The sequence below is a fragment of the Actibacterium atlanticum genome (assembly GCF_000671395.1).
In the GTDB taxonomy this organism is placed as follows: domain Bacteria; phylum Pseudomonadota; class Alphaproteobacteria; order Rhodobacterales; family Rhodobacteraceae; genus Actibacterium_D; species Actibacterium_D atlanticum.
The window spans coordinates 110,253-166,483 of record NZ_AQQY01000002.1 but is presented as its reverse complement, the minus strand read 5'-3'; the positions used below and the strand labels follow the sequence as shown (position 1 = coordinate 166,483).

The 56,231-nt window shown below is 59.5% G+C and carries 53 protein-coding genes, 1 pseudogene and 1 riboswitch (2 of these 55 cut by a window edge); of the genes and pseudogenes, 23 read left to right on the top strand and 31 right to left on the bottom strand.

The annotated features are described in order from the left end of the window. The 4 genes in view from ATO10_RS04760 to ATO10_RS04745 are tightly spaced (at most 52 nt apart) and all read left to right on the top strand, a layout consistent with a single transcriptional unit that may run on beyond the window. Positions 1–918 carry the 3' portion of an ABC transporter permease gene (locus tag ATO10_RS04760; protein WP_035248774.1) on the top strand. It extends 177 nt beyond the left edge of the window, so only the last 918 of its 1,095 coding nucleotides appear in the window; the start codon falls outside the window, past its left edge; its stop codon occupies positions 916–918. Then, a complete protein-coding gene (locus tag ATO10_RS04755) occupies positions 918–1,883 on the top strand; it encodes an ABC transporter permease (RefSeq protein WP_035248771.1) in 966 nt (321 codons plus the stop codon). The genes ATO10_RS04760 and ATO10_RS04755 overlap by 1 nt, the downstream gene beginning before the upstream one ends. A gap of 52 nt (positions 1,884–1,935) precedes the next feature. Beyond that, positions 1,936–2,859 carry a sulfite exporter TauE/SafE family protein gene (locus ATO10_RS04750; RefSeq protein ID WP_035248769.1) on the top strand — a complete coding sequence of 308 codons (924 nt, stop codon included), beginning with the start codon at positions 1,936–1,938 and terminating at the stop codon, positions 2,857–2,859. Continuing rightward, positions 2,859–3,614 (top strand): TIGR02186 family protein, encoded by a 756-nt coding sequence (locus ATO10_RS04745; protein ID WP_035248767.1) that lies wholly within the window; start codon positions 2,859–2,861, stop codon positions 3,612–3,614. Before ATO10_RS04750 ends, ATO10_RS04745 begins: the two co-directional genes overlap by 1 nt. 56 nt (positions 3,615–3,670) lie before the next feature. Here ATO10_RS04745 and ATO10_RS04740 read toward each other — a convergent pair whose 3' ends face one another. The 3 genes from ATO10_RS04740 to ATO10_RS04730 all read right to left on the bottom strand — a co-directional run bounded on the left by ATO10_RS04740 (position 3,671) and on the right by ATO10_RS04730 (position 6,652). Next, complete coding sequence (locus tag ATO10_RS04740; RefSeq protein ID WP_081806430.1) at positions 3,671–4,471, bottom strand: ATP-binding cassette domain-containing protein; 801 nt, start codon at positions 4,469–4,471, stop codon at positions 3,671–3,673. After that, the gene (locus ATO10_RS04735) at positions 4,447–5,529 is read right to left on the bottom strand and encodes an ABC transporter permease (RefSeq protein WP_035248763.1); all 1,083 of its coding nucleotides are present in this window, start codon (positions 5,527–5,529) and stop codon (positions 4,447–4,449) included. The genes ATO10_RS04740 and ATO10_RS04735 overlap by 25 nt, the downstream gene beginning before the upstream one ends. Positions 5,530–5,641: 112 nt before the next feature. Further along, a complete protein-coding gene (locus ATO10_RS04730) occupies positions 5,642–6,652 on the bottom strand; it encodes a sugar ABC transporter substrate-binding protein (RefSeq protein WP_035248761.1) in 1,011 nt (336 codons plus the stop codon). 186 nt (positions 6,653–6,838) lie between these two features. Between ATO10_RS04730 and ATO10_RS04725 the strand changes: the two genes are divergently transcribed. From ATO10_RS04725 to ATO10_RS04715, 3 genes are all read left to right on the top strand, one after another. After that, positions 6,839–8,050 (top strand): ROK family transcriptional regulator, encoded by a 1,212-nt coding sequence (locus ATO10_RS04725; RefSeq protein ID WP_238323392.1) that lies wholly within the window; start codon positions 6,839–6,841, stop codon positions 8,048–8,050. Between the two features lie 95 nt (positions 8,051–8,145). After that, complete coding sequence (locus ATO10_RS04720; RefSeq protein ID WP_035249234.1) at positions 8,146–9,327, top strand: phytanoyl-CoA dioxygenase family protein; 1,182 nt, start codon at positions 8,146–8,148, stop codon at positions 9,325–9,327. Between the two features lie 149 nt (positions 9,328–9,476). Next, positions 9,477–10,232 carry an SDR family NAD(P)-dependent oxidoreductase gene (locus ATO10_RS04715; protein ID WP_035248759.1) on the top strand — a complete coding sequence of 252 codons (756 nt, stop codon included), beginning with the start codon at positions 9,477–9,479 and terminating at the stop codon, positions 10,230–10,232. Between the two features lie 2 nt (positions 10,233–10,234). Here ATO10_RS04715 and ATO10_RS04710 read toward each other — a convergent pair whose 3' ends face one another. From ATO10_RS04710 to ATO10_RS04700, 3 genes are read right to left on the bottom strand one after another with little or no spacing between them, the layout of a single operon-like run. Next, positions 10,235–10,966 (bottom strand): SDR family oxidoreductase, encoded by a 732-nt coding sequence (locus ATO10_RS04710; protein ID WP_035248757.1) that lies wholly within the window; start codon positions 10,964–10,966, stop codon positions 10,235–10,237. After that, complete coding sequence (locus ATO10_RS04705; RefSeq protein ID WP_035248755.1) at positions 10,963–12,492, bottom strand: ATP-dependent DNA helicase; 1,530 nt, start codon at positions 12,490–12,492, stop codon at positions 10,963–10,965. The genes ATO10_RS04710 and ATO10_RS04705 overlap by 4 nt, the downstream gene beginning before the upstream one ends. A 60-nt stretch (positions 12,493–12,552) precedes the next feature. Continuing rightward, entirely contained in the window at positions 12,553–12,735 is a 183-nt protein-coding gene (locus ATO10_RS04700; RefSeq protein WP_035248753.1) for a hypothetical protein, read from the bottom strand. Positions 12,736–12,973: 238 nt separating this feature from the next. Here ATO10_RS04700 and ATO10_RS04695 point away from each other — a divergent pair, with 238 nt between their 5' ends. Then, positions 12,974–13,837, top strand: a complete 864-nt coding sequence (locus tag ATO10_RS04695; RefSeq protein ID WP_035248750.1) for a DMT family transporter — start codon at positions 12,974–12,976, stop codon at positions 13,835–13,837. A gap of 56 nt (positions 13,838–13,893) precedes the next feature. Here ATO10_RS04695 and ccrA read toward each other — a convergent pair whose 3' ends face one another. Beyond that, positions 13,894–15,183 carry a crotonyl-CoA carboxylase/reductase gene (gene ccrA / locus ATO10_RS04690; protein WP_035248748.1) on the bottom strand — a complete coding sequence of 430 codons (1,290 nt, stop codon included), beginning with the start codon at positions 15,181–15,183 and terminating at the stop codon, positions 13,894–13,896. Positions 15,184–15,434: 251 nt separating this feature from the next. Here ccrA and ATO10_RS04685 point away from each other — a divergent pair, with 251 nt between their 5' ends. The 3 genes from ATO10_RS04685 to ATO10_RS04675 all read left to right on the top strand — a co-directional run bounded on the left by ATO10_RS04685 (position 15,435) and on the right by ATO10_RS04675 (position 18,857). After that, positions 15,435–17,444: a protein meaA gene (locus tag ATO10_RS04685; RefSeq protein WP_272945283.1), complete on the top strand. Its 2,010-nt coding sequence runs from the start codon at positions 15,435–15,437 to the stop codon at positions 17,442–17,444. A gap of 168 nt (positions 17,445–17,612) precedes the next feature. Further along, positions 17,613–18,506: a hypothetical protein gene (locus ATO10_RS04680; protein ID WP_035248743.1), complete on the top strand. Its 894-nt coding sequence runs from the start codon at positions 17,613–17,615 to the stop codon at positions 18,504–18,506. A 72-nt stretch (positions 18,507–18,578) separates the two neighbouring features. After that, entirely contained in the window at positions 18,579–18,857 is a 279-nt protein-coding gene (locus tag ATO10_RS04675; protein ID WP_035248741.1) for an acylphosphatase, read from the top strand. Between the two features lie 23 nt (positions 18,858–18,880). On the opposite strand, the gene ATO10_RS16685 is transcribed toward ATO10_RS04675, so the two are convergent. Then, positions 18,881–19,747 carry a collagen-like domain-containing protein gene (locus ATO10_RS16685; protein WP_035248739.1) on the bottom strand — a complete coding sequence of 289 codons (867 nt, stop codon included), beginning with the start codon at positions 19,745–19,747 and terminating at the stop codon, positions 18,881–18,883. Positions 19,748–19,908: 161 nt separating this feature from the next. Between ATO10_RS16685 and deoD the strand changes: the two genes are divergently transcribed. Beyond that, positions 19,909–20,613, top strand: a complete 705-nt coding sequence (deoD, locus tag ATO10_RS04665; protein ID WP_035248737.1) for a purine-nucleoside phosphorylase — start codon at positions 19,909–19,911, stop codon at positions 20,611–20,613. A gap of 160 nt (positions 20,614–20,773) precedes the next feature. Here deoD and ATO10_RS04660 read toward each other — a convergent pair whose 3' ends face one another. Continuing rightward, complete coding sequence (locus ATO10_RS04660; protein WP_035248734.1) at positions 20,774–21,244, bottom strand: 6,7-dimethyl-8-ribityllumazine synthase; 471 nt, start codon at positions 21,242–21,244, stop codon at positions 20,774–20,776. Positions 21,245–21,312: 68 nt separating this feature from the next. After that, a riboswitch (FMN riboswitch) is annotated at positions 21,313–21,444 on the bottom strand. A 171-nt stretch (positions 21,445–21,615) separates the two neighbouring features. Here ATO10_RS04660 and ATO10_RS04655 point away from each other — a divergent pair. Beyond that, positions 21,616–23,022, top strand: coding sequence for an L-serine ammonia-lyase (locus ATO10_RS04655; RefSeq protein ID WP_035248730.1), 1,407 nt, complete (start codon positions 21,616–21,618; stop codon positions 23,020–23,022). Between the two features lie 4 nt (positions 23,023–23,026). On the opposite strand, the gene cysG is transcribed toward ATO10_RS04655, so the two are convergent. The 14 genes from cysG to ATO10_RS04585 form a co-directional block, all read right to left on the bottom strand. Further along, positions 23,027–24,406, bottom strand: a complete 1,380-nt coding sequence (gene cysG, locus ATO10_RS04650; RefSeq protein WP_035248728.1) for a siroheme synthase CysG — start codon at positions 24,404–24,406, stop codon at positions 23,027–23,029. Between the two features lie 13 nt (positions 24,407–24,419). Further along, a complete protein-coding gene (locus ATO10_RS04645) occupies positions 24,420–25,400 on the bottom strand; it encodes a glycosyl transferase family protein (RefSeq protein WP_035248727.1) in 981 nt (326 codons plus the stop codon). Further along, positions 25,397–27,994: a nitrate reductase gene (locus ATO10_RS04640; protein ID WP_081806429.1), complete on the bottom strand. Its 2,598-nt coding sequence runs from the start codon at positions 27,992–27,994 to the stop codon at positions 25,397–25,399. Before ATO10_RS04640 ends, ATO10_RS04645 begins: the two co-directional genes overlap by 4 nt. Further along, a complete protein-coding gene (nirD, locus tag ATO10_RS04635) occupies positions 27,991–28,326 on the bottom strand; it encodes a nitrite reductase small subunit NirD (RefSeq protein WP_035248716.1) in 336 nt (111 codons plus the stop codon). Before nirD ends, ATO10_RS04640 begins: the two co-directional genes overlap by 4 nt. Continuing rightward, complete coding sequence (gene nirB / locus ATO10_RS04630) at positions 28,323–30,764, bottom strand: nitrite reductase large subunit NirB (RefSeq protein WP_035248712.1); 2,442 nt, start codon at positions 30,762–30,764, stop codon at positions 28,323–28,325. The genes nirD and nirB overlap by 4 nt, the downstream gene beginning before the upstream one ends. Next, positions 30,758–31,240, bottom strand: coding sequence for a globin family protein (locus ATO10_RS04625; RefSeq protein ID WP_051597951.1), 483 nt, complete (start codon positions 31,238–31,240; stop codon positions 30,758–30,760). The genes nirB and ATO10_RS04625 overlap by 7 nt, the downstream gene beginning before the upstream one ends. Positions 31,241–31,245: 5 nt before the next feature. After that, on the bottom strand, positions 31,246–32,931 hold the full coding sequence (locus ATO10_RS04620; RefSeq protein WP_035249226.1) for an ABC transporter ATP-binding protein: 1,686 nt from the start codon (positions 32,929–32,931) through the stop codon (positions 31,246–31,248). Positions 32,932–32,936: 5 nt separating this feature from the next. After that, on the bottom strand, positions 32,937–34,022 hold the full coding sequence (locus ATO10_RS04615; RefSeq protein WP_035248710.1) for an ABC transporter permease: 1,086 nt from the start codon (positions 34,020–34,022) through the stop codon (positions 32,937–32,939). A gap of 81 nt (positions 34,023–34,103) precedes the next feature. Beyond that, positions 34,104–35,474: a CmpA/NrtA family ABC transporter substrate-binding protein gene (locus ATO10_RS04610; protein ID WP_035248708.1), complete on the bottom strand. Its 1,371-nt coding sequence runs from the start codon at positions 35,472–35,474 to the stop codon at positions 34,104–34,106. Positions 35,475–35,745: 271 nt separating this feature from the next. After that, on the bottom strand, positions 35,746–36,909 hold the full coding sequence (locus ATO10_RS04605; protein WP_035248707.1) for a CmpA/NrtA family ABC transporter substrate-binding protein: 1,164 nt from the start codon (positions 36,907–36,909) through the stop codon (positions 35,746–35,748). Then, positions 36,906–37,490: an ANTAR domain-containing response regulator gene (locus ATO10_RS04600; protein WP_035248705.1), complete on the bottom strand. Its 585-nt coding sequence runs from the start codon at positions 37,488–37,490 to the stop codon at positions 36,906–36,908. Before ATO10_RS04600 ends, ATO10_RS04605 begins: the two co-directional genes overlap by 4 nt. A 149-nt stretch (positions 37,491–37,639) precedes the next feature. Beyond that, positions 37,640–38,431, bottom strand: a complete 792-nt coding sequence (locus ATO10_RS04595) for a hypothetical protein (RefSeq protein WP_035248704.1) — start codon at positions 38,429–38,431, stop codon at positions 37,640–37,642. 46 nt (positions 38,432–38,477) lie between these two features. Further along, positions 38,478–40,052 (bottom strand): Mur ligase family protein, encoded by a 1,575-nt coding sequence (locus tag ATO10_RS04590; protein WP_051597950.1) that lies wholly within the window; start codon positions 40,050–40,052, stop codon positions 38,478–38,480. Continuing rightward, complete coding sequence (locus tag ATO10_RS04585) at positions 40,049–40,804, bottom strand: alpha/beta fold hydrolase (protein ID WP_051597949.1); 756 nt, start codon at positions 40,802–40,804, stop codon at positions 40,049–40,051. The genes ATO10_RS04590 and ATO10_RS04585 overlap by 4 nt, the downstream gene beginning before the upstream one ends. Positions 40,805–40,904: 100 nt before the next feature. On the opposite strand from ATO10_RS04585, the gene ATO10_RS04580 reads away from it, so the two are divergent. Continuing rightward, the gene (locus ATO10_RS04580) at positions 40,905–42,083 is read left to right on the top strand and encodes an ATP-binding protein (RefSeq protein ID WP_035248702.1); all 1,179 of its coding nucleotides are present in this window, start codon (positions 40,905–40,907) and stop codon (positions 42,081–42,083) included. Here ATO10_RS04580 and ATO10_RS04575 read toward each other — a convergent pair. After that, positions 42,072–42,575, bottom strand: coding sequence for a D-Ala-D-Ala carboxypeptidase family metallohydrolase (locus tag ATO10_RS04575; RefSeq protein WP_162174079.1), 504 nt, complete (start codon positions 42,573–42,575; stop codon positions 42,072–42,074). The two genes, ATO10_RS04580 and ATO10_RS04575, sit on opposite strands and share 12 nt — an antisense overlap. Before the next feature lie 74 nt (positions 42,576–42,649). On the opposite strand from ATO10_RS04575, the gene ATO10_RS04570 reads away from it, so the two are divergent. Both ATO10_RS04570 and ATO10_RS04565 read left to right on the top strand, forming a co-directional pair. Continuing rightward, positions 42,650–44,095, top strand: coding sequence for a cobyric acid synthase (locus ATO10_RS04570; protein WP_035248700.1), 1,446 nt, complete (start codon positions 42,650–42,652; stop codon positions 44,093–44,095). Positions 44,096–44,106: 11 nt separating this feature from the next. Further along, positions 44,107–44,298: a hypothetical protein gene (locus ATO10_RS04565; protein ID WP_035248697.1), complete on the top strand. Its 192-nt coding sequence runs from the start codon at positions 44,107–44,109 to the stop codon at positions 44,296–44,298. Here the strand turns inward: ATO10_RS04565 and nqrM are convergent. Next, entirely contained in the window at positions 44,295–44,525 is a 231-nt protein-coding gene (nqrM, locus tag ATO10_RS04560) for a (Na+)-NQR maturation NqrM (protein ID WP_035248695.1), read from the bottom strand. The two genes, ATO10_RS04565 and nqrM, sit on opposite strands and share 4 nt — an antisense overlap. Before the next feature lie 34 nt (positions 44,526–44,559). Continuing rightward, positions 44,560–45,588, bottom strand: a complete 1,029-nt coding sequence (locus tag ATO10_RS04555) for an FAD:protein FMN transferase (RefSeq protein WP_035248693.1) — start codon at positions 45,586–45,588, stop codon at positions 44,560–44,562. A gap of 266 nt (positions 45,589–45,854) precedes the next feature. On the opposite strand from ATO10_RS04555, the gene ATO10_RS04550 reads away from it, so the two are divergent. The 7 genes from ATO10_RS04550 (at position 45,855) to ATO10_RS04520 (ending at position 52,435) form a co-directional block, all read left to right on the top strand. Beyond that, positions 45,855–47,201, top strand: a complete 1,347-nt coding sequence (locus ATO10_RS04550; RefSeq protein ID WP_035248691.1) for a Na(+)-translocating NADH-quinone reductase subunit A — start codon at positions 45,855–45,857, stop codon at positions 47,199–47,201. A gap of 3 nt (positions 47,202–47,204) precedes the next feature. Next, the gene (locus ATO10_RS04545; protein ID WP_035248688.1) at positions 47,205–48,410 is read left to right on the top strand and encodes an NADH:ubiquinone reductase (Na(+)-transporting) subunit B; all 1,206 of its coding nucleotides are present in this window, start codon (positions 47,205–47,207) and stop codon (positions 48,408–48,410) included. Further along, entirely contained in the window at positions 48,403–49,206 is an 804-nt protein-coding gene (locus tag ATO10_RS04540; protein ID WP_035248686.1) for a Na(+)-translocating NADH-quinone reductase subunit C, read from the top strand. The genes ATO10_RS04545 and ATO10_RS04540 overlap by 8 nt, the downstream gene beginning before the upstream one ends. After that, positions 49,206–49,859 (top strand): NADH:ubiquinone reductase (Na(+)-transporting) subunit D, encoded by a 654-nt coding sequence (locus tag ATO10_RS04535; RefSeq protein ID WP_035248684.1) that lies wholly within the window; start codon positions 49,206–49,208, stop codon positions 49,857–49,859. Before ATO10_RS04540 ends, ATO10_RS04535 begins: the two co-directional genes overlap by 1 nt. Next, a complete protein-coding gene (gene nqrE / locus ATO10_RS04530; RefSeq protein ID WP_035248682.1) occupies positions 49,859–50,467 on the top strand; it encodes an NADH:ubiquinone reductase (Na(+)-transporting) subunit E in 609 nt (202 codons plus the stop codon). The genes ATO10_RS04535 and nqrE overlap by 1 nt, the downstream gene beginning before the upstream one ends. A gap of 14 nt (positions 50,468–50,481) precedes the next feature. Beyond that, entirely contained in the window at positions 50,482–51,705 is a 1,224-nt protein-coding gene (gene nqrF, locus ATO10_RS04525) for an NADH:ubiquinone reductase (Na(+)-transporting) subunit F (protein WP_035248680.1), read from the top strand. Between the two features lie 205 nt (positions 51,706–51,910). Continuing rightward, the gene (locus ATO10_RS04520; protein ID WP_035248679.1) at positions 51,911–52,435 is read left to right on the top strand and encodes a CBS domain-containing protein; all 525 of its coding nucleotides are present in this window, start codon (positions 51,911–51,913) and stop codon (positions 52,433–52,435) included. 73 nt (positions 52,436–52,508) lie between these two features. Here ATO10_RS04520 and ATO10_RS04515 read toward each other — a convergent pair whose 3' ends face one another. The 5 genes and pseudogenes from ATO10_RS04515 to ATO10_RS04500 all read right to left on the bottom strand — a co-directional run. Further along, positions 52,509–53,354, bottom strand: a complete 846-nt coding sequence (locus ATO10_RS04515) for a ferredoxin--NADP reductase (RefSeq protein WP_035248677.1) — start codon at positions 53,352–53,354, stop codon at positions 52,509–52,511. A gap of 20 nt (positions 53,355–53,374) precedes the next feature. Further along, positions 53,375–53,794, bottom strand: a complete 420-nt coding sequence (locus ATO10_RS16600) for a DUF934 domain-containing protein (RefSeq protein ID WP_272945282.1) — start codon at positions 53,792–53,794, stop codon at positions 53,375–53,377. Between the two features lie 30 nt (positions 53,795–53,824). Then, positions 53,825–54,553, bottom strand: a pseudogene (locus tag ATO10_RS16595) (phosphoadenylyl-sulfate reductase); the annotation flags it as partial. Then, a complete protein-coding gene (locus ATO10_RS04505) occupies positions 54,543–56,219 on the bottom strand; it encodes a nitrite/sulfite reductase (protein WP_035248675.1) in 1,677 nt (558 codons plus the stop codon). The gene ATO10_RS04505 and the pseudogene ATO10_RS16595, both read right to left, overlap by 11 nt. After that, positions 56,212–56,231 carry the end of a DUF2849 domain-containing protein gene (locus ATO10_RS04500; RefSeq protein WP_035248673.1) on the bottom strand. Its footprint extends 289 nt past the window's final position, so the window shows 20 of its 309 coding nt (coding positions 290–309); its start codon lies beyond the right edge, outside the window; the stop codon is at positions 56,212–56,214. The genes ATO10_RS04505 and ATO10_RS04500 overlap by 8 nt, the downstream gene beginning before the upstream one ends.

The window sequence follows — 56,231 nt, the reverse complement described above, 5'->3', positions numbered from 1 at the left end:
TACACCACCAACTTTGTCTTTACCGGATTGGCCGTGGCCGTGGCTTTTCACGCCGCCCTGTTCAACATCGGCGGCGAAGGACAGGCACAGCTGGGCGGCTTGGGCGTGGCGCTGATCTGTCTCTATCTGCCGTGGCCCCACTGGAGCCTTGCGCTGCTGGGGGCCATGCTGGGCGCGGCAGCCTTTGGCGCGGCCTGGGCCGCGATTCCGGCCTGGCTGCAGGCCAAGCGCGGCAGCCACGTGGTGATCACCACAATCATGTTCAATTTTATTGCCGCAGCGCTTTTGAACTATGTTCTGGTCAACCTGCTTCGCCCGCCGCGCGCGCAGGACCCCTCCAGCGCGAAATTCCCCGAAGTCACTCATCTGCCCACATTACATGACATTCTGTCGCCCCTTGGCATTTCCTTTTCGAAATCCGCCCCGGCCAACATCACCCTGTTTCTGGCCATCGCCGCCTGTTTCGGGGTCTGGCTGCTGATCTGGCGCACGCGGTTTGGCTATCAGCTGCGGGCCTTTGGCAAATCCGAACCTGCTGCGATCTATGCCGGAATCTCGCCCACGCGGATCATCATGATTACCATGCTGATTTCAGGCGGGTTGGCCGGGTTGATGGCCGTCAACAACGTGATGGGCGAGGCCGAAAAACTGGTGCTGAACGCGACCGAAGGGGCGGGTTTCATCGGCATCGCCGTGGCGTTGATGGGGCGTTCGCACCCCTTTGGCGTGGCGCTGGCGGCACTCTTGTTCGGGTTCCTGTACCAAGGCGGCGCAGAACTGGCGCTCTGGACAGACATCCCGCGTGAAATGATCGTCGTCATTCAGGCCTTGGTGATCCTGTTCACCGGCGCTCTGGACAACATGCTGCGGATGCCACTGGAGCGGGTATTTCTGGCGCTGCGCTCGGAGGGAAAGTGATGGATTACGCAACCCTTCTGCAAGTGGCCGATTCAACCGTGCGCCTGTCGGTCCCGCTTTTGCTGGCCTGTCTGGCCGGGCTTTATTCAGAACGCGCAGGCATTTTTGACATCGGTCTGGAAGGCAAAATGCTGATGGCTGCTTTCACTTCGGCCGCCCTCGCGGCGGTAAGCGGCTCGGTCTGGATCGGGCTTTTGGCCGGGATCGCCTCGTCGATGCTGTTGGCAGGATTGCACGGGCTGGCCTCGATCACCTTTCGCGGCAATCAACTCATTTCCGGCGTGGCGATCAACTTTCTGGCCTCGGGGCTGACCGTGGTGATCGCCCAAGCGTGGTTTGAACAAGGCGGCCGCACCCCATCCCTGCAGGGCGCGGCCCGTTTTGAACCAATCACCCTGCCCCTTGCCGAAACCTTGCAAGGCGTGCCTGTTTTCGGCCCGCTCTATGCCGAATTGATTTCGGGGCAAACGGCGCTGGCCTATGTCGGCTTTGCCATGGTGCCCCTGACGTGGTGGCTGTTGTTTCGGACCCGGTTCGGCCTGCGCCTGCGCGCGGTGGGCGAAGCCCCCGAGGCCGTGGACACCGCTGGGGTCTCTGTGATCCGCATGCGCTTTGCTGCTGTTGCCATTGCAGGCGTCCTGTGCGGTCTGGCCGGGGCCTATCTGGCGACTGCGCTGCAGGCCGGTTTCGTGCGCGAAATGACCGCCGGGCGCGGGTTCATCGCCTTGGCCGCCCTGATCTTTGCCAAGTGGCGCCCATGGTACGCCTTGTCTGCCACCTTGCTATTTGGCCTGCTGCAGGCGGTTGCCTTGCGGTTCCAGAACATCGACATCGGCACTTTTACCGTGCCGGTCCAGTTTATGGATGCCCTGCCCTATATCCTGACGGTCGTGATCCTTGCCGGATTTGTGGGCAAAGCCATCCCCCCCCGGGCGGGCGGTGAACCCTATGTAAAAGAGCGGTAAAACCCACCCACCTGCTCTTGTCGCGACGCAAATCGCGGCGTAGCGTGAACACATGCAGATTTATCTCCCCATTGCCGAAGTGTCGGTCAATGCCTTCCTGCTGTTCGGGCTGGGCGGCATGGTGGGAATACTGTCAGGCATGTTCGGCGTGGGCGGCGGCTTTTTGATGACGCCGTTGCTGTTTTTCATCGGCATTCCGCCCGCCGTGGCCGTCGCGACCGAGGCCAACCAGATCGTCGCCTCGTCGTTTTCCGGCGTGCTGGCGCATCTCAAACGAAAGACCGTCGATTTTCGCATGGGCTTTGTGCTGATGGGAGGCGGCATCGTCGGGGCGGCCCTTGGGATCGTACTGTTCAACTTTCTGCGTAGCCTCGGGCAGGTCGAGCTGCTGGTCAGCCTGTGCTACGTCGTCTTTCTGGGTGTGGTCGGGACGCTGATGTTCATCGAGAGCCTGCGCGCCATCCGCCGCACCCGTAATCCGGGCGCTCTTCCCCTGCCGAAGCGACGTCAACGCAGCTGGGTGCACGCCCTGCCCTTCAAAATGAAGTTCCGTACATCCGGGCTGTATATTTCGGTGATCCCGCCGCTGCTGGTGGGGGCTTGCGTCGGCGTTCTGGCGGCGATCATGGGCGTAGGGGGCGGTTTCATCATGGTCCCCGCGATGATCTATATTCTGGGGATGCCAACCAAGGTTGTCGTTGGCACTTCGTTGCTGCAAATCATCGCGGTCACGGCCTTCACCACATTGATGCATGCGACAACCAACCAGACCGTCGATATGGCGCTGGCGCTGTTGCTGCTTGTCGGGGGTGTGCTTGGGGCGCAGATAGGCACCCGGATCGGGGTGCACCTTAAGGCCGAACAACTGCGTATTCTGCTGGCGCTGATGGTTCTGGGCGTCTGTTTCAAACTGGCCTTTGATCTGCTGGTGCAACCGTCCGAGCTGTTCTCGATTGGCACAGGAGGGGGGCACTGATGCTGTGGCGCGCGCTGATCCTGACGCTGCTGTCCGCCCTCCCCCTGCATGGGGAGGAAGTCGTGGCTGGCCTCAGTCAGGCGCGCGTATCAATCAACACCACTTTCAGCGGCTCTGAAATTCTGATCTTTGGCGCCGTCAAACGCGAGGCCCCCCTGCCTACAACCGATCTGGATGTGATCGTAACCGTATCCAGCCCGCTGGCCCCCGTAACCGTCCGAAAAAAGGACCGTCGACTGGGTATCTGGGTCAACACGGACAGCGCCCAGATCGACTATGCCCCCAGCTTTTACGCGGTGCGCGCCACCAAGGCTTTGTCTGAAATTCTGGCCCCGGCGCAGGATTTTGAATACGGGATTTCCATTCCACGGGCGATCCGGGCGTCACGGGCACAGATCGTTACGCCTCAAAGCTCCGAGTTTTTGCAGGCGCTGATCCGCATTCGCAGCAACGAAGGGGCGTATCAGCAAGCCCCAAACTCTATCGAGCTGACCGAGGACACGTTATTTCGCGCCAATATCGCCTTGCCCGCAAACCTGACCGAAGGCGACTATAAGACCCGCATCTTCCTGCTGCGCAACAATCAGGTGATCGACGCCTACGAGACAACGATTGATGTGCGCAAAGTCGGTCTGGAACGCTGGATTTACAACCTCGCCCATCAACAACCCCTGCTTTACGGTTTGCTGTCTCTGGCGCTGGCCATCGCCGCTGGCTGGAGCGCCTCGGCGGTCTTCCGGTTGTTCAGGGGATAAGGCGCACCGGACAGGTCCCAGACCCACTCCGCTGCGCCCGTTTGTTCAGCCCAAACTCAGGCTGCGTCTTGTGCCGGAGGCTCTTTCGCGCCGGTCATAAACGCAACCGCATCCGACATTGTGTAGTCCTTGGGGTCGATGGTGCACAGGCGCTTGCCCAGCCGGTGAATATGGATGCGGTCGGCAACCTCGAACACATGGGGCATGTTGTGGCTGATCAAAATGATCGGGATGCCACGCGCCCGCACGTCCTGAATCAGCTCAAGCACTTTGCGGCTTTCTTTCACGCCCAGCGCCGCCGTCGGTTCATCCATGATGATGAACTTGCTGGCAAAGGCTGCAGCCCGGGCCACCGCCACGCCCTGACGTTGACCGCCCGACAGGGTTTCGACCGGCTGCTTGATCGACTGCACGGTCATCAGACCCAGCTCGGTCAGCTTGTCGCGGGCGAATTTCTCCATCGCGGGCTTATCCAGCATGCGCAGGATTTTCCCCATCCAGCCTTTCTTGCGGATCTCACGCCCGGTGAACATGTTGTCGGCAATCGACAAAGCGGGCGATAGGGCGAGGTTCTGATAGACGATCTCGATGCCCATATCGCGGGCCTCAATCGGCGAGCTGAACTTGACCGGCTTGCCCTCGATCAGGATCTCGCCTTCGTCCGGGATGGTCGCCCCGCAGATCGCCTTGACGATCGAGGACTTCCCGGCGCCGTTGTCGCCAATAACTGCCAGAACCTCGCCAGCGCGCAGTTCAAAGTCGGAGTGGTCGATCGCGGTCACGTGGCCATAGCGCTTCACGATTCCGCGGGCTTGAACAACAGGTGTCGTCATTATGCTGAAACCCTTCTGATCCATTGGTCAATTGCGACCGCGATGATGATAAGCCAACCGATGGCAAAGACCTGCCACAGCACGTCGACGCCCGACAGACGCAGGCCCGAACGGAACACGCCCACGATCAACGCGCCAAACAGCGCTCCCATGATCGAACCGCGCCCGCCAAACAACGAGATGCCCCCGATAACCACAGCGGTGATACTGTCCAGATTGCCCTCATAGAACGACTGCGGCGAAATCGAACCAACCCGGCCAATCGAGGCCCAGCCGCCCAACGCACAGACGAACCCGGCCAGACCATAAACCGACAACAGCGTGCGGTCCGTGCGGATACCCGACAGGTCGGCGGCCTCTTTGTCGTCGCCAATGGCATAAACATGGCGGCCCCAGGCGGTTTTGTTCAGCATGAACCACAGCACGATAAAGACCACGATCATCAGCAAGGCGCTCAGCGTGATCCGCGCGCCGCCAATGTTGAACGCAGCACCAAAGAATTTCAGGAAGGGCGCGTTGGTGTCGATATCTTGTCCGCGAATGGATTGAGCCCCCGAGAGCCACAAAAGCAGCGCATAGAAGATCGACCATGTGCCCAGTGTGGTAATGAAGGGTGGCAGTTTGATGCGGGTAATGAACCAGCCGTTCATCACACCGGCCCCAACACCGCCAGCAAGGCCAACCAGAATGGCCAGACCCGAAGGCACCCCGGCAAACACCGCCAGATTGCCCATCACCACCGACATCAAAACCATGATCGCTGCGACCGACAGGTCAATGCCCGCGGTGATGATGATCAGCGATTGCGCCGCCGCCAGAATGCCGATGATCGACACCTGTTGCAGGATCAGGCTGAGGTTGAAAGCCGAGAAGAACTTCCCGCCCGCGATAAGCCCAAAAGCGATCAGACTGATGACCAGAACGATCACCGGAACAAGCGTAGGGTTGTTGTGAAGCAGATGCTGAATGCGTTCCAGCACCGTGTGTTGATCGGTTTCGAACGAGGCAACCTGGGTATCGCTTTGATCCAGGGTCTGTTCGAAGTCCTGGCCTTTTGAGGCCGGCGTCGTGGTGTCTGACATGACTATCTCCCTTACCGACAAGCCTAGCTGCGGCATCAGATTCCGTCAAAGTAGCGGGTGAAAATGGTAAGGCAGGGCCACCTCTGGCCCTGCCTTAGACGTTAGATGCGGGTTAGCCCCAGCACTTCTTGAGGCCCTCTTCGGACGTCAGCGAGGGGATGCCCTCTACCGGCGTGTCGGTGATCAGCTCGACACCGGTGTTGAAGAAGTCCAGACCTTCGGTGTTTTGCGGCTTGTCGCCGGTTTCGGCAAAGGTCTTGATGGCTTCGATGCCCTTAGACGCCATCAGCAGCGGGAACTGCATCGAGGTCGCGCCAATCACGCCACCAGCAATGTCGCGCACGCCCGGGCAACCACCGTCAACCGAAACGATCAGAACACCCTCATCCTTACCAAAGGATTTCAGCGCCTCATACGCACCAGCAGCAGCCGGTTCGTTGATGGTGTAGACAAGGTTGATATCGGGATCGACCTGCAACAGGTTTTCCATCGCGGTGCGCCCCCCGTCCGACGAACCATCCGTCACGTCGTTGCCAACGATACGCGGGTCATCTTCGTCACCGATGTCGGTCGGGTCTTTGATGTCGATACCAAAGCCATGCAGGAAGCCGTTGTCGCGCTGGTAATCCACCGAGATTTCCGATGCGTTCAGGTCCAGCAATGCGATCTTGGCGTCGGCGGCTGCGTCGCCCATTTTCGCCTTGGCCCACTGACCAATCAGAACGCCCGCTTTGAAGTTGTCAGTCGCAAAGGTCGCGTCAGCAGCATCGGCCGGTTCCAGCGCAGTATCCAGAGCGATCACCAACGCGCCCGCTTCGCGAGCCTGGCTGATCACCGGCACCAAAGCGCGGCTATCGGTCGGTGTGATCAAGATGCCTTTGGCGCCCGACGCGATGCAGGTTTCAACAGCTGCGACCTGGGTTTCGACGTCGCCGTCATACTTCCCGGCAAAGGTCGACAGGTTGATACCGTTGGCTGCGGCGGCTTCCGAAGCACCCTCTTTCATCTTCACGAAGAAGGGGTTGGTATCGGTCTTGGTGATCAGGCATGCGTTCACTTCGGCAGCGGCGCTACCGGCCATCGCCATCAGGGCTACCACAGATGCGTTTACAAGGGTTTTCATAGTTTCCTCCCATTAAATGTCTTTCCAAACTGCATGCCGAAGTTTCCTTCGAATGCACACCTGCGCTGTCCTCACCCATGCAGGTTGGACCTTAAAAAACCTGATTCTGCTGGCCGTGTCAATTTGTTTGTTAACTTTACTAACTAACAATTCCGCATTATCTTTCCAATCAGGGTAGGAGGAATTATGGTCGGTCTTATGGATGGGTCAGAGATTCAGGAACGTGGCGCGGGCGTCAACCAACGCGGCATTCGCGACTATAACGAACGCCTGATCCTGTCGATTCTGCATCGTCACAAAACGGTCTCGGCGGCGGATATCGCGCGCCGCACCGGATTGTCACGCCCGACTGTCTCGACAATTCTGCGCAATCTTGAAAACGATGGTCTCATCATTCGCGGAGAGCCCGTTCGCGGAAAGATCGGCAAGCCCTCTATCCCTATTCAGCTGAATCCCGATGGCGTGTTCGCCTTTGGCATCAAGATCGGGCGGCGCAGTGCCGACCTCTTGCTGCTGGATTTCACCGGGCGGGTGCGCGGTCAGCTAAAGACAAGCTATGAATATGCCATGCCCGACGCGGTATTTGGCTTCTTAGATAACGGCATAAAAACGCTGTTGGCTGACCTGCCCGAAAATCTACACCCACGTATTTGCGGCATCGGAATCGGCACGCCGTTTGAACTGTGGAAATGGCACGATCTGTACGGTCCGGCTGCTGAAAAGTTTCGGTCATGGAAAGACATCGCCTTTGCTCAGGAAGTTGCCCGTTTCAGCGCCCTGCCCGTCTATGTGGTGAACGACGCCACCGCAGCCTGCCACGCCGAACACCTGTATGGGCGCGGCAAGGACTACCGTGATTTCGCCTATTTCTTCATAGGCTCTTTCATCGGCGGCGGGGTGGCCCTGAACGGCACTGTGCTGGAAGGCAATCAGGGCAACGCCGGGGCCTTGGGGGCGATGCGCACCACGGGCCCCTTGGGCGAAAGCCAGCAACTGATCGACACCGCGTCCTTGCACCTTCTCGAAGCGCGGCTGGTCGAAGCTGGGCTCGACCCCGAGCTGATGTGGCGACAGCCGCAGGACTGGAGCAACCTGACACGGTATGTTGAGCCGTGGATCGGTGAAACGGCTCAGGAACTTGCCAAGGCCTCTTTGTCGATCTGCTCGGTTATTGACTTCGAAGCCATCATCATCGACGGCGCCTTTCCCGGGAATATCCGCGATGAACTGGTCGAACGTGTGCGGCGCTATCTTGTGCATCAAGACAAACGCGGCCTTATCGCCCCCGCGGTCGAAGCCGGCATGGCCGGAGAGAACGCCCGCGGCATCGGCGCTGCAAGTGGCCCGATCTTTGCCCAGTTCTTGCTGAATACAAACGCCGGGCTATCGTCAATCTAGGGATCAGGCACCCGATGTTGCGCCCGCCTGCCAGCGCCAGACCGGGCCGCGACAAGACATCGACGCCGACACTGGCCATGACAATGGAGGTCATCATGGATACGCACGACGCCGGATATCCACCCTACTTTGATCAGGACTCTTGTGATCTTGATGCATTCAAGGACCTGACGTCGCGACGTTTCACACTCGATATGGCGCCCCATGCGATGGCGGTCGAAAAGAACGTGCCCATCTACGACATGGCGCAGTTAAGACCCGCGCTGAACGATCCCAAGGCGCGACGCGGACTGCTGGCGGAGTGGGGGTGGGTGCTGGGCCAATCGGCCGGGGTCATCGCCCTCAAAACTGCCTACGTGGATACCTCGGTGATTGATCGCGCCTCGGATGTCTTTCGTACAATCATCGCTGATGAACGTGCCCGCGGCGCCGGGGCTGGCGATCACTTCGCTGCCGCCGGGGCCAATGATCGGATCTGGAACGCGCTGCAAAAACACTGCCTGCACGATCCCGAAGGCTTTGCGCTGTATTTTGGCAATCCGGTGATCGCCGCCGCCTGCGAAGCCTGGCTGGGGCCGCATTACCAGATGACCGCGCAGGTCAACCAAGTGCGCCCCGGCGGCAAGGCGCAACAGGCGCACCGCGATTATCATCTGGGCTTTCAAACGGCAGAAATGGCGGCGCAGTTTCCGGGCCAGACCCATCTGCTTACCGCGCGCCTGACCTTGCAGGGCGCCGTCGCCCATTGCGACATGCCCCTTGAAAGCGGGCCCACCAAACTGTTGCCGTTCTCGCAGTTGTACGAGCCGGGCTATCTGGCGTTCCACCAACCCGATTTCGCCACCTATTTTGACACTGCCTGCATTCAACTGCCCCTGTCCAAGGGGGATGCCCTGTTTTTCAATCCGGCACTGTTTCACGCTGCGGGCGAAAACCGCACGTCAAACATCGAACGCATGGCCAATCTGTTGCAGGTGTCCTCGGCTTTTGGCCGCGCCATGGAAGCCGTGGACCGCTGCGCCATGTCGCAAGCCCTGTATCCCGCGCTGCTGACTTTGCACCGCAATGGGGGGCTGACAGAACCAGAACAACACGCCGCCATCGCGGCCTGCGCCGAAGGCTATGCCTTTCCGACCAATCTGGATACCGCCCCCCCCATTGGGGGCAACGCTCCCCAGACGCAGGCCGACATTCTGCGCCGCGCGCTGCACGACAAGACCGACCCAGCCGCCCTGAACGCCGCCCTCGCCGCGCTCCGCGCGCGACAGTTGGCGTAACCGCACATACCGTCGCGGCCGCGACCGTCTGCCATGCGGGACTCCTCAGCGGGGCCAAATGTGGTATCTAATCCAATGGCCGTCCCCCCGCGCTAATCGCGCGCCATCACGGCCCCCGACGCCACCTGAATCACGGAGCACAGCGCACAATGGCCGAATTTGCACAGTACCCAAGCTTGAAAGGAAAAACCGTTTTCCTGACCGGTGGCGCCAAAGGCATCGGGGCGCAAACCGTACGTGCCTTTGCGGATCAGGGCGCCAAAGTCGGGTTTGTTGATCTTGATGCCAAGGCAGGCGAAGCCCTGCTGGCCGAACTTGGCGGGCCGCATGCGTTCGAGGTTTGTGATCTGCGCGACATTGATGCCCTAAAGGCGGCTTTCACGGCCCTTACCGCCAAACTGGGGCCCGCGCAGGTGCTGGTGAATAACGCCGCCCATGATGACCGCCATGACTGGCGCTCCGTCACACCCGAATATTGGGATGAACGCCTGCAGACCAATCTGCGCCATATGTTCTTTGCCATCCAAAGCGTCGCCCCGGCGATGATAGAGGCCGGCGGCGGGGCGATCATCAACATCGGGTCAAATTCATGGTGGGAAGCCGGCGCCGGTTTTCCGGCCTATGCCACGGCAAAATCCGCCGTGCACGGGCTGACCCGGACCATGGCGCGCGAATTGGGCGATCACCGCATTCGCGTCAACGCCGTCGTCCCCGGCTGGATTATGACAGAACGCCAAAAAGAACTTTGGGTCACGCCCGAAGCCCTGACCAAACAGCTGGACCGTCAGTGCCTGCCCGACCCGGTAGACCCGGTATATGTGTCCCGGATGGTGCTGTTTCTGGCGTCGGATGACGCGGCCATGTGCAGCGCCAATAATTTCATGGTCGAAGGGGGCTCGATCTGACCCTAACCGCGCCCGATATAGGGCATCTTGGTCGCCATCACCGTCATCCACTGCACGTTTGCTTCGGGCGGCAACGACGCCATATGCCAAACCGCGCGGGCAACGTCTTCGACATCCATGGTCGGCTGCACCGGCTTGCCCTCGGCTTCCAGACGCGCCGTCAGGTCTTCAACCAGTTCCGTACGGGCATTCCCAATGTCGATCTGGCCGCAGGCAATATCGAAAGGGCGCCCATCCAATGACAAAGACTTCGTCAGCCCGGTAATCGCATGTTTGGTGGTCGTATAGCAGACAGAACCGGGCCGCGGGTTATGGGCTGAAATCGAGCCATTATTGATGATCCGCCCGCCCTGCGGCGCCTGCATGCGCATCTGGGCAAAGGCCGCGCGGGCGCACAGGAACATGCCATGCAGGTTCACCCCCATGACCTGTTGCCAGTTCTCTAGGCTGATCTCGTCAATCGGGGCCTGTTCACCAAACATCCCGGCATTGTTGAACAGAACATCCAACCGTCCAACAGAGGTCACGAACAGATCAAACGCTGATTGAACCTCGTTCACATTCGTAACATCCGCCTTCAGAACATGCGCATTGTCATAGCCCTTGGCCAGCGCGGCAAGCTTGGCCTGCCCGCGTGCCAGCAGCCCCACCTGCCAGCCCTCGGCCAGAAACGTCCGGGCAACCGACGCGCCGATGCCCGAACTGGCCCCGGTAATCAAAATAGAACGGCTCATGTCTGGTCCTCCTCAAGCGCCAAGGGCACAGGCGCGCTGCGCAAATCCGCAGTGGTCAGTGGCTCGGCCGGGCGCGCCAATCGGTTGCGCACCACCCAATGCAACCGTTCTTCGGCGCGGGTGATCGCAACATAGGCCAGACGTTTCCACAGGGGCTGGCCCGCTTCAACCCGGCCCATACGCGCAGCGGCCCACAGATCAGGGGCAAACACCTGCACCTGAGACCACTGGCTGCCCTGCGCCTTGTGAATGGTCACCGCCGCGCCGTGCAAAAACGCCGCTCCCATGTTGGCGGCAAAGGGGATGAATGGCTCTTCTTCGTCCGGCATTTCGATCTTGATGATCGAGGCCGCCGAAACCTGCGGGTCCTCGGCCCCCACAACATGCAACCGTGAAAAGCCCGGCTTGCGCCCCGGCCCCAAATACACAACCTGCGCGCCCTTGATCAGCCCGCGCGCCTCAAGATCCAGCCGTTTCTTGCGATGTTTCAGCGGCAACTCGATCCCGTCGCAAATCAGCGGCTCGCCGGGCAGCAGCTCGTCCGCCGGCGCGCCATAGGCGGCGCGAAACGCATGGATCAGCCGGATACGCGTTGCATTGCGCCACACCAGAACCGGCGAGCGCGACATCAGCGACGCCTCCACCCGCTGCGCCATCACGACCCGGTCGTCGCGCTGTGCGATCTCTTCGATCATCCGTTCAAAGGCGTCGAACTCCAGCTGGGGGTCGGCCAAAGCATGGGCCAGATCAAGGATCGGGTTATCTCCGGTCTGGCGATGCACCCGATGCAGGATCAGCTGCTTCTTTTCAGGCAACGCGTCAAATACCATCTGACCCGACTGGTTCACCGGCGCCAACTGTGCCGGATCACCGAACAATACCAGCGTCGGGAAAATCTCCTGCAGGTCCTCGAACTGCCGTTTATCCAGCATCGAGGATTCGTCGATAAACCCGATATCCAGCGGGTCTTCGCGCCGCTTCCAGCCGGTGATGAAATCACTGCCCCGCAAACCGGCCGCTGCCAAAGCACCGGGAATCGACTTGTTGGACTGGTAAAACGCATGGGCGCGGTCCAGCGCCTGATCGGTCAGCCCCTCAATCTGGGGGCGCTCCCCCTGCCCGGTCAGCCACTCGGCGATTTTTTCGTATTCAGGGTCGTAAACCGGCGTGTACAGAATGCGGTGAATTGTGGTGGCGGGCACGCCCCGCATGCGCAACACCGAGGCCGCCTTATTGGTCGGCGCAAGGATCGCCAAAGTGCGTTTATCGCGCCGTTTGCGACCTTCGTAATCGCCCGAGACAACTTCAACCCCGGCAGACTCTAACGCCTTGTAAAGCTGCGCCAAAAGCAAGGTTTTTCCCGAACCGGCCTTGCCGACAACAGCCATCACCTGCCCTGATTTACCCTCGGCCATCGGGGTCAGCGTATCATCGTCCAAATCCACCCCAACGCCGCGCAACAGCTCGGCGATGCGGTCATGGGCTTCGGCCTGATCATCAGAGTAGGAAATCGCAGGTATCGTCATGGCGCGGAGCCTACTTGCCCCCGCGCCCCCCGACCAGTGCGAAACCGCCCGTGCTGTCCCTTAATGTCGGGGTGGCAACTTTTGCATGGCCATCATCACCGCCCCGGCATCCGGCCGGGCAGACAGTTCTTGCGAGGCCACCACCAGCGTTTGCTCCAGTTGCGTGGCCAAATCGTCTAACCCGTTCATCTGCGCAAATGTCCGCAGATCGTTCAAAATTTCGATAATCCAGTCTTCTGTCATAGTGACCACTTTGCTTTGCGCGCTCCCATTGATTCAACCTTAACGTGAATATTTCAGCCGCAAAGCGCTTTCAGGTGGCGCAACCGGGGCAATTGAAAGGCATTTTTGACCAGACGGCCAAAGTTGCTGACAGCAAGCAGGCATTTTCGCAAACCGGTCATGCGGCACAGCCGGTACCGGTGGCGCCAACCCATTGATAGTTTCGCGCAGAACACATTTCTTCGCACAGGTCTTTGCTATGCAGCTTTCCGGTCTTTTGCGCCTTGGGGCGCTGGTCTTCACCGCCGTGACCTGCATCGTGATTGGCGACACCGCAGGCAAGGTCCTGACGGCACAAGGCGCCAGCCCCTTCTTTGTCGCCTGGACGCGATTTGGCGTCGCCGCGTTGGTGTTGCTCCCCTTCAGCGGCTTTCAGATGCACGAACTGCGTCACCTGCAGGACTGGCGCGTCCTGTTACGCGCGGCTTTCATCATCGGCGGGATCAGCTGCATCCTGACCGCGCTGAAAACCGAACCCATCGCGAATGTCTTTGGCGCCTTCTTCATCGGGCCGGTGGTGTCGTACGTCCTGTCGATCATTTTTCTGCGAGAACGCCCCTCGCCCCTGCGCGCGGCGCTGCTGGCGCTGGGATTTGCGGGGGTGATATTGGTGGTCAAACCCGGCTTTGGCGCCTCGGGCGGGATTTTCTATGCCGTTGCTGCGGGTACATTTTACGGCGCCTATCTGATGATGACCCGGCTTACCGCGGGCCTGTACCGCCCCCGTTTCCTACTGATCTCGCAATTGATGATCGGTGCGCTGGTTCTGGCCCCGATGGGGCTTGGCACCGCCCTGCCTGCCTTTACCCCCCAGATCAGCATCCTGATCGCCATCAGCGCATTGGGATCAGCCGCTGGCAATTACATGCTGGTGCTGGCCAGCAAACGCGCCGAGGCCAGCCTGATCGCCCCCCTTGTCTACAGCCAGTTGATCTCGGCCACGGCGCTGGGCATCTGGGTGTTCAACGACTGGCCCGACGCCCTGTCATTGATCGGGCTTACGCTGATCCTTGCCTCGGGCTTTGGCTCTCTGATCGCCCACCAGCGCGACACGCCAAAATGAAAACACCCCGCCACGGACAAGCCGGGCGGGGTGCCTTAGCGATTTGAGGACGGATCTTAGCCCTTCCCGGCTTCCAGCACCTCGCTAAGAGTGCGCAGGCCGGTTTTGGGGGCCTGCACCAGCACCGACATGTTGCCGGGCTTGTGCTCGTTTTTGTACATTTTGGTGTGCGCCTGCGGGATTTCGTCCCACGGGAACACTTCCGACATGCACGGATCCAAACGACGCTCGCACATCAGGCGGTTGGCCGAAGCAGCCTGTTTCAGGTTCGCAAAGTGCGAGCCCTGCAGACGCTTCTGGTGCATCCACATGTAGCGCACGTCAAAGGTGGTGTTGAAGCCCGAGGTACCAGCGCAGATCACAACGATACCGCCCTTTTTCACCACCAGGGTCGACACAGGGAAGGTCGCCTCGCCGGGGTGTTCGAACACCATGTCAACGTTCACCCCCTTACCGGTGATGTCCCAGATGGCTTTACCGAACTTGCGGGCTTCTTTCAGCCATGCGTTGTATTCGGGGCTGTTCACTGTGGGCAGCTGGCCCCAGCAGTTAAAGTCCTTACGGTTGATCACGCCCTTGGCGCCCTGATCCATCACGAACTGACGTTTGCTTTCGTCCGAGATCACACCGATCGCGTTGGCACCAGCGGTGTTGGCCAGCTGGATCGCATAGGAGCCCAGACCACCCGAAGCACCCCAAACCAGAACGTTCTGGCCCGGACGCAGTTCGTGGGGGTGGTGACCAAACAGCATACGGTATGCGGTGGCCAGGGTCAGGGTGTAACAGGCAGCCTCTTCCCAGGTCAGGTGCTTGGGACGCGGCATCAGCTGCTGCGCCTGCACTTTGGTGAACTGGCTGAACGACCCGTCGCCGGTTTCATAACCCCAGATACGCTGGGTCGGCGAATACATCGGATCACCACCGTTGCACTCTTCGTCGTCACCGTCGTCCTGGTTACAGTGGATGACAACCTCGTCGCCCACTTTCCAGTTTTTGACCTTGTCGCCAACTTTCCAAACGATGCCCGAAGCATCCGAACCAGCAATGTGGAACGGGTCGCCGTGCACGTCGAAAGGCGAAATCGGCTGACCCAAACCGGCCCAAACGCCGTTGTAGTTCACGCCGGCGGCCATCACCAGAACCAGCACTTCGTGGCTGTCGATATCCCAGGTGTCGACGACTTCCTGCTTGAAGGATTCTTCGGGCACACCGTGACGGTCGCGGCGGATTGCCCACGCGTACATTTTCGGCGGCACATAGCCCATGGGGGGCATTTCACCGATTTCGTACAGTTCTTTTTCGGGGGCGTCGTAGGTTAGGATGTCGGTCTGGTTGTCGAGTGCCATCAAAGCCTCCATGCATCAGTTAGAGTTGCGCCGCATCGCAGAATCAACGCGGCCTTTGCAACGGGAATTAATGGCCTCTTCGCAACAATGCAATCACCAAAAGGTCTATTTTGTAATTTTATGTCTTTGCCGTTGCGGAAATTCCGGTGGGTGAAACAGCTGTATATGAATAAAGCCTGAAAAATACATTTCAGCGCTGCCGCCGCAACGCAGCGAATTGACAAAGCCATAAAGTTCCACTTATCAATCCCCTGACGAAAGAAAGTTACAATACCCGATTCACGAGGCCCTCTATGACCGAGACCCAGAAAGACCGCCCCTGGCTGTTCCGCACCTACGCCGGGCACTCCACGGCCAAAGCCTCGAACGAACTCTATCGTGGCAACCTCGCCAAAGGCCAAACCGGCCTGTCCGTAGCTTTCGATCTGCCGACCCAAACAGGTTACGATTCGGATCACGAACTGTCGCGCGGCGAAGTGGGCAAGGTGGGCGTGCCCGTCTGCCACATGGGCGACATGCGTGCGCTGTTTGACCAGATCCCGCTGGAACAGATGAACACCTCGATGACAATCAACGCCACGGCGCCCTGGTTGCTGTCACTGTACATCGCCACCGCCGAGGAACAGGGCGCTGACATCTCCAAGCTGCAGGGCACCGTACAAAACGACCTGATCAAAGAATACCTGAGCCGCGGCACCTATATCTGCCCGCCCAAGCCGTCGCTGCGCATGATCACCGATGTCGCCGCCTATACCCGCGAGCATCTGCCCAAGTGGAACCCGATGAACGTGTGTTCCTATCACCTGCAAGAAGCAGGCGCGACGCCGGAACAGGAACTGTCCTATGCGCTGGCCACCGGCATCGCCGTGCTGGACGATCTGAAAAATAAAGTCCCCGCCGAAGCCTTCCCCGCCATGGTCGGCCGCATCTCGTTCTTTGTGAACGCCGGCATTCGCTTCGTCACCGAGATGTGCAAAATGCGCGCCTTCGTGGAACTCTGGGATGAAATCACATCCGAACGCTATGGCATCGAAGACCCCAAATTCCGCCGCTTCCGTTATGGCGTGCAGGTCAACTCGCTGGGTCTGACCGAACAGCAACCCGAAAACAACGTCTACCGCATTTTGATCGAAATGCTGGCTGTGACGCTGTCCAAAAAGGCCCGCGCCCGCGCGGTGCAGCTCCCGGCGTGGAACGAGGCCCTTGGCCTGCCCCGCCCCTGGGATCAGCAGTGGTCGCTGCGTATGCAGCAAATCCTGGCCTATGAAAGTGATTTGTTAGAGTACGATGATCTGTTTGATGGCAACCCCGCCGTCGACAGAAAGGTTGAGGCGTTGAAAGACGGGGCACGTGCCGAGCTGGCGCAGATCGACTCCATGGGCGGTGCCGTAGCCGCCATCGAATACATGAAGTCGCGCCTGGTAGAGAGTAACGCCGAGCGGATCACCCGGATTGAGGGAGGAGAGACCACAGTCGTGGGTGTGAACCGCTGGACGCAAGGCGAACCTTCGCCGCTCACTGCCGGTGAGGAGGCCATCATGGTCGCCGATGCAAAAGCCGAGGCAGATCAGATTGCCCGTCTCAACGCCTGGCGCGAGAGCCGTGATGAACAAGCTGTTCAAGCGGCTCTCGCCGAAGTTCGCGCCGCCGCGGCGTCGGGGGCCAATATCATGGAACCCTCGATCAAAGCCGCCAAGGCCGGGGCGACCACCGGCGAATGGGGCGATATGGTCCGCACCGCCTTTGGCCAGTACCGTGGCCCGACCGGCGTATCCAAGAACCCCTCCAACCGCACCGAAGGTCTGGAAGAAATCCGCGAACAGGTCGATGCCGTCTCTACCAAGCTGGGCCGTCGCATCAAGTTCCTGGTCGGCAAGCCCGGTCTGGACGGGCACTCCAACGGCGCCGAACAAATCGCCGCCCGCGCCCGCGACTGCGGCATGGATATTTCCTATGAAGGCATCCGCCTGACACCCGAGGAAATCGTAACCGCCGCCAAGGAAGAAGACGTGCACGTGATCGGCCTGTCGATCCTGTCAGGCAGCCACATCCCGCTGCTCGAAGAACTGATGCAGCGTATGAAAGACGAGAACCTGACCCATATCCCGGTCACCGTCGGCGGCATCATCCCCGATGACGATGCCGAGCGCCTGCTGGCGATGGGCGTGGCCAAGGTCTATACGCCCAAAGACTTCGAGCTGAACCGGATCATGTTCGACCTCGTTAGTCTGGTCGACCCCCAGCCCGCCGCCGCCGAATAAAAGAAAGCGCCCCAAGGGGCGCTTTTTTATTTCTATGTACGCTCGGGTGTTGTTCGCACGGTCGTATGCATCAACGAAGTTTTCATTTCTTCTTTGAATTGCGCGATCTCGCCGCCATAAATTACGTCACCATTTCTTCGCCAGGACTTTGCTGCACGAGTATTCGCGATGACGACCCCAAAGATTATCCAACACAAGAAACAACGCGATATAGAAGAGCTTGCCCGCATCTTCCCCAACGCACACATAGAGGAATACCCGTGGTTCTCAGCCTATTTCGGATTGATCGACTATCAGTTCTACAAGCCGTTCTCTTGGCAGCACGAAATAGAGGAAATGGCGCATATCGGCGACAAAGGGCCAGATGCCCTTATGTTCAGCACCAAAGATGGCTTGTATCTTGTATGTGGTGATTGGCTCGCCGAAGACATTCAGGAAAATCTTGATCAACTCCCGCTGTCCGACCGTTTTTCCAGATCTTTCTACGCCCTCTTCGGACGAGCGCTGCACAGATTTAGGGATTGGCAGATCGCGAAACGACGACTCCCGGAACACCCCCTTGAGTTGCTTGAATACGAACAGGGTGTCTACTGGGAAAGAGCACTTCACCCTTGTGATGCAGTCGACGAACTCCGAAAACATATCCGAGCCAAAGGGAAGGCCCGAGAAAACGTCTCGCTTTGCATCCCTGACGGCACCGCAGACCGTGCGTCTGAAAGCTGGAAAGACTTACTGGACGAGAATAAAACCGCGCTAAGCGATTTGGCTTCACGGGGCGGCGGACTCGAAAACTCCCGGAACCTCACCGTTCAGGTACTTCTGGAAAACGATGGAATAGCCTACAATGTGCGACGGCTCTTTCTAATGGCGGTCCCTCAGAGCATTGCATTCCGCGCCTATACTTCGAAGGACTTGGGGGGCCAGGGCTATTGGTTCGAGTTTGAATCCGATCAGGTGAAAGATGTCGCGACACTCACTGACATTGAGTGGATCATACGAAAGGTGACAGAGGATATTCCGTCCAGCGTTACCTCTTGGGAAATGAAGCGTGCACAAACCTAGATGCCAACTTAGATCCCCCAAACTTGATCGAAACCCGTTTTCGCGGGACAATCAGGGTGGGAGGATACCATCATGAACCAGATCGCAATGAAGGCCCGCGTCACCGGGCGTGTGCAAGGTGTCGCATTCCGCGCCTGGACCCAAGCCATGGCGCAAAAGCTCAAACTCACCGGCTGGGTGCGCAACGACGAACGCGGCGCCGTATCGGCCCTGTTCGACGGCGACCGCGACACCGTACAGGAAATGATCAACCAGCTTTGGTCCGGCCCGGGGGCGGCCTCGGTGCAAAACGTGCAAACCGAACTGGCCGAACACCGTGACAGCCGTGCGGGGTTTGAAATCAGAACCTAAGGCAAGCCCCAAGGGCACCCGCCCTATTTCTTGGACACGGCCCCTACGAAAGAGCCGCTCCAGTAATCTGTCGACGTCAACGTGAAATAGATTCCCAACTCGTTGAAGAACACGTTGCCGCCGGGCACGATGTTCGTGGTTTTGCCGCCAACCGGGGTCACATCCAACCCTTCGCCGGTAGTCACCTTCAGCATGACCATCGGCTTTGGCCCGTCGCACAGCATCGCGGGCGAGGCAAATTTCACGCCAAACGCCGGGTTGTTCGCAACCACATCAAGACAGCCATTCACAGGCACGATCAGATCTTTCGGGGGCGTGGCGGCTTTGGCCGTGCTGCCCTGCGCGGCACCTGTCACGGGAAGCAGGGCAAGAATATCGTCGATGCTTGGGCTGATACCGGGTGCCCCTGCCGGACCCGTAGCACCAGCCGGTCCTTGCGGACCCGTTGCGCCGACCGGCCCGACCGGCCCAATCGCCCCTTGCGGTCCGCTGTCGCCTTTGGGGCCGCGTAATATGTCGGCATGATCATTCGCCAGCCGCGCAGCCACAGCCGCAACTGAAACACTTTCCCCGCCACTGCCAAGACCGGCAATTGTGCCTTCCAAATCGGAAAGTGCCTGCTCCAGCTCAGCGATCCGTACGTCGTCTGGCGCGCCCCGTTTCAACTGGCCGATTTCGCCGTCCACCTTCGCCAGCTGCGCGCTCAACGCGTCAAGATCTTCCAAAAGATCATCCCGCACGCCTTCCAGTTCGACGATGCGTTCGACATATTGATTGTCGTGCAGGTTGGCCTGACTGTCAGCGGTCAGCTTGGCCGCTCCAAATCCGCCGATGGCGCTTACGAAGGCAGCGCCTGCTGTCACAAAGAGCCCTGCTTTATTGTCGGTCATTTCTTGTCAAAACCCTAAAATAAACACACCGCTGACATTCAGCATTCTCGACAATGGCCCGTCAACAGTACAGTCGCAACCCAGCTTGCATATGCATCACATGTGCATAGGATGTGCATCACTTGTGCATGCGCACTTTCGCCATTCCAAAGGGGCTGCAGATGACCATCCACATCGGGGCCGAGCCGGGCCAGATTGCTGAAACCGTGCTGCTGCCGGGCGATCCCTATCGCGCCCGCTGGGCGGCGCAGACGTTTTTGCAAGACGCCGAGCTGGTGAACGAGGTGCGCGGGATGCTGGGCTATACCGGCACGTGGAACGGGCATCGGGTGACCATTCAGGGCTCGGGCATGGGCATGCCCAGCCTGTCGATTTATGCCAACGAATTGATCCGTGATTACAACGCCCAAACCCTGATCCGCATCGGCTCCTGCGGCGCAATGCAGGCCGATGTGAATATCCGCGATGTCATTTTGGCGATGACGGCCTCCAGCCTCTCGACGCCCTCATCAGGGATATTCAAAGAGTTCAACTTTGCCCCGCCCGCGGATTGGGGCCTGCTGAGCGCAGCCGCGCAAGCCGCTGAATCCAAAGGCATTTCCACCCATGTCGGCGGGATTTATTCAGCCGATGTGTTCTATGACGAACGCCCCGACCTGAACGAGCAAATGACCCGCCACGGTATTCTGGCCGTCGAGATGGAAGCGGCCGAGCTGTATAATCTGGCCGCCCGCTATGGCCGCCGTGCGCTGGCGCTGCTGACCGTGTCCGACCACCTGCAAACGCACGAGGCCCTGCCCGCGGACCAGCGCGAGCAAAGCTTTGGCGACATGGTGGAAATTGCCCTGACCGCCGCCTTCGCCTAACCCCGCAAGCGGCGTTTTCAAACTGCCATTTCGGCCCACCGCAAAGCGCTAAAACAAAGCAGAAACAACACCTTGCGGCCTTGTGACGCCTGGTTTTTGTGGCTTTTAGAACGCCATATCACTGATACAGCCTGTGCGCTTTGCGCGGGCTTGTGTCAGGTCACGCCACGGCCTTCGTCATGGGCACGTCAATCTGGTGATGCGCAGCCAAGACATTCATCGCGGCATCGGCAGCTTCACGGCCTTTCTTCACGAAATGCGCGGTGAAGAAATCGATATGCTCCTGTGTCGGCTGAAAGTGGTGCGGCGTCAGCGAGACAGACAGCACCGGCACACCGGTTTTCAAGCCCACATCCATTAACCCTGTGACCACGGCTTGCGACACGAAATCATGCCGATAGATGCCACCGTCGACCACCAGCGCCGCCGCCGCGATCGCATCATAAGCCTTTGTTTCCGCAAGCTTTTGCGCCATTAACGGCATTTCAAATGCACCAGGCAAATCAAACACGTCGATCTGGGCGTTGATGTCCAGTTCATCCAGGCGCTGTTGGAATCCGACCAAAGCCTGGTCAACGATTTCAGCATGCCATTGCGCCTTGAGGAAGGCGAATTTAGGGGATTTTGTCATTGCTCTCGATCCTTTCAAAATGACAGAATCCCAGAGCGTCAGAAACGACCGGACCATCAGCCCCATCGCTCCATTCTCTACCATCCGGACTTTAACCGTCGGCCCCGGAATTTCACCGGTGTCTGCTGACCCACTCCGAAAAGTGGCGCTCGCGGGCTGTAACCGCCGGTGGGGAATTTCACCCCGCCCTGAGAATGGCCCGTATTTAGACGATACCCGGACGCGCGTCAAAATCATTGTCGATCACACAGCGATCACAAAATGATCCAATGCTTTTCTTGGCGCGGCTTCACGTCGCGACCTGAGGAATGGACCGAACGCCCCTCTTCCACTAGATTCATTCTACCGGGTTGCGGGAGGAGCATGAACAGGTGTTTCTAAGCGTCTTCGATATCTTCAAGATCGGCATTGGGCCTTCCTCGTCGCATACGATGGGGCCGATGACCGCCGCTGCGCGGTTCCTGAAACGGTTGCGCACAGACGACGACGCGCTTCGATCCATGTCTGCTGTTCAGGTGTCCTTGCATGGCTCGCTGGCCTACACCGGAAAAGGCCATGCTTCGGATCGGGCCGTCATGTTGGGGCTTTTGGGCTTTCTTCCCGACGCGGTTGATAGCGATTTGGCCGCAGCCGCTTTGGCCAGGTTGCATGACACCAAGACGCTGGACATTCTGGGCACCGGTGCCGTGTCTTTCGACCCGGAAAGTGATCTGATCTTCGACTTTGGCCCGGCGCTTGCGCTGCATGCCAATGGAATGAAAATGCGCGCTATGGATGCGCAAGGCGACACGTTGGTCGAGGAAACCTATTATTCGGTTGGCGGTGGCTTTGTGATGACCGAGGCCGAACTTAGCAGCGGTAAATCGAACAATAACAATGATCTACGCGCCAAGAAACAGGCGCGCGGGTGCCTGTATCCGTTTGGTACAGCGCAAGAGATGCTGCAAATGGGCGAAGAAGCCGGGCTGAGCATCGCCCAGATGAAACGCGCCAATGAAGAGAAAATCATCGGGGTCGAAGCCCTGTCTGAGGGGCTTGAGAGGGTTTGGCAGGTGATGGATGCCTGCATCGCGCGCGGGCTGCAACAAGAGGGCACGCTTCCGGGCGGGCTGAAGGTGCAGCGTCGGGCGCGCAGCATCCATCAACGCCTGATCGCTCAGAAAGGCTCTAACAGTCAGCAACCCCATGAAATCAACGATTGGCTGTCTGTCTATGCCATGGCGGTAAATGAAGAAAACGCTGCCGGGGGGCAGGTCGTGACCTCGCCCACCAATGGCGCAGCCGGGGTGGTGCCGGCGGTGATCCGATACTACCGCGATCACTGCACGGGCGGCACCCGCGAAGGGATTGAAACCTTCTTGCTGACTGCTGCCGCGATCGGCGGGCTGGTTAAGCACAACGCCTCCATCTCAGGGGCGGAATGCGGCTGTCAGGCCGAGGTCGGCTCGGCCTCGGCAATGGCTGCGGCGGGTCTGTGTGCGGCTCTGGGCGGCAGCAACAGTCAGATTGAAAACGCCGCAGAGATCGCGCTTGAACACCATCTGGGCCTGACGTGCGACCCGGTCGAAGGGTTGGTGCAGGTGCCCTGCATTGAGCGCAACGGCATGGGGGCGATCAAGGCCGTGTCAGCCGCGTCCTTAGCCCTGCACGGCGATGGCGCACATTTCATGCCCTTGGACAACTGCATAGAAACGATGCGCCAAACCGGCGCGGACATGGCGGAAAAGTACAAGGAAACATCCTTGGGCGGATTGGCTGTAAACCTACCTGAATGCTGACCGGTCAGGCGACCCCTTGCGCATGGTGCTCTGCCACCTGTTTGCGCGAAAGGAACAACATCGAAGGGTGCGCGATATCATGGTCGGCGATCAGCTGAGTCAGCTCACTCGCAGGACACGAGAAGCTCCGCTGATCGGGTGTTTCTGCGCGGGACACGATCTGAACCTCGGTATCATGCAGAAGGTGTGCCTGCTCTAATAATTCCACAATCTGTCCGGCTTTCGAAATGCCCATATAGACCGCCACGCGGGCACCACTGTGCAGATGCGTCACCCATTCCGGCGGCGTCGACGCGTCCGCCTTGTGCCCGGTCGTCAACACCAGCGCATCGATGCGTCCGCGCTCGGTCAGGAAGGTGCCGGTGGCGGCAGCGGCGGCGCTGGCGGCGGTGACACCGGGGACGATTTCGACCTCAATCCCAGCGGCGCGCAGGGCGTCGGCCTCTTCGGCGCCGCGGGCAAAAATACCGGGGTCACCGCATTTCAGGCGCACCACGCGTTGCCCGCGTTTGGCTGCCGATACAAGCACGCTGTTGATCTGGGCCTGCGGCATGGAATGCGCGCCGGGCGCCTTGCCCACATAGACGCGTTCAGCATCGCGGCGCGCCAGTTCCAGTAGCTCAGGATCGACCAGACGGTCGTAGAAAATGATATCGGCCTCTTGCAGCCGCTGCACGCCGCGCAGGGTGATCAGATCACGACTGCCGGGGCCCGCACCCACCAGCGCGACGGGGGCCGACTGGGCCTCAGGGATGCTGCCGGTTTCAATCGTGTCCTTCAGCAGCTGGGCGGCGTCACGTTCGGCGCCACGGGCGTGGGTCTCGCGCACCGGGCCGTCAAACACCCAGCGCCACAGATCGCGGCGTTGGCGCGGTTGCAGACGGGCCGCGGCCTTGTCCCGCAAACGACCGGCCAGCGCGGCCAGATCGCCCAGGCGCGGCTCCAGCCGTTCTTCGATTTGGGTCTTGATCTGACGGCCAAGGACGGGCGCGGTACCTTCGGTCCCGATGGCCACCACAACCGGGTCACGGTCGACAATAGAAGGGGTCACCGCGTCGCACAGATCGGGCTGGTCGACGACGTTGATCAGCGCCCCGGCTTCATCTGCCAGCGCGTGCAGGCAGGCATCGGTTGCCGGGCAACCGGTGGCCACAAAAACCAGTGCGGTGCGTTCAAAAACAGCCGGCGTGATGGCACCTTGAACCCAGTTCACTTTCCCAGCATCCGCCAGCGCGGCCAGTTCATCGTCCAGCTCGGGCGCAAGAATATCAATCTGCGCTTCGGTCTTCAGCATCAGTCGGGTTTTCTGCGCTGCGGTTTCTCCGCCGCCACAGATCACCACGCGGCGGCCAGACATTTTCAGGAACATCGGGAAGGTTTTCATCGGGGTATCCTTTTCAGGCGGCCAGCTCGGGCGAGCGGCTGTGCCAGAGTTCCTGCGCCATATCGGGGGCTTTGTCGGCGGCGATGCCACAGGTCATCAACGCCAGCGCGGCGGTGCCGGTAACGCAGGCGGTGGCGAAGTCATCTTGGGCCGCGCCGGTCCACAGGTCTTGCGGGCTGGGCAGGGGCAAGTCGGGGTCATGCAAGCGGCGATTGGCTACAATCAGCGCGGGGATCTGAGTTTCAAAAGCCACGCCGTCACGCAGACCCAGCAGTTCAACGGACTTGGCAGGATGTCTCTCGAACTCTCCGCCGCCGCCTTTGATCACCGAAAGTGCGCCCTGCCCCAGCAGCGCGGCAGCATCGGTTTGCAGCTCGCGGTACGAGGGGTGAAAAACGCCCTGCACCATGGCGGGCGCATTGGCAGGATTCATCATGCGCAGAACGGTGTTCAGGCAGGACCGCAGTCCCAGCACATCGCGCAGCTTCAGCAGCTCTAACGCGGGGGCGTGCAGATGTTCGGCGGAAACGTAAGCCACGCCGCCATCGGCCAGCGCTGCCTGCGCCTGCGTGGGCGTTTCGACCAGCGGAATGGCCAGATCGGGCAGCGCACCCCGGACCGACGCAAGCGGGTTTTGGTGCGAGTTCCACCCATGCAACAACACCGGGAAGCCAGCCTGCGCCACCAATTTGGCGGACAGCAGGAACCACGGTGCGCCACGGGTGCGTCCCGCCGCATAAGACGGCCAGTCCAAGGCGGCGGGAACGGTGTGCCAGCCCTCCTCAAGACTGGTCTTAAGAACATCGGTAAAGCCTGCGATCTCGGCCGCGCTTTCGCCGCGATAGCGCATCAGCATCAGCAGCGCACCGACCGCTTCAGGGGCGGCCTCGCCGGATAGGATCAGGGTCATGGCCTCGCCCGCTTCTTCGCGGGTCAGCGCCCGCGCCCGCGAGGGGCCGCGCCCCAGAATGCGGATATAAGGTGCGAGGGTCATTCCGCCGCGACCGAAGCCTGCGCGTTGGCGATCAGCGCCGCTAGCTCCGGTTTGCACGAGCCACAGTTGGTGCCGGCACAGGTGCGTTCGCCAAGCGCGGCCACGGTGGTGGCCCCAGCAGCGATTTCCGTGCGCAGCGTGTTCACGCCCACGTCGAAACAGGCACAGACGGTCGCGCCCGGATCGGCAACGTTTGCGCCAGCGCGGCCCGCCAAGGCCGACAGCGACGAGATATCTTTTTGCAGCAGTCCCGAGACATAATTGCGCGCCACGGCCACGGGCTGGGCAGCAGCAAAGAACAGCGCCTCGATGATGCCGTCCTTGTGGAAGGCCACGCGCACAGCTCCCGAGGAAGCATCCTCGAACACGGCGGCGGCGGCATCTGTCTGGCCTGTGACCATGCGGGCTTTTGCCTCCCAGTCGTCGGGCGCGTTCACACCGGCCAGTTCCGCGCGCCAGCCAGTGTGGCTGGGGGCGATTGCGGCATAGGCGGTTTGCGGCGCCAGAGGTTGCGTCGATACAACAAAACCATACCACGCCATGTCGGCGCGTTTAAGGGCCACCGGCGTATCTTTACTGGCGGGCTGCCCCGAGAACGGGTCGGTCACAGCGGCCACCAGCGGGTTGACCCGGCCTGCGGCTGCTGTTTGGGCGGTCCAGTGCATGGGCACAAAGACCGCCCCCCGGCGCGCGTTGGACGTGATCAACACGCGCACGATGGCTTGGCCCTGATCGGTGGTCAGCTGCGCCAGATCGGCGTCGTGCAGACCATTGGCCAGGGCGTCTTCGGGATGAATTTCGACGAAAGGTTCGGCCAGGTGCGCGGCCAGACGGGCGCTGCGCCCGGTGCGGGTCATGGTGTGCCACTGGTCGCGGATGCGGCCGGTGTTCAGCGTCAGACCGTCATAGGACTTGGGCGCAGGCGGGGTGATCGGCAGCATCTTGGCTTTGCCACCGGCGTGATAGAACCCGCCTTCGGCAAAGAAGCGCCCGCCGGTGTTGCCATCGGTCGGCACGGGCCACTGGATCGGCTGCAGATCGTCATAGGCCGCGTCAGAAAGCTGCGCCAGACCGCTGATGTCAAAGTCGCGGGCGAAGGTTTTACCCAGCGCAGACAGCGCCGCATATTCGCGGAAGACCGCGGCCTCGGAAGCATAGTCGAACCCGCTGTAGCCCATGCGGCGCCCGACATCGGCGATGATGTCCCAATCGGGGCGCGCAGTGCCCGGCACGGGCAGGAACTTGCGTTGACGCGAGATGACGCGCTCGGAATTGGTGACGGTTCCAGATTTTTCGCCCCATCCGGTGGCGGGCAGCAGAACATGGGCCAGATCGCCGGTATCGGTGCGTTCCAGAATGTCCGAAACTACGGTGAAGGGCACCTTTTTGATCGCTTCGCTCACACGGGTGGCATCGGGCAGAGACACCGCCGGGTTGGTCGACATAACCCAAAGGGCTTTGATCTTGCCCTCTTCGCAGGCGCGGAACAGATCTACCGCTTTCAGGCCCGCATGGGTGCACATGGTGGGGCTGTCCCACGCCTGTTGCACGGCATCACGGTGGGCTTCGTTTTCAATATCCAGATGGCAAGCCAGCATGTTGGCCAAGCCGCCCACCTCGCGCCCGCCCATGGCGTTGGGCTGACCGGTAACCGAAAACGGCCCCATACCAGGGCGGCCAATGCGGCCGGTGGCCAGGTGGCAGTTGATGATGGCGTTGACCTTGTCGGTGCCAGCCTCGCTTTGGTTCACGCCTTGCGAATAGACGGTTACGACCTTTTCGGTCTTGGCGAACATGTCATAGAAAGTGGCCAGATCATCGGCGCTGACATCGGCCTGCACCGGGTCCGAGGCACGCGCAGCAGAAACCGCAGCGTCGAACCCATCAACATGGGCATCCACATAGGCCTGATCGACGCAGCCCGCATCCACCAGATGGGCCAGCAGGCCGTTAAAAATAGCGCTGTCGCCGTCACTGGTGACGGGCAGGTGCAGATCGGCAATATCGCAGGTGGCGGTGCGGCGCGGGTCGATGACCACGACGCGCATCTGAGGCCGGGCAGCCTTGGCGGCCAGCAGGCGCTGGAAGATCACCGGGTGGCACCATGCCAGGTTGGATCCGACCAGAACGACCAGATCGGCCTGTTCCAGATCTTCATAGCAACCCGGAACAGTATCAGTGCCAAAGGCGCGTTTGTGACCGGCAACCGACGAGGCCATGCACAGGCGCGAATTAGTGTCGATATTTGCCGAGCCGATGTAGCCCTTAATCAGTTTGTTGGCGACATAGTAATCTTCGGTCAGCAGCTGACCGGACACATAGAACGCCACGCTGTCAGGGCCGAATTCATCGACGGCGGCTTTGAATTTGTCGGCCACCAAACCCAGCGCGGTATCCCACGTGGTATCAGCACCGTTGACACGCGGGGCCAAAAGGCGGCCTTCCAGCCCCACGGTTTCATTCAGAGCAGACCCTTTTGAACACAGCCGCCCGTAGTTTGCAGGGTGGTTGGCATCGCCTTTGACTTTATCAGGCGTGGCAAGCACGCCGCAGCCGACACCGCAATACGGGCAGGTTGTGCAGGTCTGTGTCATGCGGCGGTCCGATTGTTGAGGAACTCCACATCCAGGAGGACACGGCCCTCTTCAACACGGGCCGGATAGGTCGCGACCTGGCCTTCATCCGCTCCCTGGGCATGACCTGTTTCCAGATCAAACACCCAGTTATGCAGCGGGCAGGTTACCTTTGCGCCATGCACGATGCCTTCGGCCAGCGGTCCTTGCTTGTGCGGACAGGCGTTATCCAGCGCGTAAACCTCGTCCTTGGCGGTGCGGAACACGGCCACACAGCCAAAGGCGGTTTTGACAACACGCGCACCGCGCGGGGCGATGGCCTCTAGCGGGCCAATGTCGATCCAGTCGCTCATTCTGCGGCCTCCTGCACAAGGTTTGCAATCGGGGCGTAGGTTTCAGCCTTGGTTTCGGCATGTTCGGCCCACGGGTCTTTGCGATAGACGCTTTGCGAAATCTCGAACCGTTCCACCAACGCCTTGCGGGTGGCTTCGTCTTCGACCTGCTCTTTGACCCAGTCCAGCCCGACCTTGGCGACCCATTTATAGGGGCGGTCCAGGTACTTGGCGTTCTCACGATAGAGCTGCATGAAGGCGGTTGCGTATTCCAGCACCTCGTCTTCGGTGGTCAGATCGGCCAGACGTTCGGTCTCTTTCACGTCCATACCGGCGGCACCGGCAACACCAAGCTGATAGCCACTGTCGACACAGACAACGCCGATGTCTTTACAGGTGGCTTCGGCACAGTTGCGCGGGCAGCCCGACACGGCCAGCTTGACCTTATGCGGTGTCCACGAGCCCCAAAGCTTCTTCTCAAGCTGGATACCCAGACCGGTGCTGTCTTGCGTGCCAAAGCGGCAGTGATCACGACCGACACAGGTTTTGACCGTCCGCAAACCCTTGGCATAGGCATGACCCGAGACCATCCCAGCCTTATTCAGGTCAGCCCAAATCGCTGGCAGGTCTTCGCCTTTGACGCCCAGAAGGTCGATGCGCTGACCGCCGGTGACGTGCACGGTGGGCACGTTGTACTTGTCGGCAGCATCGGCAATCGCGCGCAGCTCATCCGGGGTGGTCATCCCGCCCCACATACGCGGTACGACCGAATAGGTGCCATCCTTCTGGATGTTGGCGTGTTTGCGTTCGTTGATGAACCGGCTTTGCGGATCGTCAGCATATTCCAGCGGCCAATCGGCCAGCAGGTAGAAGTTCAGAGCCGGACGGCAGACGTGGCAGCCACACGTGGTCTTCCAGCCAAGTTCCTGCCAGACGGCGGGCATGGATTTCAGTTCCTGCGACTTGATCAGACGACGCACGTCTTCGTGGGTCAGATCGGTACAGCCGCACATGGGCTGTTCGGTCGGAATGACAAAGTCATCACCCAGCGTTGCGCCCAGAACCTGCTCTACCAGACCGGTACAGGTCCCACACGAGGCCGAAGCCTTGGTGGTGGCGCGGATGGCACCAAGGTCGTTCGCGCCGTCTTTGATCGCGGCTACGATATCGCCTTTGCATACGCCGTTGCAGCCGCAAATTTCTGCGTCATCCGGTAAGGCTGCAACGGCCGCCATAGGGTCCAGGGGTTCGCCCCCCTGGTATGCCGGCCCAAAGATCAGGGTTTCGCGCATGTCAGAGATGTCGGTGCCATCTTTGATCATGCCGAAGAACCAGTTGCTGTCAGCGGTGTCGCCGTACATCACGGCACCGATGACCTTGTTTTCTTCGATCACAAGGCGCTTGTAGACGCCCCGTGCAGGGTCGCGGAAGACGATGTCTTCGCGGGTTTCACCATCGGCGAAGTCCCCTGCGCTGAACAGATCACAACCGGTGACCTTCAGCTTGGTGGACACTTCTTTCTGAACGAAAGCGGCCTCTTCGCCCGCAAGGGTCGACGCCACAACCTTAGCCTGATCATAGAGCGGCGCAACAAGGCCGAAGATCGCACCGTTGTGTTCCACACATTCGCCAACGGCCAGAATGTTTTCATCCGAGGTGACCATCTGGTCATCCACGCGAATGCCCTTGCCCACGGCCAGTTCAGCCGCCTGACCAAGTGCCACGTTGGGGCGGATCCCAACGGCCATGACCAGCAGGTCACAGGGCAGCTCGGTGCCGTCGTCCAGCATCAGGGCTTTGACTTTACCGTCTTCGCCAACGATCTCTTTAGAGTTGGCCGAGCACATCACCTTGATGCCCTTATCGGTCAACGCCTTGCGCAGCAGATAGCCTGCGGCCTCGTCCAGTTGACGTTCCATCAGGTGGCCCATGATGTGCACCACGGTCACATCGACACCTCGCAACGCCAGACCGGCTGCGGCTTCCAGCCCCAGCAGACCCCCGCCGATGACAACGGCTTTGGCTTCGGGCTTGTCGCCCAGAGCGATCATCGCGTTGGTATCTTCCAGATCGCGGTAAGCAATCACACCGTCCAGATCATGGCCCGGCAGCGGGATGATGAACGGGTTGGAGCCCATGCCCATCAGCAATTTGTCATAGGCAAGCACGTCACCGTTTTCGGCGGTGACGGTCTTGGCCTCTTTGTCGATGGCAACGACCTTTTCGCCGAACCGGCAGGTAACACCGTTTTCTTCGTACCACTCGGCAGTGTGGGTGACGATCTCATCGAACGTCTTTTCACCCGACAGCACCGGGGACAGCATGATCCGGTTATAGTTCCCGCGCGGCTCCGCGTTGAACAGCGTTACGTCCCACCCCTCAGGGTCTTTCGCAAATAGTTCTTCAAGGGCGCGCCCCGAGGCCATACCGGCCCCGATCACGACAAGTTTTTTTACCATAGTTTCCACCAGGGTTTCTTGGCTGCAGGCGCAGTTTCGGCCGCAGCGATCACAGTTTCTTCCGCAGCAGAGGGATAGGCCGCGTCAATCATCACACCAGACAGGGTGGTGTAGGCCCCAACCCACGCTTCTTTCAGCTCGGGCGTGAAAGCATCACCCAGACCTTTTTCCAGGGTGAAGATCAGTGCTTCACCAACCGGCTGGTAATGCTCGGCCTTGACGCCATAGTCGACGTGCTTGACTGCCAGCTGCTGGGCCACCGGTACAATCTTGTCCAGATCCTTAAGGCCGTTCACAACCACACCAAGGGTGGTCATCAGCTTCTTGCCCTGCTCTGAAAGGTCGCCTTTGAACATCGGCTTTACTTCCGGTGCGATCTCGAAAAGACGGGTGTAGAAAATATCCGCTGCTGTTTCCGCGATCGGGGCTACTTTTGCAAAGCTTGCCTGGATCATATCGATCTGGGTTTCATTCATGTCCGTTACTCCGCTGCTATGGCTTTTGCCGGTTTTGGCTTGGGTTTCGCGCCATGTTCGTACTCTTCAAGGAAATCGAGAACTTCCTGGCGATAAGCATAGTAATCAGGATGCTCTAGCAGGGCCTTCCGGCTGCGCGGGCGCGGAAGGTCAACATCTACAATCTTGCCGATTGTGGCCTGCGGGCCGTTGGTCATCATGACCACCCGGTCAGCCAGAAGAATGGCTTCGTCCACATCGTGGGTCACGCAGATTGCGGTCACCTTGGTGCGGTCCCAGACTTCCATCAATACTTCTTGCAGTTCCCAGCGGGTCAGGCTGTCGAGCATGCCAAACGGTTCATCCAACAGCAGCAGCTTGGGCGACAAAGCAAAGGCACGGGCGATGCCAACACGTTGCTTCATGCCGTTCGACAATTCGCTGGCTTGTTTGTCCATGCTGTCGCCCAGACCGACGCGTTCAAGGTAATACTCCACCACGTCCTGACGTTCAGCCTGGCTGGCTTTGGGGTATACCTTGTCCACGCCGATGGCGACGTTTTCCTTGGCGGTCAGCCAGGGGAACAGGTTGGGCGACTGGAACACCACGGCGCGCTCCGGGTCAGCCCCCACAACACCGCGACCATCAAGGTTGATAACCCCTTTCGAGATATCGTTCAGCCCTGCGGCCATGGTCAGCACGGTCGATTTACCGCAGCCCGAGTGACCAATAAGCGAGATGAATTCACCTTTGTTGAGCTTCATATCGAAATCCTCAACCACGGTCAGCGGACCTTTGGGCGTCGGATAGATCTTATGCAACTGCGAGAACTCAAGGTACTTGTCGGTCCGCTGGCTACCCTCGGCCTGCACATCGGCCTGCGCCTTGGGCACATTGTGGATCGCGGTGACGTCGGGCAGGATTTTAGAGCCTTCGACTTTGGCTTCGATCCCAACATCCATCAGGTATTTGGTCACGGCGATACGCAGCTTTTTGAAACCTTCGTGGTGGTTCATTTCACCCCGATCACGCGGGCGCGGGATGTTTACTTTGAACTCGTCGCCCAAAGTCCCATCCGGGTTCAGCGCGATGATGCGATCGGCCAGCAGGATGGCTTCGTCCACATCGTTGGTGATCAACACACAGGTCTTTTTGTCTGCATCCCAGATGCTTTCGATCTCATCTGCCAGATTGGCACGGGTCAGTGCGTCTAGTGCCGAAAGCGGCTCGTCCAGCAGCAGCATTTCCGGGTCCATGGCCAATGCACGGGCCACGTTCACACGTTGGCGCATACCGCCCGACAACTCGGCCGGACGACGGGTGGTTGCGTGGCTCAGCCCGACCATCTTGACGTAGTGGTCGACCTTGGCCTGCTTTTCCGCCTTGGACATTTTCGGGAACATGGTGTCCACGGCCAGCTGAACATTGCCGTTCACCGTCAGCCACGGCATCAGCGAGTAGCTTTGGAAGATCACACCGCGCTCAGGGCCGGGGCCGGTGATCGGCGCGCCACGATAAGTGACCTCGCCTTTCGTCGGCATTTCCAGACCGGCCATCAGGTTGATCAGCGTGGTCTTGCCGGTGCCCGAGAAGCCCAGGAGAACGAGGAACTCGCCCTCCTGAACCGACAGGTTGATGTCTTTCAGAACGTCGGTCTTGGCAGTGCCTTCACCGAAGCCTTTAGAGACGTTTTTGAACTCTAGTACAGCCATGTCGATCACCGGTTGTTCGAGAAGGTGAACAGGGACTGGATGGCGTACATCAGGCGGTCCAGCAGGAAGCCGATGATGCCGATGGTGAAAACGGCCACCATGATCTTGGCCAGCGACTGCGAGGAACCGTTCTGGAATTCATCCCAGACGAATTTGCCAAGGCCGGGGTTCTGGGCCAGCATTTCAGCGGCGATCAGCACCATCCAACCAACACCCAGCGACAGACGCAGGCCGGTAAAGATCAGCGGCAGAGCCGAGGGCAGAACCAGCTTGGTGATCTTGGTATAAGTGTTCATTTTCAGAACCTTCGACACCGACACCAGGTCTTTGTCGATGCTGCTCACACCCAGCGAGGTGTTGATCAGCGTGGGCCACAGCGAACACAGGGTCACGGTGATGGCCGAGTTCAGGAATGACTTGGTGAACATGCCGTCGTTGGTGACATAAACAGCCGAGACAACCATGGTCACGATCGGCAGCCAAGCCAGAGGCGACACGGGCTTAAAGATCTGGATCAGCGGGTTCATTGCGGCGTTCGCTGTGGGAGACAGGCCCGCCATGATGCCCAGCGGGATGGCAAGCACCGACCCGATCAAGAAGCCGAAGAACACGGTCTGGATCGAGGTCCAGATCTGATCATAATAGGTAGGTTTGCCGGTGTAGACGCGCTCTTTGACTTTGTCTTCCTTACCAGCGGCGATGAACTTGGCGTTGCGTTCATCCTGACGCTCGTAGAATGCGGCGGCTTTTTCGCGCTCGCGGACGTGGTCGGCGTGCAGGTTTTCGACCTGCTCCCAAACCTGAACCGGGCCGGGGATCGCACCCAAAGAGGTTTGTACCGTCGGGGCCAGCGAAGCCCAGACAAAAAGGAAACCGGCAATGGCGATTAGCGGTACACCCAGCAGACGCCAGATCTCTTTGACCTGCGCGCGCGGGTTATCACCAGCGGCTGCCTTCAGAACAGGGGTGGCCCATGACAGGCCCAAAACCTGAAACCAGGCGTCGGCTTTGTTGATGCGGGTGAAAAGCTTCGCACGGCGGGCTTCTTTCGCTTCGGCCTTGCTCAGCGCTTCTGGGTCGATAGCAGTCATTGCGGGGTTCCTTGAGACTAAAAAGAGAGAAGATCGTGGGCGGTGTTAGCAGGCCGCCCACGATCCATAGAGGGTCAGGCGTTAGCCCTGGATTTCGTTACCAACGACTTTCTGTTCGCCTTTCAGGCCAATCGGCAGGCTTTCCAGGTAGGCGTTGGGGGTTTTGCCGTCGTAGGCGATACCGTCGATGATGTCTTCGGCAGGGGTCGGGGCTTTGTAGCCGTCGGTGTCGAAGTCAAACATGTCTTTGGTGGCCAGGCCGTCGTCGATCAGGCTTTCAGCAGCAGCCAGGTAGATCGAAGGCTTGTAAACCGACTTGGCAACTTCATCGTACCAGCTATCCGGCTTGTACTCGGCGATCTGACCCCAGCGGCGCATCTGGGTCAGGTACCAAACAGCGTCCGAGTAGTAAGGGTAGGTTGCGTTGTAGCGGAAGAACACGTTGAAGTCGGGAACTTCACGCTTGTCGCCTTTTTCGTACTCGAAAGTACCGGTCATCGAGTTGGCGATCACGTCGTAGTCAGCGCCCACGTATTCCGAACGCGACAGGATTTCCACAGCTTCCGGACGGTTGGCGTTGTCGTTTTCATCCAGCCACATTGCAGCGCGGATCAGAGCTTTGGTGATCGCGATGGTGGTGTTGGGGTTGGCTTCCTGGAACTCAGCCGACAGGCCGAAGACTTTTTCCGGGTTGTTCTTCCACAGTTCGTAGTCGGTAATGACCGGAACGCCGATGCCTTTGAACACAGCCTGCTGGTTCCACGGCTCACCTACGCAGTAACCATAGATGGTGCCAGCTTCCATGGTGGCGGGCATCTGCGGCGGAGGGGTTACGGACAGCAGAACGTCAGCACCGATCTGACCGGTGATGTTTTCTTCCGAGTAGAAGCCCGGCTCCAGGCCACCAGCTGCCAGCCAGTAACGCAGTTCGTAGTTGTGGGTCGACACGGGGAAAACCATGCCCATGTTGAAGGGCTTACCCTGGTCTTTGTAGGACTCAACAACCGGCTTCAGCGAAGCAGCCGAAATCGGGTGCTGCGGGCGGCCATCTTCCATCAGCGGAACGTGCGGCTTCATCTGTTCCCAGATTTCGTTCGACACGGTGATGCCGTTACCGTTCAGGTCCATCGAGAAGGGGGTGATGATGTGGGCTTCGGTACCAAAACCGATGGTCGCAGCCAGAGGCTGACCAGCCAGCATATGCGCGCCGTCCAACTGACCGTCAATCACGCCGTCCAGCAGAACTTTCCAGTTCGCCTGAGCTTCCAGAGTAACGAAGAGGCCTTCGTCTTCGAAGTAGCCTTTTTCATATGCCACAGCCAGCGGGGCCATGTCGGTCAGCTTGATGAAGCCGAACTTCAGCTCGTCTTTCTCTACATCCAGCAGCTCTGCAAACGCCGGCGCGCTCAGCGCGGTCGTTGCGGCCAGAGTGTACATGGCGAGTTTCTTCATATTGCGTTTCCTTCGTTACAGGTCGTCAGGGGCGCACGGCCCATTGGCTAAAAAAAAACCGCCCAGACCAGCAGGCGCCAAAGGGAGGGAGGCACCAAGGGTCTGAGCGGCGTCGCTCTTTGTATTCCCCGTCTGTGGGGAAAGAATGGAAGGCATCCTCGCCTTCGCGTTGACATATCTTTAACGGATGTTGCTGCGACGCGGCGATTGGAAAGTCCTATTTCTTAAGGCTTTCCAACCTCGGTTTTTGCGTCTGCACAAAAAATGAGCGTCAGGAAAGGCTCAGGTCGAAAACGGCAGCATCGAAAAAACGGTCCGGTTGGAGAATCAGCCCACCACGCGTAGATGCCACAGCCGTCGGATGCGCCAGCGCGCCTTCCTGCTTTTCGGACGCTCCGGGCAGATCAATCCCGGCATCCCCCATGACCTCACGGTAGAGATCACTGCGGAACACATCGCGGGCGGTCTCCATCACGCTGTCATGGGCAAGACCGTGCCTGCGGGCCAAGCTTGCGCCGATCCATTGCGCCTGCGAGCGCCACGGGAAGTTGGCAGCCCCTGCATGGAAATGTACAAACCCCGGAACCTCGATCCCAAGCGAGCGCGCCTGCGCCAGAAGATGCCCCTTCATGGCACGATCCACAACATCGGCAGGCATCGCCAGATATTCCCGCCGCGCCAGAATATCGGTCGCGATTTCGCGGTTGCTGGGGTCGCTCAACCAGCGACCAGCGGCATAGACCGCGCGCATCAAGGCGCCAGCCTGATCGGTGTTTTCGGAAATCCAGTCGCGGCGCGCGGCAAGCACTTTCTCCGGGCTAAAGGCCCAGATCGAGCGGCCCGTCAGAATCAGTTCGCCGGCTTCGGCGTCCACGGCACGCGACCCCCAAGGCTCGCCCACGCAGAATGCATCGACCTCGCCGGTACTCAGCGCTTCGGACATCATCGGTGGCGGAACCGAGCTGATCTCGTAGGGAATGTCGCGATCCTTGAGCCAGTATTCCACAAGCTCGCGGTGCATAGAGAACGGGAAGGGTACGCCAAATCTGATCGGACCATCGGCGGCGGCCTCAAACGCATCGGCGGCGCTCTGGGCATCCGTCAGGTCCGGGGTCCAGCCCCGTGCCCGCATGCGTCCGACAATATCATTGCTGGCCGCAATCACATTGCCATTCACCGACAACACCATAAGCGCATCAACCTGTGCACGGACCCCGCCAAGCCCCAGCGTCATCGCGATGGGCATCGGCGACAGCATATGGGCCGCCTGCAAGTGCCCCAGCACCAGCAAATCCCGCAGCGCTGACCATGAAGGCTGTTTGAGCAGCTCCAGCTCCAGCCCCTCTTTGGCGGCAAAACCCAATTCGTGCGCGATGACAAGTGGCGCACTATCAACCAGCGGAACGAAACCGCAATGCAACCGGCGCCCGCTCATCGCAACAACTCCGAGGCTGTGACCAGCGCCTGCGCGACGTCGATCATACGCTTGCCCTGATCCATCGCGGTTTTGCGCAGCAGTTGATAGGCCTCTTCTTCGGTCAGGCCTTTGGCGTGGATCAGCAGCCCCTTGGCCCGGTCGATGGTTTTACGTTCGGCCAGTGCCTGCTTTGCGGCATCCAGTTCAGACTGCATCTGACTCATGATGCCAAACCGTGCGATGGCGGTTTCAAGGATCGGGCGAATGCGTTCGCCTGACAGCCCACCGACGACATAGGCGCTCACGCCCGCCTGTACCGCGGCCGAGGAAAGCTCGGGGTCGCTTTGATCTACGAACATGGCCACCGGGCGCTGACGCGCGCCTGAGGTTTCGCTCAGCGCTTCAAGGCTGTCGCGGCGTGGATTGCGAAGGTCGATCAGAACGACATCAGGATCGATATCATCCAAGGTGCGGGTCAAAGAGCTATCATCCGCGATCACAGTGACATCCGCCCACCCGCTTTCATGCAGGGCTTCGGTGATCACCTGTGCGCGGGCCTGATCTGGCTCTACGACAACAATTTTCAATGGTGCTGGCATGCGCCCCGGTTATCAGCGCTGATCCGGATTGTTATTGGCACATATCATCGCAGCGGCGCTTTTTTTGGCAGAAGCACCCCCATCGCCCAATATTGCGCCACCCCAAACAGGACGCGCACATCAAATAGGCAACTCATGTCTCGCGATGCCTAAAAAGAGCTGTACCACCCCACAAAAAGGCCCGGACCATGTTCGAAACTGCCTGACCCCCAGCGATAGTCACCGCGATACCGAACCCCTGCATGAATATCGCCGCCCGGCAACGGCCAGCGCAACTTCACCCCAAGCCCGGGTTGCAGCTTGTTGTTATAGCTGTTGTCATCTTTGTCCCATGACAGGTTCAACGCAACAAACGGCGACAGCTGCCATTTGTTGCCGGGCAAATCCAGCCGCGCCGCGTATTCAGCACCCGAAGTCACCACGATGTTGTGGTCACCATCTGACAGCGTATCGGGATAGGTCAGGTTGGCCCAGATTTTGAACAGGGTCGCATCATGGGGCAGCCCCCACATACGCGCCCCGGCATCGACCTTTTGAAAGTCGATATAGAAATAGTCGATCAGAAACCGCCAACCCTTTTCATGCGATCCGCTGTGATACCGTTCATACCAGTCATGGCGCAGTGTGAAGGTCAGACTGCTGTCCTTGCCCATCTTCAACTTGTAAGCCAACCCAACCCCCAGCGTCTGGGCGTTGTTGTAATCATATTGAACACTGTCGCTGATGAACTTACCGCGCAGAAAAAACGATAGCCCCTGTGGCCCAAAGGCGTAATTGGCCTTCGCCCAAGCCTCTATCATCGCGTTGCCAGTGTCATCATCTTGCTGACTGTTCGGAAACCGTGCGATTCCTCCGGTGGAAAAAGTCAGCCGATCGCTGGCCAAGGCAGGCGCGGCGCATAGGCACAGAAAAAACAGGACGAGTCTAACAAGATGGCACATATCATTGTGCCTAAGCGCAGGGGCTTAAAATTGTCTGAGCGAGGGATCAAAGAAAACGGGTTTCTTCCAACACGTCGGGCAAATCGTTTTCATACAGGATCACATCCTCGGGCCGCATATCTTGTGCAAAAAGCGCCTTGGCCTGATTGAACGATGCGACTGGATGCACAGCCATCTGACCGGCATCCAATGCCCCCGTGAAGCTTTCGATCCGCGCTGGGTTTACCGCATAAACCACATCGACAAGCCCGTTGCAGTGCTCCCCCAAACGGGTGTGGACGGCGTCATGCTCCGGCCCCAACTCGGCGATGCCGGGGGTGACCAAAATCGCGCGCCCCCCGCGTTCGCGTGCCAGGTCGTGCATCACAGAAACGGCGGCCTTAAAGCCGTTCTCGTTGGCGTTATAGGCGTCATCCAGAACCAGCGCCTGACCGGGGCTTTCGACCCTTTGCAAGCGGTGCTTGATCTGCGCCACGGTGGCGGTGAAATGCGGCAGGTCCGCCACCACCTTCGGGTCGACGATCAGAACCATCACAACCGCAAGGGCCGAGTTCAGCACGTTGTGATCCCCAAGCAGCGGCAGAGTATAGGTTATGTCGGGGATCGCATCCCCGGCCAGCGAAATGGTCCAAACCCCACCTTTTCCAGCCTCGGCCGTCACAATCACATCAGCGTCTTTGAACCCGACCGAGATCACCTGATCAGGGGTCGCGGCCTTCAGTTTCTGGAACGGCGCATAGCGCAGAACATCGGCGTTGATGACAGAGGTTCCGCCGCGTTTGGTGACCTCTTCGACAAGCTCGGACTTGGCAACGGCGATGGCCTCGACGCTGCCGAAGCGTTCGGTATGCGCATCGCCCACTGCGGTAACGATCCCGATAGAGGGCTGGGCAAAATCACACAGCCGTTTGATCGAGCCGATGCCATAAGCGCCCATCTCGGCAATGAAATACTTATGTCCCCATTGCAGACGCTGGCGGATGTGCCGGGTCAGGCCCAGCACCGTGTTGATCGACCCTTTCGAATAAAACACCGGGCCCGACGCCTCCAACAATTCTGCCAGAATGTGCTTTACCGTGGTTTTGCCGAAAGAGCCCGTGATGCCAATCGTCATCGGCTCCATCCGCGCAAGTTTTTCGCGCGCTTGGGTGACGTACCCGTCATTGATGCGGGTCTGGAACGGGGTCAGGATGCGATTGGCCAGAATCTGGGTTAGTGGCACGATCTGCACCGCGATCACCGCAAGCCACAGCCAGCACACCGACAGAACGAAGGGCACCACCAAAAGAGCCGCGGCAAGCGCGCGAATACGGCGTACCCGTTCCGTCAAAACCAAGGGTTTCTTGTACTTGTAGCGGCTTTCGTCCCAACCGATATAGCCCAGCGCGGCGGCGACAATCAGAAAGCCCAGGGTGGGCGCAAGACCCAGCAGCATGGCGATAATGCCCGCCACGATCACGACAGAGGCGCGCACATCAAACAGCCGCACTTCGCGCAGCGCTGTCAGGTAGCGCACACCGTTATATTCCTCTTGCTGGAAATATGTCAGCAGCGTGTGCATGCGATGTTTCAGGAAATAGGCAAACGCGGCGGCGAACAGGGCTTTGGCCAGAAAAATCATGCGTGACCTCCGACTAGCTGTTCTTTCAGCACCATCGCGATTTGATGCCTTCCGCGCGTCAGGATCGACAGGTGATCAAACTCGGGGCATTCGATATAGGCCGAATTCGAGATCAGCCGGTGCAAGATTTTTCCGACCTCGGGCGGGGTTTCGGTATCTTTACCGCCATAGATCAGGGTGGTGGGGCACGTAATGGCGCCGACCGCATCGGATTGATCCTCTTGCACCGTTTTCACGAAAATATCGCGCAGCCCCAAGTCGCGGCTTTGCACGTAATCGGGGCTGCCGTATTCGCGTTCCAGAGCAATCAACGCGGCCTCATCCACGGCTTGCGCCTTCTTGCGCTTGAATTCGCGGCTGCGCCAGCTGCCTTTGATCTGTTTCCACTTGGGCACGGGGCGCTTGACGCCAGCCGCACCCGCCAGAACCAAGGCCTTTATCGGGCTGTCCGGCATCGCCGCCAACCGCAGCCCAACCCGTGCGCCAAAGCTGTGACCGACCCAGATGTAATCGCTGACCCTCATGCCGTTCAGATGCGCGCGCAGGCAATCGGCGTATTCCTGCGTTCCCCAGGTGCCATCAGGGCGCGGGCTGTCCCCGAACCCCGGCAGATCCAGCAAGACGCACCGCGCATGCGGCGCGATCAGTTCCGCGATGGCAATGAAATCAGCGTGGCTGCGCGCCCAACCGTGGGCGAATACCACGCAAGGCGCATCCTTGCGGCCCAATTCGGTGCTTGCGATTTCGACCATTCCCTCGAACCTTGCCCTGTCGCCAGCTTGATGTGGCGTTCTGTTGTCTGTCGCAGTAGAACTACCACCACATGTTGCAACATTCTAGGACGCAGCCCCCGTGAAGAAGCTAAATGTCGCCGTGATCTTTGGTGGCCCCTCGCAAGAGCATGACGTCAGCGTCGTCAGCGCCCAGCAGTTGATGGATGCGGCCGATGTGCGGCGCATCAACGTGGTGCCGGTTTACATGGATTTCGAGGCACGGTTCATGCACGGTGCGAAACTGCGCGATGTGGCGGCGTTCCGGCCCCGTCCGGGGGGCTTGCGCGAGGTCACCTTTGGCTGGGATGATATGGGGCCTTGCCTGAAATCCACCGATGGCAAGTGGCGCCAAGGGATCGACTGCGCCCTGCCGGTGTTCCACGGACCAACCGGCGAGGACGGCCGCATTCAAGGGATGCTGGAAATAATCGGCATCCCCTGCACCGGGTTTTCGGCGACCAACTCGGCCCTTGCGATGCGTAAAGACGCCACCAAGGCCATCGTTGCCACTGCTGGTGTGAACGTGCTGAACCACGTGATTGCCAACAAGGCCACCTTGCGCGATGCCGAAGCCCTGCGCGCGCGGGTCGATGCCGAGGTCGGCTATCCCGCGATCGTGAAACCCGCCAATCTGGGATCAAGCATCGGGGTGGGCATCGCCAAAGACGCCGAGACCCTGATCGCATTGGTGCAGGCGGTGCTGCGCCAAGATAGTTACGCGCTGATCGAGCCCAAGGTTGACCCGCTGGTCGAATATAACATCGCCATGATCAATGAAGGCGGTGAAACCCGTCTTTCCGCCATTGAACGCCCCAAAACTGATGCCGATCTGCTGGATTTCAAAGAGAAATACATGGCTTCGTCCGATGGAGGCCCGCCCGCCAAAGGCTCGGGCGGCAAACTGGGCGATGCACCCGCGCTGTCACAAGGGATGCTGTCGCTGACCCGCGACATCAACCCCGACATCCCGGACGCGTTAAAAGCACGCATTCACGATTTCGCCCGTAAGGCGTTTTCCGTATTGGGCATGCGGGGCGCCGCGCGGATTGACTTCATGCACAACCCGGATACGGATGCGCTTTATTTCAACGAAATCAACCCGATACCCGGATCCTATGGGTTTTTCCTGTGGGAGGCCGCCCATCCACCGCTGTTGTTCAGCGAGTTGATCAATCATCTGGTCGCTGAGGCCATCGGCGACACGCTAAAATCGTTCGAAGACCCGGTGCCCGAAGGGGCACATCTGCTACCGCGATAGATCCAACAGGTGAAAGCCATCATGGTAGATTTCGCCATCAAACGTGGAAACCTTACCGCGCGCACCCTCGGCCACGTATGACACATGCACCCAGCCGTATTCGCCGCAGCTTGGGTCGAACTTTTCTAAGATCAGCTCATCAAACGGGGTGTTTTCCATGATCCAGCGGGCCAGCTGATCGTTGCGGATGCCGCCCATCATGATGTCTGCCGCCTGCCCTATTTGATGCTGCGACTCTGGAATGCCGCCCACCAGCGCGTTTAGCTCTGGGCAGCGATAACCGCTGGTGATGAACAGCGGCAGATCAAAGTGATCAATCGCCGGGTTCAGCACATTCACGCACAGCCCGCGCAGGTTTTCGATTACCTGCGCATCATGGGGCATGTTGTAAATGCCCTCGGCCTCGGCGGTTTCGCTGTAACACAGTGTGTGCAGATCCAGATGTGTGCTGAGCATCGGATTGTGCGGGTTAGATTTGTATTGGCCTGTCATATTGCGCCCCTGCATGCGTTGACTTTGAACATACCGATCATGCATGACCAATCAAACATGCGGAGTTCCTTTTAATGCCAGCACTGATGCTACAGGGGACCGGCAGTAATGTCGGCAAATCTATGTTGGTGGCCGGCCTGTGCCGGGCAGCCCAGCGGCGCGGTCTGCGTGTTGCTCCGTTTAAGCCGCAAAACATGTCGAATAACGCCGCCGTCACGTCGGATGGGGGCGAGATTGGTCGCGCGCAAGCGTTGCAGGCGCTGGCCTGCGGGTTAGAGCCGCACACCGATATGAACCCCGTGCTGCTGAAGCCTGAGACGGACGTTGGATCGCAGGTCGTGGTGCAGGGCAAACGCCTGACCACCGCAAAAGCCCGCGAATATGCCAAGCTGAAACCGCAACTGATGGATGCGGTTCTAGACAGCTTCAACCGCCTGAAAGCCGCCCATGATCTGGTGATTGTCGAGGGCGCGGGCAGCCCGGCTGAGGTCAACCTGCGCAAAGGCGACATTGCCAATATGGGCTTTGCCCGCGCCGCAGACGTGCCCGTGATTTTGGTGGGCGACATCGACCGGGGCGGGGTAATCGCCCAGATCGTCGGCACGCAGGCGGTGATCGACCCGGCGGATGCGGCGTTGATCCGGGGATTTGCGATCAACAAGTTTCGGGGCGATCCCAGCCTGTTTGACGATGGCTATGCGTTGATCGAACAGTGCACCGGCTGGCGCGGCTTCGGCGTGGCGCCTTGGTTCGCGGATGCGTGGAAGCTGCCTGCCGAGGACGCGCTGGATATTGCCGGGCCAACAGGCACAGATGGTCTGCATATTGTCTGCCTGCGCCTGTCCCGCATCGCCAATTTTGATGATCTTGACCCGCTGGTACAGGAGCCCGGCGTACGGCTGACCATGCTGGCTGCCGGTGAAGCGATCCCCGGCGACACCGATCTGGTGATCATCCCCGGTAGCAAATCCACCCGTGGCGATTTGGCCTTTCTGCGCGCCCAAGGCTGGGACATTGACCTGCAAGCGCATCTGCGGCGTGGCGGTCACGTTCTGGGTATCTGCGGTGGATATCAAATGTTGGGACGGTTGATTTCAGACCCTGATGGCCTCGAAGGCCCGGCAGGTACGGACGAGGGTCTTGGCCTGTTGGACATTGACACCACGATGACAGCAGACAAACGTCTGACCCAAGTCACCGCCACCCATGCCGCCAGCGGTAACCCCTTTAGCGGCTATGAGATTCACATCGGGCGCAGCGATGGCCCGGACCGCGCCCGCCCCTTTGCCCATGTCGATGGCCAACCCGAAGGCGCCATAAGCGCCGATGGCCGGGTGACCGGCAGCTATCTGCATGGGATGTTCAGCGATGACGCGTTTCGCGCGGCGTGGCTTGCGGGGTTCGGGGTGCAAGCCGCGCAGAGCTCGTATGGCGATACGGTTGAATCGACGCTGGATGCGCTGGCGGACCATCTGGAACAGCATCTAGACGTTGACGGCCTGCTGGCCCGGGCGCGATAGAAAGGATCAAGATGTTCGACAACCTGACCCTGACGCCGACAACCGGCGTGATCCTTGTGCTGGTGATGATCTTCGCCGGGCGCGCTTTTCGCGAGAACTGGAAAGCGCAGGGGCCAAACTGGGTACTGAAAGCGTGGCTTTATGGCCTGCCCGCCGCCGCGGCTTTCGCGGCCTTGGCCTTTATCCCGCTGGAAATCGGTTAGTCGCTGAACTGTTTGACCATTTGCTGGGCGCGTTTGCACGCCAGCTTGTCACGCAGCGGGCTGTCGGGATCAATGTCCTTGCTGCACACAACGCATTTGTCCGCCCCAGAGATCGCATTCAACCCGCCGCAGCTGCCTTTGATACGCTTGTTCATGAAAATAACGCCAAGCGACATGCCCAGCACGACAAGCAGCAACAGGAAGAAGGCGAAAACGAAGGTGGCCATGGCGAAATCTTTCGGTATCCAGCTTGGAAGTGACTTAATCGGTTTCCATCAGTTTTTCAAACGCACTGCTGGCCCTGGTCACGAATTCGTTTTCGCTCCCCGCCGGTGCGCGTGAAATAAAGTACACAGCAAGGTTGTTGGCTTGGGCAATGCGCAGACCGTCTTCATCGCCGACAATCATCATTGCCGTGGCCCAAGCGTCGGCTAGCATTCCGCTGTCAGCAATAACGGTAACTGAGGTCGTACGGTGCGTCACCGGATAACCCGTCGTCGGGTCGATCAGATGCGAATAGCGCACACCGTCTTGCTCAAAATAATTGCGGTAGTCACCCGAAGTCGCCATGCCCTTGTCACTGACAGGCAGGATCATTTCAATGGCGCGCGCTTGGGCATCGGGGCGCTCAATGCCAATAAACCAGGGTTTGCCTTGCGGATTCAAACCGGCGGACACCAGATCGCCACCGATCTCAACCAGGTACCGTTCGATCCCCAGCTCGCGCAACACTTCAGCGACCGCATCTGCGCCATAACCCTTGGCAATGCCCGACAGGTTAATCGAGGCTTCAGGCAGGGACTTGGCCAACATCTGGCCCTCCAGCGATAACAGGGTGCCCTGCCCGATCTGGGCTAACGCTGCGTCAATTTGACCTGAATCAGGGATCGGATCGCCCGGTTTTTTGGCACCAAACCCCCACAGATCAATCAGCGGGCCAAGGGTGACATCGAACTTTCCTTCGCTCGCCACATGCACCTGATTCGCGCCTTGCACGACATGGGCAAAAGCCGATGAGATACTGACAGGTGCGATGCTATCAGAAGCGTTGAACAAAGAGACCTCGGAATTCGGGTCCCAGTTCGACATGCTGGCATTGACTGCTTTTAGCTGTGCTTCGACAGCGCCGAGCAGCTGTTCGCCGGTCAATTCGCCGGGCACGTCCACGGCGACGATATTGTAAGTTGTCCCCATGGTCTCACCCGACAGACGCAGGGTCTCGCCCTCATCCTCGGACCAGAAACAAGCGCTTAGGGTGACCAGCGCCATGATCGCCAAAAAATGCCGCATAACGCGCACCTCTGTATGACACGGAATGCCCGCCAGATGTCACTTCGTCGCAAAACTGTCAACCAAACCGCGCGTTGTTAGCGCTGCAGTGCAAAAAGCAGCGAAAATCAGCCGTTATTGCGTTGCTCTTAGTACTTTTTGGCAATAAACGGTGGCCCTAGGCGATGCAGCGCACGCGGGAGACTCCGCGCCCGGCACCGGGCTGGAGGTGGTCAGCTGTAGAGGCCAATGTTTGACAGACCTACAGCAGATATCCAGCGGAGCACATGTCAGAATTCAGACTAAAAAAAGGGCTGGACCTGCCCATCAGCGGTGCGCCCGATCAATCCATCTCCGAGGGCCCCGCGGTAAATTCCGTCGCCGTCGTGGGGGCTGATTACATCGGCCTGAAACCAAAAATGCTTGTCGCCGAGGGCGACAGCGTGAAGCGCGGGACACCGCTCTTCTGCCACAAAGATTCGCCTGACGTTGTCTTCGTCGCGCCCGCCACTGGCCGGGTCCGCGCGATCAACCGCGGCGCACGCCGTGTGTTGCAAAGCGTGGTGATCGACATCGACGATGCCGCCGATCAGGGCGTCGCGTTTGAACCCCTGCCGCAGGATGCAAGTGACCAATTGGTCGCACAAAAGCTTTGTGCCTCAGGACTTTGGACTGCCTTCCGCACGCGCCCCTACTCTAAGGTGCCTGGTGCAGACGAGCGTCCCGCCGCGATTTACGTCACCGCAATGGACAGCGAACCGCTGTCGGCCAATGCCGAGATCATCATCGCCGAACGCGACGAAGATTTCGAGGCCGGGCTTGAAGCGATCACCAAACTGACCGAGGGCACGACCTATGTCTGCCACGAGGTTGGCACGACCGTTCCGGGCGCTTCCGTGCACGGGGTCGAGGTTGCCGCCTTTGCCGGCCCGCACCCCGCAGGCCTGGCTGGCACACACATGCACTTCCTTGAACCGCCTTCGGCCACCAAGACTGTCTGGACGATCTCGTATCAAGACGTGATCGCCATCGGCGCCTTGGCCCGGACCGGTTACCTGAACCCGTCGATCGTGGTTGCCCTGTGCGGCCCGCGCGCTGCGAATCCCCGTTTGATTCGCACCACTATGGGCGCCAGCCTGACCGATCTTCTGGAAGGTGAGACCACCGAGGACGCACAGCCCGTACGTACGATTTCGGGGTCGATCCTGTCGGGACGTCAGGCCGAGGGACCGTTTGGTTATATTGGCCGCTATGCGCGTCAGATCACCCTGATCACCGAGGACAAAGAGCAGATCCCGCTGGGTTGGATCACCCCGATGCCCAGCAAGTTCGCTGTTCAGCCGGTTCTTGGCTCGGCGTTTTCGAAAAAGCTGTTCAACCTGACCTCGAACCTGAACGGCGGCCGCCGCGCAATGGTGCCCACCGGCACGTTTGAGACGCTGATGCCGCAGGATTTCCTGCCAACCCAGCTTCTGCGCGCGTTGATCGTGATGGATACGGACACCGCCCAGGCTTTGGGTGCGCTGGAACTGGACGAGGAAGACCTCGGCCTGTGCGCCTTTGCCTGCCCCGCGAAATATGAATACGGCGAAGCCCTGCGCGACAGCCTGATCAAGATCGAGAAGGAGGGCTAAGCGATGGGATTGCGTAGTTACCTCGACAGTATCGAGCCGAACTTCCACAAGGGCGGCAAATACGAAAAGTATTTCCCCATCTACGAGATGGTGGAATCGCTGATGTTCACCCCCAAGACCGTAACGACGGCTGCGCCGCACGCCCGGTCTTATGTGGATATGAAGCGGATCATGACCTACGTCGTGATCGCGACGATCCCCTGCATCCTGATGGCCATGTATAACACCGGCCTGCAGACCAACGGCGCCATTGCGGCACTGGGGGACAGCGCCGCCACCGGCTGGCGCGTAGGTCTGTTGCAGGCGCTGGGTTTCTCGCTGAACCCGGATAGCCTGATCGCCAACATGGCGCATGGCTTCTTGTACTTCCTGCCGATCTACCTGACGACGCTGATCGTTGGTGGCATCTGGGAAGTGCTGTTCGCCACCGTGCGCGGCCACGAGGTGAACGAGGGCTTCCTTGTGACCTCAATGCTCTATGTGCTGATCATGCCCGCATCGACACCGCTGTGGCAGGTGGCTTTGGGCATCTCGTTCGGTGTTGTCATCGGCAAAGAGGTGTTCGGCGGCACAGGCAAGAACTTCCTGAACCCCGCGCTGACTGGCCGGGCCTTCCTTTACTTCGCCTATCCCGCCAACATGTCGGGCAACACAGTCTGGACGCCGGTGGATGGCTTCTCGGGCGCAACCGCGCTGGGTGTAACCGCTGCTGACGGCGTTCAGGCGCTGGCTTCACAGGGCATCTCCTGGTCGAACGCCTTCTTCGGCTTCATTCAGGGGTCGATGGGCGAAACCTCGACCCTGGCCTGTCTGATCGGTCTGGCCTTCCTGCTGGTGACCAAAATCGCCAACTGGCGCCTGATCGTAGGCTGCATGGGTGGCATGATCGGCTTTTCATTGCTGCTCAACGTGATCGGGTCGGACACCAACCCGATGTTCGCCATGCCGTGGTACTGGCATCTGGTTGTGGGCGGCTATGCTTTTGGTCTGGCCTTCATGGTGACCGAGCCGGTGTCCGCCAGCCACACCAATATGGGCCGGTACTGGTACGGCGCGCTGATTGGTTTCATGGTTGTGATGATCCGTGTGATCAACCCGGCCTTCCCCGAAGGTATGATGCTGGCCATCCTGTTCGCCAATATCTTCGCCCCGCTGATCGACTATTTCGTCGTCCGCGCAAACATCAAACGGAGGGCTAAGCGTGTCTGAGCAAGCGCCCAAGGGTTTCTTTGCCCGTTTCAAAGAACTTCCCGTCGACTCGACGCCCAAAACGATCTTCGTGGCCGTCACCCTGTGTCTGTTCTGTTCGATGATCGTGTCGGTCGCTGCCGTGTCGCTGCGCCCGGTGCAAGAGGCGAACAAAGTCCGCGACAAGCAGGTCAACATCCTGCAGGTCGCTGGCCTTTATGAAGACGGCGTCGACGTGGCCGAGGCTTTCGCAGCCTTTGAACCCCGTGTTCTGGAACTGGCCAGCGGCGACTTCAGCGCCGATTTCGACGCGACCACCTTTGATGATCGCGCCGCTGCCGATGATCCGGAGCTGAGCCGTGAATTGGTTGAAGACCCCGCTTCGATCGGTCGTCAGGCCAACTTTGTCACCGTCTATCTGCTGAATGACGATGCCGGAAATCTGGACAAGGTGATCCTACCGCTGCACGGTTATGGCCTGTGGTCGACCCTGTACGGTTTCATCGCCGTCGAGGAAAACGGCAACGACATCTACGGCCTGCAGTTCTACAGCCATGCCGAGACCCCCGGTCTGGGCGCCGAAGTAGACAACCCGCGCTGGAAATCGCTGTGGAACGGTAAGCGTCTGCATGACGACACCGGCACCCTGGCGATCACCGTCGACAAAACCGCACCTGCGGCAGGCGCCGATTTCCACATCGACGCGCTGGCCGGTGCCACGCTGACCTCGCGCGGGGTCGATAACCTGGTGAAATTCTGGATGGGCGAAGAGGGCTACGCCACCTTCCTGGCCAAACTCAAAGAGGGGGCGGTGTAATGTCTCAGACCAAGAAAGAACTTCTTGTCGACCCACTCGTCGACAACAACCCGATCACGCTGCAGGTTTTGGGTCTTTGCTCGGCCCTTGCGGTGACCTCGTCGCTGAAAGTGGCTTTGGTTATGACCATCGCTGTGACCGTGGTGACGGCTTTCTCGTCGATGTTCATCTCGATCCTACGCAACCAAATCCCCGGCTCGATCCGGATCATCGTGCAGATGGTCATCATCGCGTCGCTGGTGATCCTGGTGGATCAGGTGCTCAAGGCTTACGCCTTTGAGATTTCCAAGACCCTTTCGGTTTTTGTGGGCCTGATCATCACCAACTGTATCGTGATGGGCCGTGCCGAAGCGTTTGCTATGAAGAACCCGCCGATGGCCTCGTTCATTGACGGCATCGGCAACGGTTTGGGCTATGGCCTGATCCTGATGCTGGTGGGCTTCATCCGCGAGCTGTTCGGTTCGGGCTCTCTGTTCGGCATCACCATTCTTGAGACCGTCAACAACGGTGGCTGGTACGTGCCCAACGGCATGCTGCTGCTGCCCCCGTCGGCCTTCTTCGTGATCGGCCTGCTGATCTGGGCTTTCCGCACATGGAAGCCCGAACAGGTCGAAGAGCGTGACTTTAAAATTCAAACGGCGGAGGCACACTGATGGAAGGCCTAATCGCTCTGGCCGTAAAGGCCGTCTTTGTTGAAAACCTGGCGCTGAGCTTCTTTCTGGGGATGTGTACCTTCATCGCCGTGTCGAAGAAAATCTCGACCGCGCTGGGTCTGGGGATCTCGGTCATGGTGGTGCAAACCATCACCGTGCCGGCGAACAACCTGATCCTGACCTACCTGCTGAAACCCGGCGCGCTGGCCTGGGCTGGTTTCCCGGATGTCGACCTGACCTTCCTGGGTCTGATCAGCTACATCGGGGTGATCGCGGCGATGGTTCAGATCCTTGAGATGACGCTCGATAAGTACTTCCCCCCGCTCTACAACGCGCTGGGGATCTTCCTGCCGCTGATCACGGTGAACTGCGCTATTCTGGGTGGCTCGCTGTTCATGGTGGAACGCGACTATAACTTCGCCGAGGCCACTACCTATGGCCTGTCCTCGGGCTTTGGTTGGGCGCTGGCGATCACCGCGATGGCCGGTGTGCGCGAGAAGCTGAAGTACAGCGACATCCCTGACGGCCTGCAAGGCCTTGGCATCACCTTCATCACCGCGGGCCTGATGGCCATGGGCTTCATGTCCTTCAGCGGCGTGAAACTGTAAGGGGGCTCTGACAGATGGACACATTTATCCTAGGCGTTGCCCTTTTTACTCTGATCGTTCTGGCGCTGGTCACCATCATCCTCGCTGCCCGTTCGAAACTGGTGTCGACGGGCGATGTTCAGATCACCATCAACGGCGAGAAAACGGTTTCCGTGCCCGCTGGCGGCAAGCTGCTGCAAACACTGGCCGAACAGAAACTGTTCGTGCCTTCGGCCTGCGGCGGCGGCGGCACCTGTGCCCAGTGTAAGGTCAAGGTGCATTCGGGTGGCGGCTCGATCCTGCCGACCGAAGAAAGCCACATCACCAAACGTGAGGCCGCCTGTGGCGACCGCCTGTCGTGTCAGGTGGCCGTCAAACAGGACATGGAGATCGAGGTTCCCGAGGAAGTCTTCGGCGTTAAGAAATGGGAATGCACCGTACGTTCCAACGAAAACGTCGCAACTTTCATCAAGAATTTGGTTCTGGAACTGCCCGAAGGCGAAGACGTGAACTTCCGCGCCGGTGGCTACATTCAGATCGAGGCCCCGGCCCACGCGCTGAAATACACCGATTTCGACATCGAAGAGGAATACCGCGAGGATTGGGACAAGTTCAATCTGTGGCAGTATGAATCGACCGTATCCGAGCCGATCGAACGTGCCTATTCGATGGCGAACTACCCGGATGAAAAAGGCCTGATCATGCTGAACGTGCGTGTGGCCTCGCCACCTCCGGGCAGTCAGGGCATCCCGCCCGGCCTGATGTCATCCTACATCTTCAACCTGAAGCCGGGTGACAAGGTCACCATCTCGGGTCCATTCGGTGAATTCTTCGCCCGCGACACCAACAAAGAGATGGTCTTTATCGGCGGCGGTGCTGGCATGGCACCGATGCGCAGCCACATCTTCGATCAGCTCAAGCGTCTGGAAAACCGCGACCGCAAAATCACCTTCTGGTATGGCGCGCGTTCGAAACGCGAGATGTTCTTTGTCGAAGATTTCGATGGCTTGGCGAAAGATTTCGACAATTTCACTTGGCATGTCGCCCTGTCGGACGCCCTGCCCGAGGATGATTGGGGTGGCTACACCGGCTTCATTCACAACGTGCTGTTCGAGGAATACCTCAAGAATCACCCGGCACCGGAAGACTGTGAATACTACATGTGTGGCCCGCCCATCATGAACCAATCGGTGATCAACATGCTGCTTGATCTGGGTGTCGACCGCGAAGACATCATGCTGGACGACTTCGGCGGCTAATCCTGCTGCAATTGAACAAAAAAGGCCGGTATCCACTGTGATACCGGCCTTTTTTCATGTGCAAACACGGGCATCATACTCGGCGTCGCAGTTTTTGAAAATATACATGGTCATTGTTGAAATTTTCCGCCTAGACTGAAGGCAGGGAAAGATTCACGCGGTCAACGGCTGGGGAGAGCCAGACCGCATTGAAGGAGGAGAGACCATGGCCCCTACATCCTATCAGGCGCCCCATAAAGGCGACGCAGACCACAACCAGACCTACAGCCAGTCCACCGGAAGCGCGATGTCATCACAACAGTCCACCGTGGGCGACATCCTGTCGGGCAAAGGTCAGGATGTCATCGCGGTCCGCCCCGGTGACAGTATCGCTGATGTAGCGACGTTGCTTTCGGGCAAAAAGATCGGTGCCGTCGTGGTGCGCGATCAGACCGGCGCGATGGTCGGCATTCTGTCAGAACGCGATATCGTGAATCAGCTGGCCAAAACGCCCGGCAGCACGCTGTCGCTTCGGGCGCAGGACCTGATGACCACCGGCATACAAACCTGCGCCCCGTCTGAGATACTGACGGCAATTTTGAAACGCATGACCGAAGGTCGGTTCCGCCATCTGCCTGTCATGGATGACGGCCAGCTGATTGGGTTGGTATCCATCGGTGATGTAGTCAAACACCGCTTAATCGAACTGGAATATGAAGCGCTTAAAATGAAGCAGATGATCGTGGGTTAACCGCCCACACCTGCCCAAAAGAGAACCCGCCGGTTTCCCGGCGGGTTTTTTTTCGTTCTAACGCCCGCTGGCCTTAATCCAGAAACGCTTTTTCCACCACGTATTGGGCGGGTTTTGAGTTGGCGCCTTCGGTCAGTCCGGCGGCCTCGAACAGCTCTTTGAGTTCCAGGTTGAACGCCAGGTTGCCGCAGATCATCGCCCGGTCGGTGTCGGGATTCAGCGGTGGCACGCCAAGGTCTTCGTACAATTCGCCCGAGCGCATCAGGTCGGTGATGCGGCCCATTTTGGGGCTCTCCTCGCGGGTCGTGGTCGGGTAATAGCGGATCTTGTCGGCAAAGCCTTCGCCCATCAGTTCCGCCAGCATTTCATCCTGTTTGATGCTTTCGATCAGCTCGGCGCCATAGGTCAGCTCACCGACCTCGCGGCAGGTGTGGGTGATGATGACCTCGTCGTAATCCTCATAGGTTTGCGGCTCGCGCAGCAGGCTGGCGAAGGGCGCAAAGCCGGTGCCGGTGGCAAAGAACCACAGGCGTTTGCCGGGCAGCAGCGCGTCATGCACCAGCGTGCCGACGGGCTTGGGGCGCAGGATGATCTCATCGCCCACCTTGATGTGCTGCAGCTTGCTGGTCAGCGGGCCGTCGGGCACCTTGATCGAGTAGAACTCCAGCTCTTCGTCCCAGCTGGGCGAGGCAATGGAATAGGCGCGCAGCAACGGCTTTTGCTTGCCGGTTTCGGGGTGCGGATCACCCATCAGCCCGATCATCACGAACTCACCCGACCGAAACCGCAGGCTGGCCGGGCGGGTGCAGCGGAAGCTGAACAAACGGTCGGTGTAATGGGTCACCTCGGTGACGGTCTGCGCGTCGGGGAGGGTAGGCACAGCCTTGGCCGGTGCCGCAACAGGGGTGCTGTCATTCATCGGTAAAATCCTTCTGCGCGTCAGGCCGTGCCGCGCACGCGCGATTGATAGTCATGCGCGCCCCATTCGGCGCGGACTTTCCATTGGTCCCACGGCTGGCGTTCAGCCAGTTCAGGGGAAATCTCGACCTCGTCAAAGCCGGACCGGCGCGCCATGGCGTACTGGTCTGCCAGCACATGGCCACGCGCGCGCAACTTGCCCGTAAAGCCCATCAGGCGCAGACGCCGGGCCAGCGTAAAGCCACGGCCATCGGCAAAGGTCGGGAAATCAACCCTGATGGTCTCCAGACGTTCCAGCACCTCCTGCAACACCATCGGATCGGCATCCGAGGGCAGGTCTACCGCGCGGGCGGCATTGCTGGTTTCCAGTTCTTCAACGGTTACAAAGTCGTCGGCGCCCGTGTCGGGGGCGAAACCGTTATCGGTCACGATTGTATTCATGGGTTTAACCTCCTCCATCGGGGGGTCTTTGGGCAGCGGACCGCGCACGATCTTACCGTTCACAAAATGGATGCCGCATTCTTCTTTGTCCTGATCGCGCCAACGACCCGAACGGGGGTCTTCGCCAGGGGCAACCTTCGAGGTACAGGGCGCACAGCCAATCGACGGATAGCCCTTTGAGATCAGCGGATGCCGCGGCAAGCGGTTGTTGATCATATAGTCTTGCACATCCTGCGGCGTCCAATGCGCCAGCGGATTGACCTTGATGCGCTTGTTGCCTTCGTTTTCAAAAAACTCCAGCGTCGCGCGTGAATTGGACTGGAACCGTTTGCGACCCGTAATCCAGGCATCGAAATTGCCAAGCGCCCGTTCAAGCGGTTCAGTCTTGCGCAGATCGCAGCACGCATCCGTATTGGTCTGGTGCAGCAGACCTTCGGGATCATGCGCGGCCACAGCATCCGGGCGCGCACGGATGGTGCGCACGTCGGTCAGCCCCAGCTGCGACGAAACATCCTGCTGATACTTCACGGTTTCTTCGAAAAGCATCTGCGTGTCGATGAACAGCACAGGGGTGCTGACATCCAGCACCGAGATCATGTGCAGTAGCACCACCGATTCCGCCCCGAAAGACGACACCAGCGCAATGCGCCCCACCTGATCATCTTTGAGCGCACGCCCCAGCACATCCAGCGCGCCATGGTTGGCATAGCGCTGGTTCAGATGTGCGACGCGTGCGTCAATGTTCGTTTCATGCGGCATGTTTTCGCTTTCCCGTGTCATCGGGGTAAAGCGCCGCTTTGAACGGCTCTGCCCCGAGGCGACGATAGGTTTCGAGGAAGGTTTCCTCGGCGTTTTCGCGGACATCCAGATAGGCCAGCATCAGACGCTCAATCGCAGGAACGATTTCGGTGTACGAGAACCCCGGACCGGCGCGTTCGCCAATTGTGGTGGTCTCGGAACCGTCGCCGCCCAGCGTGATCTGATAGTTTTCGACACCGGCGCGGTCGAGTCCCAGAATGCCGATATGACCGACATGGTGGTGCCCGCAGGCGTTGATGCAGCCCGAGATTTTGATCTTCAGATCACCGATTTCATGCTCCAGCTTCAACGCGTCAAAGCGGGTCGAAATTTCCTGCGCGATCGGGATCGAGCGGGCGGTGGCCAGTGCACAGTAATCCATCCCCGGGCATGCGATGATGTCCGAGATCAGGCCGACGTTGGCCGTGGCAAGACCAACCGCGCGCAGGCGCGCGTGGATTTCAGGCAGGTGCCGTTTGTGCACATGCGGTAGAACGATATTCTGTTCGTGGCTCACGCGCAGCTCGTCATGGGCGAACTCTTTGGCCAGATCAGCCATAACGCGCATTTGGTCACTGGTTGCATCACCCGGCGTCTTACCGTGCGGTTTCAACGAAATCGTGACAATCGCATAGCCGGGCTGGCGGTGCTCGGCCAGGTTGGTGTCGGCCCAAGCCCGGAACACCGGATCATCGTTATAGGTGGCGTCAAACAGATCGGTCGGCGCGGCGCTGAATTCAGGCGCAGCAAATTGCGGCGCAATCTGCGCGAACAGTTCACGGTCGGCACCGTTAAACAGCGCCTTGCGGGTTTTGAACTCTTCCTCGACCAGCTTCTGGATGGTTTCCAGGCCGTTTTCATGCACGGTGATCTTGATACGTGCCTTGTATTTATTGTCGCGACGACCCAGCAGGTTGTAGACGCTGACGATGGCCTCAAGGTAGGGCAGGATGTCTTCCTTGGGCACAAAGCCGTTCACAACTTTACCGACCATCGGCGTGCGGCCAAGGCCACCGCCTACGATCACTTCAAAGCCCACCTCGCCCGCATCGTTGCGCACGATCTGCAGGCCGATGTCATGGGCCTTGACCACGGCACGGTCATTCGGGGCGCCGGTGACGGCGATCTTGAACTTACGCGGCAGGAACTGGAATTCCGGGTGATCAGTGGACCACTGGCGGATCAATTCGGCCCAGGGGCGCGGGTCTTCGATCTCGTCGGCGGCGGCACCGGCGAAATGGTCCGAGGTCACGTTGCGGATCGTGTTGCCCGAGGTCTGGATGGCGTGCATTTCGACATCGGCCAGAGCCGACAGCATGTCCGGCACATCCTGCAGCTTGGGCCAGTTGTACTGGATGTTCTGACGGGTGGTGAAGTGGCCATAGCCCCGGTCCCACTTGTCGGCAATAAACGCCAGCTGGTTCATCTGACGGCTGCTGAGCGTGCCATAGGGCACCGCGACCCGCAGCATGTAAGCATGCAGTTGCAGGTACAGACCATTCATCAGGCGCAGGGGGCGGAATTCTTCTTCGGCCAGCGATCCGTCGATGCGGCGTTCTACCTGGCCACGGAACTGGGCCACACGTTCGCGCACAAAGGCTTCGTCAAAGTCGTTATACTTATACATTGCTGGCCTCGG

What these genes read in the sequence shown, in the direction of transcription:
- ATO10_RS04620 (WP_035249226.1), bottom strand. Translation starts at nt 32,931, where the DNA reads ATGGCTGTACTAGAGTTCAAAAACGTCTCTAAAGGCTTCGGTGAAGGC.
- ATO10_RS04675 (WP_035248741.1), top strand. Translation starts at nt 18,579, where the DNA reads ATGAACCAGATCGCAATGAAGGCCCGCGTCACCGGGCGTGTGCAAGGT.
- ATO10_RS04600 (WP_035248705.1), bottom strand. Translation starts at nt 37,490, where the DNA reads ATGCCAGCACCATTGAAAATTGTTGTCGTAGAGCCAGATCAGGCCCGC.
- ATO10_RS04740 (WP_081806430.1), bottom strand. Translation starts at nt 4,471, where the DNA reads ATGGATCAGAAGGGTTTCAGCATAATGACGACACCTGTTGTTCAAGCC.
- nqrE (WP_035248682.1), top strand. Translation starts at nt 49,859, where the DNA reads ATGGAAGGCCTAATCGCTCTGGCCGTAAAGGCCGTCTTTGTTGAAAAC.
- ATO10_RS04515 (WP_035248677.1), bottom strand. Translation starts at nt 53,354, where the DNA reads ATGAATGACAGCACCCCTGTTGCGGCACCGGCCAAGGCTGTGCCTACC.
- ATO10_RS04695 (WP_035248750.1), top strand. Translation starts at nt 12,974, where the DNA reads ATGCAGCTTTCCGGTCTTTTGCGCCTTGGGGCGCTGGTCTTCACCGCC.
- ATO10_RS04745 (WP_035248767.1), top strand. Translation starts at nt 2,859, where the DNA reads ATGCTGTGGCGCGCGCTGATCCTGACGCTGCTGTCCGCCCTCCCCCTG.
- ATO10_RS04545 (WP_035248688.1), top strand. Translation starts at nt 47,205, where the DNA reads ATGGGATTGCGTAGTTACCTCGACAGTATCGAGCCGAACTTCCACAAG.
- ATO10_RS04570 (WP_035248700.1), top strand. Translation starts at nt 42,650, where the DNA reads ATGCCAGCACTGATGCTACAGGGGACCGGCAGTAATGTCGGCAAATCT.
- ATO10_RS04755 (WP_035248771.1), top strand. Translation starts at nt 918, where the DNA reads ATGGATTACGCAACCCTTCTGCAAGTGGCCGATTCAACCGTGCGCCTG.
- ATO10_RS04575 (WP_162174079.1), bottom strand. Translation starts at nt 42,575, where the DNA reads ATGACAGGCCAATACAAATCTAACCCGCACAATCCGATGCTCAGCACA.
- ATO10_RS04505 (WP_035248675.1), bottom strand. Translation starts at nt 56,219, where the DNA reads ATGTATAAGTATAACGACTTTGACGAAGCCTTTGTGCGCGAACGTGTG.
- ATO10_RS04520 (WP_035248679.1), top strand. Translation starts at nt 51,911, where the DNA reads ATGGCCCCTACATCCTATCAGGCGCCCCATAAAGGCGACGCAGACCAC.
- nirD (WP_035248716.1), bottom strand. Translation starts at nt 28,326, where the DNA reads ATGAGCGACTGGATCGACATTGGCCCGCTAGAGGCCATCGCCCCGCGC.
- nqrM (WP_035248695.1), bottom strand. Translation starts at nt 44,525, where the DNA reads ATGGCCACCTTCGTTTTCGCCTTCTTCCTGTTGCTGCTTGTCGTGCTG.
- ATO10_RS04705 (WP_035248755.1), bottom strand. Translation starts at nt 12,492, where the DNA reads ATGACGATACCTGCGATTTCCTACTCTGATGATCAGGCCGAAGCCCAT.
- ATO10_RS04710 (WP_035248757.1), bottom strand. Translation starts at nt 10,966, where the DNA reads ATGAGCCGTTCTATTTTGATTACCGGGGCCAGTTCGGGCATCGGCGCG.
- ATO10_RS04680 (WP_035248743.1), top strand. Translation starts at nt 17,613, where the DNA reads ATGACGACCCCAAAGATTATCCAACACAAGAAACAACGCGATATAGAA.
- ATO10_RS04715 (WP_035248759.1), top strand. Translation starts at nt 9,477, where the DNA reads ATGGCCGAATTTGCACAGTACCCAAGCTTGAAAGGAAAAACCGTTTTC.
- ATO10_RS04585 (WP_051597949.1), bottom strand. Translation starts at nt 40,804, where the DNA reads ATGGTCGAAATCGCAAGCACCGAATTGGGCCGCAAGGATGCGCCTTGC.
- ATO10_RS04750 (WP_035248769.1), top strand. Translation starts at nt 1,936, where the DNA reads ATGCAGATTTATCTCCCCATTGCCGAAGTGTCGGTCAATGCCTTCCTG.
- ATO10_RS04615 (WP_035248710.1), bottom strand. Translation starts at nt 34,022, where the DNA reads ATGACTGCTATCGACCCAGAAGCGCTGAGCAAGGCCGAAGCGAAAGAA.
- nirB (WP_035248712.1), bottom strand. Translation starts at nt 30,764, where the DNA reads ATGGTAAAAAAACTTGTCGTGATCGGGGCCGGTATGGCCTCGGGGCGC.
- ATO10_RS04660 (WP_035248734.1), bottom strand. Translation starts at nt 21,244, where the DNA reads ATGACAAAATCCCCTAAATTCGCCTTCCTCAAGGCGCAATGGCATGCT.
- ATO10_RS04605 (WP_035248707.1), bottom strand. Translation starts at nt 36,909, where the DNA reads ATGAGCGGGCGCCGGTTGCATTGCGGTTTCGTTCCGCTGGTTGATAGT.
- ATO10_RS04700 (WP_035248753.1), bottom strand. Translation starts at nt 12,735, where the DNA reads ATGACAGAAGACTGGATTATCGAAATTTTGAACGATCTGCGGACATTT.
- ATO10_RS04590 (WP_051597950.1), bottom strand. Translation starts at nt 40,052, where the DNA reads ATGATTTTTCTGGCCAAAGCCCTGTTCGCCGCCGCGTTTGCCTATTTC.
- ATO10_RS04565 (WP_035248697.1), top strand. Translation starts at nt 44,107, where the DNA reads ATGTTCGACAACCTGACCCTGACGCCGACAACCGGCGTGATCCTTGTG.
- cysG (WP_035248728.1), bottom strand. Translation starts at nt 24,406, where the DNA reads ATGAAAACCTTCCCGATGTTCCTGAAAATGTCTGGCCGCCGCGTGGTG.
- ATO10_RS04555 (WP_035248693.1), bottom strand. Translation starts at nt 45,588, where the DNA reads ATGCGGCATTTTTTGGCGATCATGGCGCTGGTCACCCTAAGCGCTTGT.
- ATO10_RS04735 (WP_035248763.1), bottom strand. Translation starts at nt 5,529, where the DNA reads ATGTCAGACACCACGACGCCGGCCTCAAAAGGCCAGGACTTCGAACAG.
- ATO10_RS04730 (WP_035248761.1), bottom strand. Translation starts at nt 6,652, where the DNA reads ATGAAAACCCTTGTAAACGCATCTGTGGTAGCCCTGATGGCGATGGCC.
- ccrA (WP_035248748.1), bottom strand. Translation starts at nt 15,183, where the DNA reads ATGGCACTCGACAACCAGACCGACATCCTAACCTACGACGCCCCCGAA.
- ATO10_RS04610 (WP_035248708.1), bottom strand. Translation starts at nt 35,474, where the DNA reads ATGAAGAAACTCGCCATGTACACTCTGGCCGCAACGACCGCGCTGAGC.
- ATO10_RS04625 (WP_051597951.1), bottom strand. Translation starts at nt 31,240, where the DNA reads ATGAATGAAACCCAGATCGATATGATCCAGGCAAGCTTTGCAAAAGTA.
- ATO10_RS04720 (WP_035249234.1), top strand. Translation starts at nt 8,146, where the DNA reads ATGGATACGCACGACGCCGGATATCCACCCTACTTTGATCAGGACTCT.
- ATO10_RS04640 (WP_081806429.1), bottom strand. Translation starts at nt 27,994, where the DNA reads ATGACACAGACCTGCACAACCTGCCCGTATTGCGGTGTCGGCTGCGGC.
- ATO10_RS16600 (WP_272945282.1), bottom strand. Translation starts at nt 53,794, where the DNA reads ATGAATACAATCGTGACCGATAACGGTTTCGCCCCCGACACGGGCGCC.
- ATO10_RS04535 (WP_035248684.1), top strand. Translation starts at nt 49,206, where the DNA reads ATGTCTCAGACCAAGAAAGAACTTCTTGTCGACCCACTCGTCGACAAC.
- ATO10_RS04550 (WP_035248691.1), top strand. Translation starts at nt 45,855, where the DNA reads ATGTCAGAATTCAGACTAAAAAAAGGGCTGGACCTGCCCATCAGCGGT.
- ATO10_RS04645 (WP_035248727.1), bottom strand. Translation starts at nt 25,400, where the DNA reads ATGACCCTCGCACCTTATATCCGCATTCTGGGGCGCGGCCCCTCGCGG.
- deoD (WP_035248737.1), top strand. Translation starts at nt 19,909, where the DNA reads ATGACCATCCACATCGGGGCCGAGCCGGGCCAGATTGCTGAAACCGTG.
- ATO10_RS04725 (WP_238323392.1), top strand. Translation starts at nt 6,839, where the DNA reads ATGGTCGGTCTTATGGATGGGTCAGAGATTCAGGAACGTGGCGCGGGC.
- ATO10_RS04595 (WP_035248704.1), bottom strand. Translation starts at nt 38,431, where the DNA reads ATGTGCCATCTTGTTAGACTCGTCCTGTTTTTTCTGTGCCTATGCGCC.
- nqrF (WP_035248680.1), top strand. Translation starts at nt 50,482, where the DNA reads ATGGACACATTTATCCTAGGCGTTGCCCTTTTTACTCTGATCGTTCTG.
- ATO10_RS16685 (WP_035248739.1), bottom strand. Translation starts at nt 19,747, where the DNA reads ATGACCGACAATAAAGCAGGGCTCTTTGTGACAGCAGGCGCTGCCTTC.